This window comes from Serratia sp. TSA_198.1, from assembly GCF_052686505.1.
In genome coordinates, this window is the sequence record NZ_JBQZFP010000002.1 from 1 (window position 1) to 56959 (window position 56959).

The following is a 56959-nucleotide window of genomic DNA, read 5'->3' on the forward strand; positions in this document are numbered from 1 at the left end:
TGGATATCGTCTTGTGGAGTGCCCACACAGATTGCCTGATAAATTGTTAAAGAGCAGTGAGTTAGCCGCCGTAGCTTGCTATCTCGAGGTGGCGTATAATACGCTTTCCTCTTTCAGAGTCAACCCCAATTTTCAGGATTTTTTCTCTTCGAACCCCGGAGACTCTGTGAAGTTGTTCGCATGTTCCGTGTCGATGGAGGCGCATTATAGGGAGCCAGCTCAGAATGACAAGGATTAATATTCACTTTTTTTCTGACCGCTCACTATTCATGCATAACGCCTACTAAACCCGCTTTTTGATGGCTTCCGGCAGCTCCGCCAGGCTGTTTAACACCCAATCCGCCAGTTTCTCGCCTTGTTCGGTGACCGGCTTGCCGGTACGCACCAGCACTTTAGTACCAACACCTGCCGCGATGGCGGCCTGCATATCTTCCGGTTTGTCACCCACCATATAAGAAGAGGCCATGTCGATGTTCAGTTCTTGCTGTGCCTGCAGCAACATGCCCGGCTGCGGTTTACGGCAGTCGCACGTCTGGCGGTACTCTTCTATTACTGCCTCTGGGTGATGCGGACAGAAATAGATGCCATCCAGGTCAACATCGCGATCGGCCAGCGACCAGTCCATCCACTCGGTCAGGTACATAAACTGTTTTTCGTCGAACTTGCCGCGCGCAATGCCGGATTGGTTGGTGACCAATACCAGAGCAAAGCCCATCTTTTTAAGTTCGCGACAGGCGTCAATCACGCCATCAATAAAGTGGAAATTATCGATTTCATGGACGTAGCCATGATCGACATTAATCGTGCCATCACGATCTAGGAAAATTGCTGGAACGCTTTGTGTCACCGGTTTACTCCTGAGGGCCTGAAAACGAGTACAGTATCGCATGTTTTACCCAGTGCTGAGAACGGCAGAGAACGGCGTTGGTCGTTGACTTGGACGTCTAGACGCCTTAACATCTGACCCATACCTTGGTCCACGCCAAGGTTTACTTTTATCTAGCCACGGGCAACCACGCTAAAATAAGAAGAATATGATTAAACTTTCTAACATCACCAAAGTGTTCCAGCAGGGTTCGCGCTCTATTAATGCGCTCTCTGACGTGACTCTTCACGTCCCTGCAGGGCAAATCTATGGCGTTATCGGTGCTTCCGGTGCCGGTAAAAGTACGCTGATCCGCTGCGCCAACATGCTTGAGCGCCCAACCTCCGGCCAGGTGTTGGTTGACGGACAGGATCTGACCTCGCTGTCTGAAAGCGAATTGACACGCGCTCGCCGTCAGATTGGCATGATTTTCCAGCACTTTAATCTGCTGTCCTCCCGCACGGTATTTGGCAACGTTTCGCTGCCGCTGGAACTGGACAACACCCCGCGCGCTGAAATAAAAAAACGGGTGACCGAATTATTGGAGCTGGTCGGGCTGTCAGACAAACATGACGCCTATCCTGCCAATTTGTCCGGTGGCCAAAAGCAGCGTGTAGCGATTGCTCGCGCGTTGGCAAGCCAACCCAAAGTGCTGCTGTGTGACGAAGCCACCAGCGCGCTGGATCCGGCAACTACCCGTTCGATTCTGGAACTGCTGAAAGACATTAACCGCCGCCTCGGCCTGACCATCCTGTTGATCACCCATGAAATGGACGTGGTGAAACGCATCTGCGATCAGGTAGCAGTCATCAGTCAGGGGCAGTTGATTGAAAAAGACAGCGTCAGCGAAGTATTCTCGCACCCGAAAACGCCGCTGGCCCAACAGTTTATCCAATCCACGTTGCATCTGGATATCCCGGACGATTATGCCAAGCGTTTGGCGCCGGAACGCAGTGGCGGCCGTCAACCGTTGCTGCGCCTGGAATTCACCGGCCAGTCCGTTGATGCCCCCTTGCTGTCAGAAGCCGCTCGCCGCTTCAACGTCAATAACAACATCATCAGCGCCCAGATGGATTATGCCGGCGGTGTGAAATTCGGCGTGATGCTGGCAGAGCTGCACGGCAGCGACGAAGACGCGCTGGCAACGATTAAATTCCTGCAGGAAAATCAGGTAAAAGTAGAGGTTCTGGGTTATGTCTGAGGCAATGATGTGGTTAATGGCACGTGGCGTGTGGGAAACCGTCGCGATGACCTTTGTCTCCGGCTTCTTCGGTTTCGTGCTCGGCCTGCCGGTTGGCGTGCTGCTGTATGTGACCCGCCCGGGGCAAATCGTCGCCAACAATACGCTGTATAAAACCTTGTCCGGGCTGGTGAACGTGTTCCGTTCCATCCCGTTCATCATCCTGCTGGTGTGGATGATTCCGTTTACCCGCCTGATCGTCGGCACCTCGATCGGCCTGCAGGCGGCCATCGTCCCCTTGACCGTGGGCGCAGCGCCGTTTATCGCCCGCATGGTGGAAAACGCCCTGCTGGAGATCCCCTCCGGCCTGGTGGAAGCAGCCCGTGCGATGGGCGCCACCCCGATGCAAATCATTAAAAAGGTACTGTTGCCGGAAGCCCTGCCGGGCCTGGTGAACGCAGCCACCATTACCCTGATTACCTTGGTTGGTTACTCTGCCATGGGCGGCGCAGTTGGCGCCGGCGGCCTGGGCCAGATAGGTTATCAGTATGGCTATATCGGTTATAACGCCACAGTAATGAATACCGTATTAGTATTACTGGTGGTGCTGGTCTATCTGATTCAGTTCGGTGGCGATCGCATCGTGAAAGCCGTCACTCACAAATAGTTTTTACAGCAACTGCGCTCACACAGCGTATTTTTAATGCGAGTCTAATGAGGAAGGGATATGTCGTTAAAATTTAAATCCATCGCGGCAATCGGCGCACTGATCGGTACTCTGGCTCTGGCAGGCTGCGGTCAGGAAGAGAAAGATCCAAACCATATTAAAGTGGGCGTTATCGTCGGTGCTGAGCAGCAGGTTGCAGAAATAGCGCAGAAAGTGGCGAAAGAGAAATACGGTCTGGACGTTGAACTGGTGACGTTCAATGACTACGTGCTGCCAAACGAAGCGCTGAGCAAAGGCGATATCGATCTGAACGCCTTCCAGCACAAACCGTATCTGGATCAGCAAATCAAGGATCGCGGCTATAAACTGGTATCGGTAGGTAATTCCTTCGTTTACCCGATTGCCGGTTACTCCAAGAAAATCAAATCACTGGATGAGCTGAAAGACGGTTCCCAGGTTGCCCTGCCTAATGATCCGACCAACCTGGGCCGTTCTTTGCTGCTGCTGCAGAAGGTTAACCTGATCAAACTGAAAGACGGTGTTGGCCTGCTGCCGACCGTGCTGGACGTGACCGAGAACCCGAAAAACCTGAAACTGGTAGAGCTGGAAGCGCCACAGTTGCCACGCTCACTGGACGATCAGCAAATCGCACTGGCGGTGATCAACACGACCTACGCCAGCCAGATCGGCCTGACTCCTGCAAAAGACGGTCTGTTTGTTGAAGATAAAGACTCACCGTACGTTAACCTGCTGGTTGCCCGTGAAGACAACAAAGACGCGGAAAACGTGAAGAAGTTCGTGCAGGCATACCAGTCTGACGAAGTTAACGAAGCGGCCAACAAGATCTTTAACGGTGGCGCAGTAAAAGGCTGGTAATCATTCATTACCGATTTTATTCCTATAATTGCAAGACGGGCTCCGGCCCGTCTTGTTATTTCCGCCGTAGATTGCTTCAATAGCGCCACTTCTATAAAAAGACAGAGGAATCTCAATGCGTGTTTTATCTCTCTGTTTGTTAGCGCTCGCGCTGGCAGGGTGTTCGTCGCAGCGTATCGCGCCCTCCTCAACAAACAACACCAGCAAACCAACTGTAACCACACCGACAAAGACGACGCCCGCGGCACGTCCAGCGCCGGTAAAACTGTATAAAAGTGCAGAAGAATTAGTGGGTAAACCTTTCCGCGATCTGGGTGAAGTCTCTGGCGAGTCATGCCAGACCACCGTACAGGATTCACCGCCAAATCTGGCGACGGCCCGTAAACGCATGCAGATCCGCGCTTCTTACATGAAAGCAAACGCCGTGCTGCTGCACGACTGTCAGATTGTCGGCGGCGTTGCCGGTTGCTACCAGCAGGCTATTTGCCAGGGTTCAGCGCTTAGCGTTTCGTCCAAATGACCGAGTTTGTCTTCAATCAGATCGGAACCATCCGTTCACCGTATAAAGAAAAGTTCGCCGTACCTCGCCAGCCGGGGTTGGTCGAAGACGGTGGCGGTGAGTTAGTACTGCTACCGCCCTACAATCAGGCGGAAGCAGTACGCGGTCTCAGCGATTTCAGCCACCTGTGGGTGATGTTTATTTTCCATCAAACCCTGGAAGGCGGCTGGCGTCCCACCGTGCGGCCACCGCGCCTGGGCGGCAATGCCCGGATGGGGGTCTTTGCCACACGCTCCACCTTCCGCCCTAACCCGCTCGGCATGTCGTTAATCGAATTAAAAGGCGTACGTGTTCAAGGGGGCGAAGTGGTGCTGGAACTGGGTAGCCTGGATCTGGTTGATGGCACGCCGGTGGTGGATATCAAACCCTACCTGCCGTTTGCCGAAAGCCAACCGCAGGCCCGCGCCGGGTTTGCTCAGACGGCGCCCGCCGGCGATATGCCAGTGCGTTTTACCCCCGAGGCTGAACAACAGCTACAGCAGCACCAACAACGCTATCCGCAACTGCGGCGTTTTATCACCCAGGTGCTGGCCCAGGATCCACGTCCGGCCTACCGAAAGGGAGAAGAAGCGGAACGGGATTACGCGGTTTGGCTGCTGGATTTCAACGTGCGCTGGCGGGTGGTGGATCAACAAACCGAGGTGTTGTCACTCGACCTGCGTTAAAATTCCACCGTCTCTCTTTTGACAACCCGCTCGCACTGGTAAACTAAACCACTTTTGTCACTTTTGGCCGCCACTGTGGCTGCCCGATGCAATTTGCAGTTCTAACGGAACCAAAACACCATGCGTACTAGCCAATATTTGCTCTCCACCCTGAAGGAGACACCTGCCGACGCCGAAGTGATCAGCCACCAGCTGATGCTGCGCGCCGGGATGATTCGCAAGCTGGCCTCAGGTCTTTACACCTGGCTGCCAACCGGCCTGCGCGTTCTGAAAAAGGTTGAGAACATCGTCCGCGAAGAAATGAACAATGCCAACGCGATCGAAGTTTGCATGCCGGTGGTTCAACCCGCCGATTTATGGCAGGAAAGCGGTCGTTGGGAACAGTATGGTCCTGAGCTGCTGCGCTTTGTCGATCGCGGCGAACGTCCGTTTGTGCTGGGCCCAACGCACGAAGAAGTGATTACGGATCTGATCCGTAACGAGATCAGCTCTTACAAACAGCTGCCGCTGAACTTCTTCCAGATTCAGACCAAGTTCCGCGATGAAGTGCGCCCCCGTTTCGGCGTGATGCGTTCTCGCGAATTCCTGATGAAAGATGCCTACTCATTCCATACTTCGCAGGAATCCCTGCAGGCGACCTACGATGCAATGTACGAAGCCTACAGCAAAATCTTCAGCCGTATGGGCCTGGATTTCCGCCCAGTGCATGCCGATACCGGCTCGATTGGCGGTAGCGCATCACACGAGTTCCAGGTGCTGGCCGACAGCGGTGAAGACGATATCGTGTTCTCTACCGGTTCTGACTTTGCCGCCAATATCGAACTGGCAGAAGCAGTGGCACCGGCTCAGCCGCGCGCGGCAGCCAGCGAAGAACTGCGCATTGTGGATACGCCAAATGCCAAGACCATCGCCGAACTGGTAGAGCAATTCCAACTGCCGGTTGAGAAGACCGTCAAGACGCTGCTGGTGCACGCCGAAAAAGAAAGCGGCCACAAGCTGGTTGCCCTGCTGGTACGCGGCGATCACGAGCTGAACGAAATCAAGGCCGAGAAGCTGCCACAGGTAGCCGCTCCGTTGACCTTTGCCACCGAAGAAGAAATCCGCGCCATCGTCGGCGCCGGCCCTGGTTCCCTCGGCCCGGTCAATCTGCAGGTTCCGGTCGTGGCCGATCGCAGCGTAGCGGCGATGAGCGATTTTGGCGCCGGCGCTAATATCGACGGCAAACACTACTTCGGCATTAACTGGGAGCGCGATCTGCCTCTGCCGCAGGTTGCCGATATTCGTAACGTTGTGGAAGGCGACGCCAGCCCGGACGGTAAAGGCACGCTGTTGATCAAACGCGGTATCGAAGTGGGCCATATCTTCCAGCTCGGCACCAAATACTCTGAAGCGATGAAAGCCACCGTTCAGGGTGAAGATGGCCGTAACCAGGTTCTGACCATGGGTTGCTACGGCATCGGGGTCACCCGCGTAGTGGCTGCCGCCATCGAACAGAACCATGACGATCGCGGGATCATCTGGCCGGACGCCATCGCCCCATTCCAGGTGGCTATTCTGCCAATGAACATGCACAAATCCTTCCGCGTGCAGGCGCTGGCTGAAGAACTGTACAATACCCTGCGTTCGCACGGCATCGACGTTATTCTCGACGACCGTAAAGAGCGCCCAGGCGTAATGTTTGCGGATATGGAACTGATTGGCGTGCCACACTCAATCGTCATCGGCGACCGTAACCTCGATAGCGAAGAGATTGAATACAAAAACCGCCGCGTCGGCGAGAAGCAAATGATCAAAACGGGCGAAATCGTTGATTTCCTGCTGGGGCAGATCAAGCGCTAAACGGCTGTGTCAGAAAGTAAAAAACCCGCCTCGGCGGGTTTTTTTATAGCGATTATTTGCTGTCGCAGTTCTTGTTCTTATCGAACACTATCTTGCCATCCGAAACCAATGCCTTCTCGGTCTGTCCTTCCTCCATTGAAGGTTGTACGCTGAAATGGCCATTCAAGGTCAGGAACACCGGCTCACCAGGAGTTTTGTACGCTTTGGCATACCCTTGTTCCAACGCGATAGTATTGTCTACCGGGAAAGTCTTGCCGGTGGCGCAATCTTTGAATACTGCCGCATCCGCCATGTAGGTATAGCTGCCTTTGAGCGCCATCGGCGTTTTAGGCAACGCTTTCTCCACCGGATCCAGGCGGTAGTTCAGCGTGGACTCGATCACTGCGCCGCTTTGGTCCAACATTTCCAGACTCTTGCCTACCGGGCGGAAATAGCGTTTTTCGCCATGGCTGTCGGTCAGTACCAGCTTATCGGCGGTTCGCGCCCATTTGCCATAATCGGCAAAGCTCTGGTCCCCGTCTTTGGTTTCGCGATAGGTTTCCTGCAAAATGAAAGTGCCGTCTTCATCCAGGAAGAGCGCAGTATCCAGACCACTGCAATCAGCGCAAGGCAGTACGCCCTGATAGCTCTGCTGCATCGCCTGAAGAGGTTGTTCTTTCGGCTGATACTGATTATTACATCCCAATAATGAGAGTGCCCCTGCCGCTAAAAACAGGGCTATTGTTATTTTCTTCACAGCTATTCTCCTACTGTGTTCATGTATCCTTAAGTGCGGATTTTGCCACGCAGCGCTTTTGTCGCGCCTTTACGTACCTTGCCTTCCAGCCGGCGTAATTTTGCCCCTTTCGTGGGCTTGGTCGCTCTGCGCGCTTTTTCCACCACCATCGCCTGCTGAATCAACGCCACCAGCCTGGCCAGCGCCGCCTCGCGGTTTAATTCCTGGCTGCGATATTCCTGCGCTTTAATAATCACCACGCCGTCGGCGGTAATTAAATGATTATTCAGGGCCAGCAGCCTTTCCTTATAATACTCTGGCAGGCTGGATGCCCGGATGTCAAAGCGCAAATGGATAGCCGTTGAGGTTTTATTCACGTGCTGGCCACCCGCGCCCTGCGCGCGGATCGCCGTCAGTTCCAGTTCGTTATCCGGTATGGCTACGTTTCTTGACAGTTCCAGCACCGGTCACACCTGCGCCTGTTGCCACTCGGCAAACTGGATTTCCAGACTATTCTGAGCGTCAGAAAGCCAGATAGTTCCTTCTTGCAGCGTGGCTTGCAGCGTCATATTGCGGCTGGCCATCGCCGCCAACTTGCCTAATTGTTCATCATCCAGAAAACGGATGCTTAGGTTTTTGTGGTTTGCTACTTTGCTCTGGATACCCTGCCACCATACATGTCCGGCGCGTTCACCGTAGGCGTAAAGCACCACTCGCGGTGACTGGTTGCAGGCTTTCCTGATGCGCTTCTCATCGGGCAGGCCCATTTCGATCCACATTTCCAACCCGTTGTGATCATTGCGCCGCCAGATTTCCGGCTCATCTTCGGCACTCAGGCCCTTGGTAAACACCAGACGCTCATCGGCGTGGCAGATCCAGGCCAGCAGGCGCAGCATCATGCGCTGTTCGGTTTCGGAAGGATGTTGGGCCAGGGTGAGCGTGGCGTCGTGGTAGAAGTGACGATCCATATCAGCGATATTGACCGTGGCTTTATAAATAGTTGCTTTCAGCGCCATGGGTGACCTCATTATTATCAGGCGACAGTGTACTAGATTTGGCCCATCCGCAGCCAGCGCGGCTGGGCAAAGCGCAGTGCGAAAGCCGCGCTGAGGTGCTAATAACTCCCCAACAGCTGTGCTATAGTCGACTAGGATTAAGTAAAGCTCCGAGAGCCTGGGCCTCATCGCTATACGGGACTTCGATGACGCAGAGGTTCTTAAGGGAGGAAACTGTGCAACAATACTGTGAGTTAGTACGCCGTTTTTACGCTGAGATCGGCAGTGGGGATCTCGGCTACGTGCCTGATGCGCTAGCATGTGTGTTAAAGGCATTGGACGAAGTTGCTGCGGATAACGCGCTACCGTCCTCCGTTAGGGAACAGGCGGCCTTTGCCGCCGCTAACTTATTGGTGAGCGACTATGTTGATGAATGATGAGTACCAATCCATCAATTGCGATGACTATGAAAGCCTGGAACTCGCCTGTCAGCATAACTACATTCTGAAGCTGGAGTTACGCGACGGAGAAAAACTCGAAGGCAAAGCCACCGAGCTGAAATTTACCAAGGGTGTTGAATACCTGATTATCGATCAGGCCGGCAACGCTCTCAGCTTGCGTCTGGATCACATCCTCAGTTTCAGTCATCCGGAAATCGGTACCGTGGTCGTCAGCCTGTCTGATTGATTTTTCGGTAACGCCATCCCAACAGGGCAGCCCAACGGCTGCCCTCGTCATTTATGGCTTCAGGCTGGCTAGGGTTTAAGACTGGCATAATAAGCTGCCAGATCGGCAATATCATCATCAGACAATGCCGAGACGTAGGCCTTCATCACTTCAGCCTGGCCGCCGTTGCGCTCCCCTTTTTTATACGCTTGCAGCGCGTGCTCCAGATACATGGCGTTTTGCCCGGCCAGATTCGGATACATCGGCACCGACACCTTCCCCTCCGCGCCATGACACGCGACACAGCTGGCGGATTTACCCTTCCCTGCGGCCACGTCACCCGCCGCGATGGCCGACAGACTGAAAAGACCGAACACCACGGCCATTGCGCTCACAAATTTCATCATTGCTCCTCATACTATTATTATTTTTTATGCCAACGCAGTCGCCAGGATCGCTCCCCCTCAGGCGGCTGACCGGCTTCGCTGACAAATACCCCCAGCGCAGCGATAAGCTGGTCATCATAATAGATTAGCGGGGTACGTTCGCGCTGCCACGGCGGCACGCCCAACTCCTGCCACAGTTTTTTAACTGGCCGGGAATGAGCTCGGCCAAGGATGCGGATTGTTCCCTGAGCGGCAAAACGAACGCTCACCTTCTGTTGCGGCTGTGGTGCCCTCAGACAAATATCGCCTTCCCCGCTACTCAGCTTACCCAATCCATCCGGCAGCTCGAGGGGCTCTGCCAATGACCAGTTCAGGCTGACTTCGCGCAAATCCGCCATTATCGGCAGTAGATATAATCGCCGACGGAAACGGCGAATCTGATAGGGCCCCGGCTGCAACTTCGGCTCGGCGTCATCCCGGCAGAGCGCCACCTCGTCCCACAGCCGCTGCAGTTGTTCGCGTGAAGGCATGGTAACGCCAAACAGCGCGATCCAACGACGCAACAAGGCAAAACGGCGCGCAGACGAACACCCCAACAGGCCGTCGATCGCCAGTGCATTATCTTCATCAAGCAGCGCTTGCAGCTGTTCTGCCAGCAGCTCATCCAGCAGTTGCTCCTGTTCCGCGCACAGGCTGGCGCTGCGCGCCGTCGCGGCGGCAAAATACGGCCAGCGTTGGTTCAGCAGCGGTAGCACCTGCAGGCGCAGGAAATTACGATCGAAACGCGGATCCTGATTGCTGTCGTCCTCTATCCAGGTGAGCTGATGCTGCTGTGCATAGCCCTCCAACTGCAGACGCGACATACCCAGCAAAGGGCGCAGCAAGGGGGTATTCCCCAATGATGCCTGAGCGGCCATCGCCGACAGGCCCGCCGGACCACTGCCGCGCTTCAGCGCCAGCAGGAAGGTCTCACATTGGTCATCAAGATGTTGCGCCGTGAGCAAGACCTCACCGGCCGCCAGCGTAGCGGCAAAGGCTGAGTAACGCGCCGCACGGGCCGCAGCTTCAATCCCGCCCTGCCTGCCATCCACCTGCACACGTTGGACCACCAGCGGCAACTGCCAGGCGGCGCATTGACGTTGGCAGTGGGCCGCCCATTCGTCGGCAAAAGCGCTCAGGCCGTGGTGCACATGCACCGCACGCAACTGCAGATCCGGCCATTGCCGCCGCAGCCCCACCAGCAGGTGCAACAATACACTGGAATCCAGGCCACCGCTGAACGCCACCAGAAAATGCCGCTTCGTACCCAATTGTCGGCTGACCTGTACGGAAAGTTGATCGGTATTCATTGGTTTATCGTTCATCGTCTGACAAGCAGCAGGAAACCGCCATAACGCCCATAGGGCTGCACGTTAACCAGCCCGATGCCTTCAGGCAAGCCTTCATTGTTCATACAGTTCCAGTGGCAATCCATCAGGATCGCTGAAAAAAGTAAAACGGGACTGGGTATAAGGATCGACGCGTACCGGTTCGCACAGGATCCCGGCGGCTTCCAGATGCGCGATAGCCTGTTCGATATCGTCTACACTGAACGCCAGGTGGCGCAGGCCACATGCTTCTGGACGGCTGACGCGGGCCGGTGGTGACGGAAAGGAGAACAGTTCGATACTGTATTGTCCATTGAGCGCCAGATCCGCCTTCCATGAATCTCGTTCTTCACGATAAAACTCGCCCAATAGGGTAAAACCGAGGATGTCACAGTAGAAATGCTTACTGGCCGCATAGTCTGAACCAATCACTGCGATGTGATGCACCTGACGTAATGCCAACATGGTAATGCCTCATTGTCTGCTTGATGAGGCACGGTATCCGGCGAGGGTTGCAACGTCAACGGTAAAAAGCCCCGTGGGACAAACAGGGCTGTCATAAAGGTTAGCAGCTCAAACGTTGATATCGGCCGGCGGCGTTTTCAGTACCTTCACCAGATAACGTCCGTCCTCGGTCAATTTCGCACCGTGGATATCGGTTTCAAAGCCGGGATAACGCTCACCGATGGAGCACAGCATCAGCAAGAAATCGAGCACCGCACGGCTCTCCTCGGTGATCATCTCACCCGGCATCACTAACGGCACGCCTGGTGGATAAGGCAGGATCATATTGGCCGCCACCTTGCCCACCAGTTGATCCAGTTCGCAGGTTTCCACATTGCCACGTACCTGCTGCTGGAACATTTGGTGCGGCGTCAGCTTCATTTCCGGCAGCACATCGAATGCCCGCAGCATCAGCCGCGGCAGATCGTGCCGGCAGATCAACCGGTGGATCCCGGCCGCCAGATCCTGAATACGCATATTGCGATAGAAATCAGGATCCTCCGCGAACAGATCCGGCAGCATGTTCTTCACCCGCAGATTAAGATCGTAAGCGCGTTTAAAATCGGTCAGGCCACGCAGTAAGCTCATCGCCTTGGTTTTATCAATGCCGATGCTGAACAGGAACAGCAGATTATAAGGCCCGGTTTTTTCCACCACGATGCCGCGCTCGTCCAGGTATTTCGCCACCAGCGCTGCCGGGATCCCGCTCTCCTCCAGCGTACCCAGCTCGTTCATTCCCGGCGTCAGGATCGTCACTTTGATCGGATCGAGGTACATATGATCGTTGTCGGTATTGCCAAACCCATGCCAATTATCGTCCGGGTTCAACGGCCAGCATTGCGCCTCGTCGATCTCTTCAGGCTGCCAGATATCGAAGAACCAGCTATCGCTCTCCTCCCGCAACCGCTGCACCTCACGACGGAAATGCAGCGCGCGCTCTACCGAGCGGTTAATCAACCGCCGCCCAGGGTTGCCGCGCAGCATTGCGGCGGCAGTCTCCATCGACGCCACAATGCCGTAGTTCGGCGAAGTGGTGGTATGCATCATATAGGCTTCGTTAAAGGTGCTTTCGTCGTAATCGCCTTTAATGTGAATCATTGAGGCCTGCGAGAATGCCGCCAGCAGCTTGTGCGTGGACTGCGTTTCGTAGATCACCTTGCCGGGCGTGCGTTCACCGCTCATACCACTCTTGCCTTCGTAGATTGGATGGAAGTTGGTATAGGGTACCCAGGCGGAGTCAAAATGGATTGATGGCACATCCAGCGTCTGCTTGATGTAATCGGTGTTATACAGCAGGCCGTCATAAGTCGAGTTGGTGATCACCGCATGTACCGGCCAACTGGCATTCGCAGTGGCGACGACCCGGCCGGCAATGCTCTCATGGGTAAATTCATGCTGCGGGATACCGCCAAGAATGCCGTAGGCGTTACGCAGCGGGCGCAGGTAGATCGGGACGATATCGCTCATCATCAGCAGATGGCACAGCGATTTATGGCAGTTGCGGTCAATCAACACCGTGCTGCCTGCCGGGGCCGAATACATGCCGACAATCTTGTTGGCGGTGGAGGTGCCATTAGTCACCAGATAGCTCTGCTCGGCGTTAAAGGTACGCGCAATATACTCTTCGGCCTCCAGATGCGGGCCGGTATGGTCCAGCAGCGAACCCAGCTCGGTCACCGATATGGAGACGTCGGCTTTTAAGGTGTTGGCACCGAAAAAATCGTAAAACAGGCAGCCAACCGGGCTTTTCTGGAAAGCAGTGCCGGCCATATGCCCTGGGGTGCAAAAGGTGTATTTGCCCTCGCGCACATAGTTGAATAGTGCCTTGGTTAAGGGCGGCGTAATGGTGTCGATATATTCTGCGGTGTATTGCTGAATACGCTGCGCAATATCATCTGCCGCATTCAAGCCATACTCAAAAAAATACAGCACCATGCGCATTTCATGCAGACTGACGTCGAAGGTGGAATACTGGTTGATAAACGCATATAGCGGCAGATATTCATTCAGCTCGTTAATTTCGCTGCACAGCTCCAGGCTGTAGTCGTCCCAGTCGAAAATCACTCCGCAAATACGCGCATTGGCCTCGATCAGCTTCAGCAAATCGCCGCCATTTTTCGGGTAAACCAACTGGAAACCCATCGTAGCCAATGCGGTGTGCAGCTCACGAATAGGCTCATCTTTGTAATAGACGCCCGTTGGGCTCATGATTGCGATGATATTCATTGGCTGCTCCTGTCAGTTCCGCCAAACTTCTATAACAACATGAAAATCCGATAGTGTGTACCCCGTCATCGGGATGCTGCGCACCGCTCCGCAAAAAGTTTGCTCATAACAGTGCCTTTTTCATCAGATATAAAAAAACCGCCCGAAGGCGGTTTTTTGCAACGCAGGACGACACTCAGCAATAGCCGTAGTTCATCAGGCGCTGGTAGCGGCGATTGAGCAACTCTTCATTGTTCAGGCCGTCGAGATCTTTCAGGTCAGCCAGCAATTGCGCTTTCAACGAGGCGGCCATCGCCGGGACGTCACGGTGAGCGGAACCCAGCGGCTCCGGGATCACCGAATCGATCAGCTTCAGCTCTTTCAGGCGCGGTGCGGTAATACCCATCGCCTCTGCGGCCAACGGCGCTTTGTCGGCGCTCTTCCACAGAATTGAGGCGCAACCTTCCGGCGAGATCACCGAATAGGTGCTGTACTGCAACATATTCACTTTATCGCCAACGCCGATCGCCAACGCGCCGCCAGAACCGCCTTCGCCGATCACGGTGCAGATCACCGGGATATTCAGGCGAGACATTTCACGCAGGTTGCGGGCAATGGCCTCAGACTGGCCGCGTTCTTCCGCGCCCACGCCCGGGTAAGCCCCTGGCGTGTCGATGAAAGTGATCAGCGGCATCTTGAAGCGAGAAGCCATTTCCATCAGGCGCAGTGCCTTGCGATAGCCTTCTGGTGCCGGCATACCGAAGTTACGGCGGATTTTTTCTTTGGTTTCGCGGCCTTTCTGATGACCAATGATCATCACCGGGCGGCCATCCAGGCGCGCAATACCACCAACGATCGCTTTGTCATCGGCGTAAGCGCGGTCGCCAGCCAACTCTTCGAAGTCGGTAAAGATGTGTTTGATATAATCCAGGGTATAAGGACGGCGCGGGTGGCGTGCCAATTGGGCAACTTGCCAGGCCCCAAGATCGGAAAAAATCTTGCGCGTCAGCTCAACGCTCTTTTCACGAAGGCGCTGAACCTCTTCGTCCAGATTAATATCTAATTTTTCGTCTTGACGACTGACTGCAGTCAGCGAGTCAATTTTCGCTTCCAGCTCTGCAATCGGCTGTTCAAAATCAAGAAAATTCAGACTCATAGCATTCCTATATTAGTCAAATTCCAGTTCCACCTGCTCATTACCTACCAAAGTCCGCAAATCTATCAACAAGCGGTCGGTGGGCGTCACGCGCCAGGTTGCGCCAAAACGCAGCTTGGCCCGCGCATCTTCCCGTTGATAGTAAAGATGCACTGGAATCGTCCCCGAGCGATGGGGTTCCAACGACTGACGGAGACGGTTCAAAAGCTGGTCATCAATTTGCCTGTCCGTCAGCGAGATAGCAAGCCCACGAGCGTATTTTTCACGGGCTTCACTGATGTCCATTAGTTCGCGGGCCGTCATTTTAAGCCCGCCGCTAAAGTCATCAAAGCTGACCTGTCCACTGGCGATCAGGATACGGTCTTTTTCCAACAAATGCTGGTATTTTTCTAACGCATCGGTGAATAACATCACTTCCAGACGGCCTGAACGGTCATCCAGCGTACAAATCCCGATGCGGTTACCGCGCTTGGTGACCATAACCCGCGAGGCGATCACCAGCCCAACGGCGGTCGTCATTTTGCCCCGATCCGTCGGGTGCATATCTTTCAAACGCTGGCCACCGGCGTAACGTTCGATCTCCTTCAGGTACTGGGTGATCGGGTGGCCGGTCAGGTATAGCCCCAACGTCTCCCGTTCGCCATCCAGCACTACCTGCTCCTGCCAGCGGGGCACATTGGCGTAGGATTGCTCCACTTGTTCCGGCGCTTCCGCCAGGACGCCAAACATGTCCACCTGGCCGATAGCTTCAGCTTTCGCATGCTGATCGGCTGCTTTCAACGCGTCGCCCAGTGAGCTCATCAGCGCCGCGCGATGCGGTCCAAGGCGGTCGAATGCCCCGGACATGATCAGTTTTTCCAGAATTCGGCGGTTGAGTTTTTTGACATCGGAGCGCGCGCAGAGATCGAACAGGTCTTTAAAGTAGCCCTGCTCCCCGCTGTTTCGCGCTTCGAGAATGGCTTCAATCGGCCCTTCTCCGACGCCTTTGATCGCGCCGATACCGTAAACGATCTCGCCTTCATCGTTGACGTGGAAATGGTACTGGCCGCTGTTAATATCCGGCGGCAGGATTTTCAGGCCCATGCGCCAGCATTCATCCACCAACCCCACGACCTTGTCGGTGTTGTCCATATCGGCGGTCATTACCGCCGCCATAAACTCGGCCGGGTAGTGGGCCTTTAACCACAACGTCTGGTAGGACACCAGTGCATAGGCGGCGGAGTGCGATTTGTTAAAGCCGTAACCGGCGAATTTCTCTACCAGATCGAAGATTTTTACCGACAGTTCACCGTCGATGCCGCGCGATTTTGCCCCATCTTCGAAACCGCCGCGCTGCTTGGCCATTTCAACCGGGTTCTTTTTACCCATCGCACGACGCAGCATGTCCGCGCCGCCCAGCGTATAGCCGGCCAGCACTTGGGCAATCTGCATGACCTGTTCCTGGTACAGGATGATGCCATAGGTCGGTTCCAGCACCGGCTTAAGCGACTCATGCTGCCACTGGATATCCGGGTAAGAAATCTCTTCGCGGCCGTGTTTGCGGTCGATGAAGTTATCCACCATGCCTGACTGCAGCGGGCCCGGACGGAACAGCGCCACCAGTGCGATCATATCTTCGAAACAGTCAGGTTTCAGGCGCTTGATCAGATCCTTCATGCCGCGTGATTCGAGCTGGAATACCGCAGTGGTTTCCGAGCGCTGCAGCATATCGAAGCTTTTTTTGTCTTCGAGCGGAATAGCCGCGATATCAATGGGTTCAAGCCCGTTTTTCGCTCGCCGGGCATTGATCATCCCCAGCGCCCAGTCGATGATGGTCAGGGTGCGCAAGCCAAGGAAGTCGAACTTCACCAGCCCGGCGTATTCCACATCATTCTTGTCAAACTGGGTGACCGGGTGATTCCCTTCGGCATCGCAGTACAGCGGCGCGAAGTCGGTGATCTTGGTAGGCGCAATAACCACGCCGCCGGCGTGCTTACCGGCGTTACGCGTCACCCCTTCCAGCTTGCGCGCCATGTCGATCAGCGCTTTGACTTCTTCGTCAGCCTCGTAAATTTCCGGCAGTTGCGGTTCGGCGGCAAACGCCTTTTCCAGCGTCATGCCCGGATCGGGCGGCACCAGCTTGGAGATGCGATCGACGAAACCATAGGGGTGACCCAGCACGCGGCCCACGTCGCGAATAACCGCTTTGGCCGCCATGGTGCCGAAGGTAATGATCTGAGATACCGCCTCGCGGCCATACATCTCCGCCACGTGCTCAATCACCAGATCGCGTTTTTCCATGCAAAAGTCGACGTCGAAGTCGGGCATCGAAACACGTTCCGGGTTAAGGAAACGTTCGAACAGCAAATCAAATTCCAGCGGATCAAGATCGGTGATTTTCAGCGCATAGGCTACCAGTGAACCGGCACCGGAACCGCGTCCCGGCCCTACCGGCACATCGTTATCTTTCGACCACTGGATGAATTCCATTACGATCAGGAAGTAGCCCGGGAAGCCCATCTGGTTGATCACTTTCAGCTCGATATCCAGACGTTCGTCGTATTCAGGGCGGCGCTGTGCGCGCACTTCCGGATCCGGGAACAGGAATTCCAGGCGCTCTTCCAGCCCTTCCTTCGATTTGAGTACCAGGAAATCTTCGGTGGTCATATCGCCGGTCGGGAACTGTGGCAGGAAGTATTCGCCGAGACGGATGGTGACATTGCAGCGCTTGGCGATTTCGACGCTGTTAAGCAGCGCTTCCGGGATGTCGGCAAACAGCTCGCACATCTCGTCTGCGCTGCGCATATATTGCTGCGTGCTGTAGTTGCGCGGGCGTTTGGGATCGTCAAGCGTGAAACCGTCATGGATGGCGACGCGGATCTCATGGGCGTCAAAGTCATCCTCTACCAGAAAACGCACGTCGTTGGTGGCCACCACCGGCAATCCACGTTCGGTCGCCAGCGCTACGGCTGCATGCAGGTAGTTTTCTTCGTCCGGCCGGCCTGTGCGGATCAGTTCAAGGTAATAGCTGTCCGGGAAATATTGCTGATAGAAGTCCAGGCACTGATCTACCTGTTGCTGATTACCGCGCAGCAAAAATTTGCCGACGTCCCCCTGACGGGCACCTGAAAGCAGGATTAACCCCTCGCGGTGTTCTATCAGCCAGTCGCGGTCAATAATCGGGCCGGCGGCGCCGTAACCACGCTGGTAAGCGCGGGAAATCAGCAGCGTCAGGTTTTGATAACCGTCATTATTGGCGGCCAGTACGGTGAGCTGCGCCAGCTCATCGCCCAGCACTTCGCTTTGCACATGAAAATCCGCGCCGATGATCGGTTTGATCCCGGCGCCATGCGCACTGCCATAGAACTTCACCAACCCGCACAGGTTGGTGAAATCGGTAATTGCCAAAGCAGGCATGGCTAACGCGGCGGCTCTTTTCACCAACGGCCCGATCTTGGCTAATCCATCAATCATGGAGTAGTCACTATGAACGCGCAGGTGAATAAAACGAGGTTCGGCCATATCCAGATACCTGAAACTAGGGGGCTCAGCACGCTGAACCCGGGTTAACGCTATCGTGCGCACAGCCCGGATACCCAGGCCGGCAGATTACCGCTCCAGCGCCCTTCTTACCGGGGCAAAGCTGCGGCGATGATGTTCGGTCGCACCCAGCACGGCCAGGCGCTCCAGGTGGAAGGCGGTCGGATAGCCTTTATGCTGCGCAAAACCGTAATCCGGGAACTCGCGATCCAATTCGGTCATTTCACGATCGCGCGTCACCTTCGCCAGAATGGAGGCGGCGCTGATTTCAGCCACGCGGCTATCACCCTTCACCACCGCCTGCGAGCGCATTGGCAATTTCGGGCAACGGTTACCGTCGATTAATACCATGTCCGGCGCGATATGCAATCCGGCAACCGCACGCTGCATGGCCAACATGGTGGCGTGCAAGATGTTCAACCGATCGATCTCGTCCGGCTCGGCACGCCCCAGGCTCCAGGACAAGGCCTTCTCCACGATTTCGTCATACAGTGCCAGACGGCGTTTTTCACTGAGTTTTTTCGAATCTGCCAGGCCAATAATCGGCCGAGCGGGGTCGAGGATCACTGCGGCGGTCACCACTGCGCCCACCAAGGGGCCACGGCCTACCTCGTCCACACCGGCAATCAACGTGGCGGCGGGATAGATAAAGGGTTCAATCATGCTTTTACCAGCTCCAACACAGCCTGAGCGGCCTGTTCATCAGCACCGCAACGGATGCTTTGGTGCAAGGTAAGGAACGTCTGTTTCAGATCTTCGGTCTGCGGGCTGTCTTCCAGCAACGGCATCAGGGCCGCCGCCAGTTTGTCCGGCACACAGTCGTGCTGCAACAGTTCGGTGACGATTTCACGCCCGGCCAGCAGGTTAGGCAGTGAGACATAGGGCGTCTTCACCAACCGCTGTGCCAACCAGAAGGTAAACGGCTTCATGCGGTAACCCACCACCATCGGGCATTTGGCCAGCATACACTCCAGCGCTGCGGTGCCCGAGGCCAGCAATGCCGCATCGCTGGCGATCATTGCCTCACGGCCCTGGCCATTCAGCAGGTGAACGGTCAGCTCCGGCGCCACTTCAGCCTTGATACGTTCGAACTGTTCACGCCGTTTGGCGTTAACCAGCGGCACTACCACTTCCAGCTCAGGATAACGGGTGCGAAGCAGTTGGGCAGTCTTCAGGAAGTCAGCGCTCAGCATCTCGACTTCCGCACCACGGCTGCCAGGTAACAAGGCAAGGCAGCGTGCATCAGGGGCTATGCCCAGCGTAGCGCGCGCGGCCAGTTTGTCCGGCTGCAGCGGCATGGCGTCGGCCATGGTGTGGCCGATAAACCGACAAGGAACGTTGAAACGATCGTAAAACGCTTTTTCGAAAGGGAGAAACGCCAACACCAGATCGGTGGCTTTGCCAATTTTGAAAACACGCTTCTGACGCCAGGCCCAGACCGACGGACTGACATAGTGGATAGTGCGGATGCCGCGCTGCTTGAGACGGCCTTCCAGCGTGATATTGAAGTCGGGCGCATCGATGCCGACAAACACGTCCGGCTTCAATTCACTGAACCGGCGGGTAAGATCCTTGCGGATCTTCAACAGGCGTGGCAAGCGCTCAAGCACTTCCACCACGCCCATTACCGCCAGCTCTTCCATTTCGTACCAGGTTTCGCAGCCTTCAGCCTGCATCAGCGGGCCGGCGACGCCAACAAAACGCGCGTCGGGGATCTGCGCCTTGAGCGCTCGGATTAAACCGGCGCCAAGAATATCACCGGAAGTTTCTCCGGCGACCAATCCGATAGTCAATGGACGATTTTGCATAGGTCAGCGAATAATACCGCGGGTTGAACGGCCAAAGAAATCGAGGAACTGCTGCACTACCGGCTGCTCTTTGGCCAGGGCTTCGATTTCAGGTTTGGCTTCGTCCAGCGTTTTACCGCTGCGATAAAGCAGTTTGTAGGCGTTACGGATGGCATGCAGCGCCTCTTTATCAAAACCACGACGCTTCAACCCTTCGATATTGATACCGAATGGCGTGGCGTGGTTACCCTGCGCGATGACAAAAGGTGGCACGTCCTGAGCAACGCCAGAGCAGCCGCCAACCATAACGTGAGCACCAATCACACAGAACTGGTGCACCGCCGTCATGCCGCCAATGATCGCATAATCATCAACCTCAACGTGGCCGCCCAGCGTCGCGTTGTTGGCGAAGATGCAGCGATTGCCGACGATACAGTCGTGGGCAATGTGCGCATTCACCATAAACAGGTTGTCGTCGCCGATCTTGGTCAGGCTGGTACCTTGCACCGTACCGCGATGAACGGTGACGCTTTCGCGGATGCGGTTGCGATCGCCAATCTCGACACGTGTCGGTTCACCCGCGTATTTCAGATCCTGATTCGCTTCGCCGATAGAGGCAAATTGATAGATCTGATTGTCACGGCCGATTTTGGTCACACCATTCACCACAACGTGGGATTTCAGTACCGTGCCAGCGCCGATTTCCACCTGGGAGCCGACGTAACAGAAGGGACCGATGTGCGCGCCAGCGCCGATAACGGCGCCTTCTTCGATAATCGCGCTTGGATGGATAAAGGCGGTTTTGTCAATCACGGATTAAGACTCCCGGCTGCGCGCACACATCATGGTTGCTTCGCAAACAATTTTGCCGTCAACGGTCGCTACGCCTTTGAAGCGCGTCAGACCACGACGAGTTTTCTCAAAGGTGACTTCCATGATCATCTGATCGCCTGGCACTACCGGTCGTTTGAAACGGGCTTCGTCGATACCGGCAAAGTAATACAATTCGCCCGGCTCCAGTTTGCCGACGCTTTTAAACGCCAGAATACCGGTAGCCTGCGCCATTGCTTCCAGAATCAATACGCCTGGAAAAATCGGCTTACCAGGGAAGTGCCCCTGGAAAAACGGCTCATTTACAGATACGTTCTTCACCGCACGCAGGAATTTGTGCTCCTCAAACTCAAGGACGCGATCGACCAGCAAGAACGGGTAACGGTGAGGAAGCAACTCCAAAATTTCTGCAATATCCAGAGTATGAGTGTCAGTAGTCAAAATACTCTTCCTGTCTCTAAAAACTGATGGCATCAACAACACGGCCTGCGCTGACCCCAAAAGGAGATCATCATGCAGGCCGCAAATTAACAACTCTTTGCGCTTTTGGTCTTATGACCAACGCGTTTCGTTTTGTACCCAGCGAGGCGGGCGGCAGTGATTAGTCTTTTCCGACTTTTCGTTCGACAGCTTTTAAGCGCTTGCTAATCTCATCGATATTCATCACCAACGCAGCGGTTTTACGCCAAACTTTGTTGGGTTGTAACGGAATGCCCGAAGAGTATACCCCAGGTTCGGTGATTGGTCGCATAACCATTCCCATTCCAGTGACAACAACCTTGTCGGCGATCTCCATGTGACCGTTGATCACACTGGCTCCACCAATCTGGCAATAGCGGCCGATTTTCAGGCTGCCCGCCATAATCACACCGCCGGCAACGGCAGTATTGTCGCCAATCACAACGTTATGTGCAATCTGGCATTGGTTGTCGATGATAACACCATTCCCGATTTGGGTGTTATCCAACGCGCCGCGGTCAATGGTGGTGCAAGCGCCGATCTCGACGCGATCGCCGATAATCACCGTGCCCAACTGGGGAATTTTAATCCAGTTGCCGCGTTCATTGGCATAGCCGAAACCATCAGCGCCAATCACAGTTCCTGATTGAATCAGGCAATGTTGACCGATCTCGACTTCATGATAAATCGTTACGTTCGCCCACAGGCGCGTACCTGCGCCAATGCGTGCGCGTTTGCCGATAAAACAACCCGGGCCGATAACCACGTTATCGCCGAGTACTGCGCCTGACTCGATCACCGCATTTGCTCCAATGGCAACATGCTGCCCCAGAGTGGCTTCAGGTGAGATAACCGCGCTTGGGGCGATATCCTCAGCAGGAGCCGGCGTGGTGTCCATCAGTTGCGCCATGCGCGCGTAAGTCAGGTAAGGGTTTTTAACCACCAACGCCGCAGAACGGCAGTGTGGTAAATCCGCCTCGGTAAGCACCACTGCGCTTGCCAGGCAGGAGGCCAGCTGCTCTTGATAGCGGCTGTTTGACAAAAACGTGATTTGGCCAGCCTGTGCCGAATGCATAGAAGCAATGCCGGTGATGACGAGATCGCCATCACCGTGCAATTGTGCATCCAACTGCTGCGCTAAATCAGCCAGTCGAATTGAAAGCATGTCTTATTTAACCTGTTTCAGCACGTCAGCAGTAATGTCTTTAGAAGAACCTGCGTAAGCAACGGCGTTAGCATCGATAACTACGTCGTAGCCTTCTTTGCTGGCAACAGATTTCACAGCGTCCTGAATACGGCTCAGGATTTTGTTACGCTCTTCCATCTGGCGGCGACGGTTATCCTGCTCAAAAGCCTGCGCTTTCTGAGAGAACTGCTCGCGCTGAGCCATCACGTCTTTTTCCAATTTGCTGCGATCGCTGGCTTTCATGGTAGCGCCATCACGCTGCAAACGTTGCATTTTGGTCTGAAGGCTACGCTCCATGTTCTGAAGTTCGCCCGCACGGCCTTTGAACTCGTTTTCCAGCTGTTTAGCCACGGTTTCACGCGCTGGCAACTGTTGGAAAATGCTGGAGACGTTAACTACAGCGATATTATCTGCTGCCTGAACGCCAGCTGAAGCAGCCATTGCTAAACCGAGGCCTGCGGCACACAACCACTTTTTCACTATAAACTCCTTACCATCACCCATTTGTGTCATATGACACTTGAAGTACACAATCTGCCAGACTTACCCCGTGAAACAATGAGAATCATCTCTCTGTGTTCTTACGGGCATCTGGCATTTGCGATTCTTAATAACTGCTATACCCAGAAGCTGGACCTGTTACCAGGTCTTGCCAATGTTAAACTGGAACTGTTCGGACTTGTCGCCTTCGTATTTCTTGAGCGGATTGGCATAAGAGAACACCAACGGGCCCAGCGGCGACATCCATTGCAAGGCAATACCGGCAGAAACGCGGATATTGCTCGCTTTACTGTAGTCTGGAATGTCGAAGCCTTGCGTCTTGCTGTTATCCCAGTTGGTATCCCACACGGTACCTGCATCCATGAACAACGAGGTACGCACTGAGTTGGCGTATTTTTCGCTGATAAATGGCGTTGGCGTGATCAGCTCCATACTGGCAACTGCCATGGCGTTACCACCCACTGCATCATCCGAATTACAAATCTTGGTACTGTTGGAGCAGCTGTACGAACTGGAGTTGTAGTACACCGCTTTCGGACCAATGGTATTAGACCCGAAACCGCGAACTGTGCTTGAGCCGCCGGCATAGAAGTTCTCGTAGAACGGCATCTCTTTGCCGCCCAGACCATCGGCATAACCCAGACGACCACGACCCAACAACACCCATGAGCGGTCGTCGTCGATCGGCACGTATTGCACGCTGTCCAGCGTCATCTTGTAGTATTCGTTATCCGACCCCGGAATGGTGACTTTACCATTCAGCGTGGTGCGGTTACCCGAAGTTGGGAAATAACCACGGTCAAGGTTGTTATAGGTCCAACCCAGATTCAGCGTGAAGTCATCGGCAGAGTAGCTGGCACGATCGTTGGTGTTCGGGTTCAGCCCCATCGAGTCCAGATAACGCCACATGGCGATCTGCGGCTGCATGTTCGACAGGCCGTTGTGGACATAACCCAGGCCGGTACGCAACGAGTTGTTTTCGTTGATCGGGAAGCCCAGAGTACCGTCAATACCGTAACTCTTGTTGGTATAGTCGGACAGGTCTGCGTCATCGGCTTTAAAGTCGTTGTAGAAGATACGGCCACCCAAACTAACACCGTCAACAGTGAAGTACGGGTTGGTTACAGACAGCTCGGTATAAGTCTGGTAGTCGTTCTTGGTGCCGCTGATGCCGACGGAGTAGCCGGTACCCAGCCAGTTGTCCTGCTGGACGCCCGCCTGGAAACTGACGCCGCTCTCGGTGCCGTAACCGACGCCGAAGTTGAAGGTACCGGTGTTGCGCTCTTTCACCTTGTAGGTGACGTCAACCTGATCGGCGGTACCCGGCACGCGCTGGGTTTCCACATCGACCGTTTCAAAATAGCCCAAACGGTTCAGACGTTCTTTACCCTGCTCAACCTGAGCGTTGCCCAGCCAAGCGCCTTCCATCTGACGCATTTCACGGCGCAGTACGGAGTCTTTACTGGTGTCGTTGCCTTCAAACTTGATACGGCGCACGTAGAAGCGGTTGCCCGCATCGATATTCACGTGCAACTTGACGGTTTTATCCGCGTCGTTGATTTCAGGCTGAGTGGCCACTCGCGGGTAAGCGTAACCATAACGGCCCAACATCGTTTTGACGTTGTCTTCCATCTTGGTCACTTTACTGCCGTTATACAGTTCACCCGGTTCGACCTTGGTCAACTGCGCGACTTCCGCCGAGTGCCCGGCCAAATTGCCGTTCACCATCACGCCGCTGAGCTTGTACTGCTCACCTTCAGTGATGTTGACGGTGATATAGATGCCTTTTTTATCCGGCGTCAGGCTGACCTGAGTCGAATCAATATTGAAGCGTGCGTAGCCGCGGTCCAGATAGAAACTGCGCAGGGTTTCAAGATCGCCCGCCAGCTTTTGCTTCTGGTATTTGCGGTCGCCAACCACGTTCCACCACGGCACTTCATCACGCAGTTGGAAACGTGAAATCAGCTCATCGTTAGTGAAGGCATGGTTGCCGACAATGTTGATTTGTTGAATCTTGGCGGAAACCCCTTCCGTGAACACCAGTTTCAGGTCGACACGGTTACGCGGCAATGGCGTGACTACGGCTTTCACCGAGGCACTGTATTTACCGACGCTGTAGTAGAAGTCTTCCAACCCTTTTTCAATGCTGGAAATCGTGGTGCGGTCGAGCGCCTCGCCAACCCGAACGCCAGAGGCCTCCAGGTTTTGCTTGAGCATGTCATCCTTCACCGACTTGTTGCCGGAGAAAGTGATGCTGGCAATGGTAGGACGTTCCTTAACCTGAACGATCAGCGTATTACCATCGCGCAGCACGCGAACGTCCTCGAAGTTGCCAGTGGCAAACAAGGCACGGATGGTATTACTGATATCATCGTCAGTGACGGTATCGCCTACGCGAACCGGCATGTTGAGTAACGCCGCACCGACGGCGACTCGCTGCAGGCCTTCGAAATGAATATCTTTCACTACGAACCCGTCTGCACCGTATACGGTGGCGCTGCCAAACAGCAGCGACGCTATGAGCAACTTTTTCATCGCCATCGTTGTTATGCGTTCTTCCTAACCTATTCTCGCCCCTAAAGACGAGAAAAATCATTGAAAAGTGCAAGACCCATTAAAAGCACCAACACGATCGAACCAATGCGGTAACTGTAGTCCTGTACTCGCTCGGAAACCGGCCCACCCTTCAGCTTTTCTATCGCCAGGAAGAGGAGATGCCCACCATCTAACACCGGTAATGGGAACAGGTTGATGATACCCAGGTTGACACTAATCAACGCGAGAAACATCAGATAATACACAAACCCAACCCCAGCTGACGCCCCTGCTCCCTGTGCAATCGAAATCGGGCCACTCAGGTTGTTCAGCTTTACATCACCGGTTATTAATTTACCCAGCATGTTGACCGTAAGCCGCATAAGCTGCCAGGTCTTGTCCCCGGCCTGATACAGCGCCGGGAAAGGTCCATACTGACGAATCGTCTTATACTCGTCCGGCAGCGGCAACACTTTCGGAATAATGCCCGCAAAACCCACGCTTTTGTCTTTTCCCACCGGCTTTGTATCCGGTATCAGCGTCAAAGACAAGGGGGCACCGTTTCTTTCAATCTCTAAAACCAGCGGTTGCCCAGGACCATCGTGGATCCGCTTGACCAACGTTTGCCAACGGCCCAACAGCTGACCATCGACTTTAACGATCCTGTCCCCCGCTTGCAAACCCGCCTTTTGCGCCGCCGAATCCGGCTGCACTTCGGCAAGCACCGATTCTATCTGTGGGCCGCGCGGAATAATACCCAACGCGACCACGGGATCTTGCTTGTCCGGCTCAAAATTCCACTGGCGTAAATCCAGAGTTTTGGTCACTACCTGCGAAGAACCAAACGGAGCGATACCGACTTCGGTTTCCGCGTCGCCAATCTTCGCCACCAGAGCCAGACGAACTGACTCCCAATCAGGCGTTTCGATGCCATCAACGGACTTTAGTTCCATTCCGGGTGAAATTTCGGCCTGTGCGGCAATCGATTGTGGAGATATTTCACCAATCACAGGACGGAAGCTGGGCACACCGATAATGAACACCAGCCAATAAGCAAGGATAGCAAACAGGAAGTTGGCGATGGGGCCGGCGCTGATAATAGCTGCGCGCTGCCAGACGGTTTTATTGTTGAACGCCTGATGACGGAGTTCCGGCGCAACCGAATCAACCCGCTCATCCAGCATCTTCACATAACCGCCCAGCGGGATCAGGGCAATCACGTACTCGGTACCCTGGCGGTCTGTGCGGCGCCATAACGCGCGGCCAAAACCGATGGAGAAGCGTTCTACACGGACGCCGCAGCGACGAGCGACCCAAAAGTGCCCGAACTCATGCACGGTGATTAAAACACCGAGCGCAACAAGAAATGCGACTAAGTTCCAGAGCACGCTAACCATAATCCCTTCACTCCCCGCCGTTGACGGATTAAAACACTAACAGCATCAGGCAGGCAAATACAGGCACTGCTGCGGTCAGGCTGTCGATACGATCCAGTATGCCGCCATGACCCGGTATCAGATGACCACTGTCTTTGATACCCGCTTCGCGTTTGAACATGCTCTCGGTAAGGTCGCCCAGCACAGACGCCAGCGCGGCGATCACCGAACAAATCAGTAAGGTTGCCGGCACCACGTTCAAGGGTGCGTAACGGCCGAACAACCATGATATCAGCGCCGAGGTCACCAGACCGCCGATTAATCCTTCCCAGGTTTTCCCCGGAGACACCTTCGGTGCCAGCTTGTGCTTGCCAAACAGCTTGCCGAACATGTAAGCGCCGGAATCCGCGCCCCAAACCAGCAGCATCACGTACAGCAGCCACCAGGCGCCGGTGAAGTGGTTTTGTTCGTAGCCGAATTGACGCAACGCCAGCATGCCCCAAAAGAACGGCACAATGGTCAACAGGCCAAAGAGCAGGCGAATCGGGCGTGAGTTACGCCACAGCGCGGCTGAGCCGGGATAAAACAGCACCAGCAACAGGGCTGCCAGCCACCAGGCCAGTGACAACCACAGCGGCCCGCCCACCTGAGGCAAATGGACCGACTGGTGATAGGCTGGAACGCTGAGCATCATCAGCGCCAGCAGGAAACCACACAGTATCGCCAACCAGATGCGCTGCGAGCGGGAAGTAAAACCGGCCAGTTGGCCCCACTCCCAGGCAGCTAACATGCACACAACGAGCGTTACCAGGGCAAAGCCCACCGGCGGCAGCAAAAACAGCGCCGCGATAACAATCGGAATCAAGATCAGAGCAGTTATGAGGCGATACTTCAGCAAAAGTTCCCCCTAGGACGCATCGGCGCCGTTAGGTGTTGTTCCCCCGAAGCGGCGCTCACGTTGTGCAAATGCATTCAGCGCACCTTCAAAGACAAGTTCATCAAAATCAGGCCAGAGTACATCAGTAAAGTAAAGTTCGGCATAAGCAATTTGCCACAGCAAGAAGTTACTGATGCGGTGTTCGCCGCCGGTGCGGATAACCAGATCCACCGGCGCCAAATCGTTCATGCAGACCCGCTCGCCCAATAACTCTTCGCTGATCTGATCCGGACGCAGCAAACCACCCTGCACCTGCTCAGCCAACTCCCTTACTCCCTGAATGATATCCCAACGGCCACCGTAGTTGGCGGCAATGTTGAGCGTCAGGCCATCGTTATTTTCTGTCAGTTGCTCAGAGCGACGGATCCGCTCCTGCAAACGCGTGCTGAAACGGCTGATGTCGCCGATCACCCGCAGTCTGACGTTATGTTTATGCAGGCTTTTTACTTCGCTGTCCAAGGCACGGACAAAGAGCTCCATTAGCGCGGAAACTTCTTGTACCGGGCGATTCCAGTTCTCGCTGCTGAAGGCATAAAGCGTGAGTGCATCTAAATGGTTGTTGGCGGCAAAACTGACCGCACGACGTACCGATTTCACCCCTGCTTTATGACCGAAGACACGTAACTTGCCCTGACGTTTAGCCCAGCGCCCGTTGCCGTCCATAATAATGGCGACATGTCGTGGCCCAGGGATGGACGGATTAGCCTCTTGTTGATTTGCGGACGACATAACTCGTACTTATTTCCTCAATAGAAATACAACTGCCCTTCCGGAACATCAGGCCCTTACGCGCAAAAAAAGCCGTGTGCCCGACACGGCTTTTCAGTCTGCCCCCGCACACCCGGTCATATTATCCGGGGCGCTATCGACATCCAAGATGCCAATCAGGCCATAATTCAACGGTATAACCGCTGACAGGTGGCGCAGACTATACCACCTCAGTCGGGCATGAACAAACGGCCCCACTGCAGCACGCGTAATTTACGAACAAAATAGGATAATAGCCGCTATCAACCACGCAGTGACTTCACTAACCCAACGGCAACTTCACGGGCCTGGCGATCTATTTCTAAGACCGCATCAATGCAGGACGGTTCCTGCAAAGACAGCCGTTCGACCACTTTTTGGTTCACTGCCGCGATATCGGTAAAGCGAATCTGCTCTTGCAGGAAGGCCGCAACGGCCACTTCGTTAGCTGCATTCAGCGCGGTGGTTGCCGCCTGGCCGGCATCAAAGGCGTCAATCGCCAGATACAGGCAAGGGTAACGCTCCCGTTCAGGTTCGGCAAAGGTCAACGAGCCGATACGGCAGAAATCCAGCGCTTCCACACCAGAACTGACCCGCTGCGGGTAAGCCATCGCATGGGCGATTGGCGTACGCATATCCGGCGTGCCCAACTGGGCCAGCACACTGCCATCAGCATAGCGCACCATCGAGTGGATCACCGACTGCGGGTGCAGAATCACTTCCATTTGTTCGGCCGAAGCGTTGAACAGCCAACGGGCCTCAATATATTCCAGTCCTTTGTTCATCATGGTGGCGGAATCCACCGAGATCTTGCGCCCCATAGACCAATTAGGATGGGCGCAGGCCTGGTCCGGCGTCATTGTGGCAAACTGCTCCAGCGGCGTCGAACGGAACGGGCCGCCGGAGCCGGTAAGCACAATGCGCGAGACACCATGATCGACTAATGAAGAGTATCCCAACTGACGCTGAATGCTTTCAGGCAAACTCTGAAAAATCGCGTTGTGTTCGCTGTCCAGGGGCAATAACTGCGCCTGGCTCTTTTGCACAGCATCCATAAATAGACGGCCACAGGTCACCAGCGACTCTTTGTTCGCCAACAATACCTGTTTGCCGGCACGGATCGCCGCCAGCGTCGGCAACAGCCCGGCAGCGCCGACAATAGCCGCAGTGACCTGATCGACATCATCCAGCGCCGCCAACTCACAGGCAGCCTGTTCGCCTGCCATTACCTCAGTGTCAATGCCGTTTTCCGCCAGCACGTCGCGCAATTCGCGCGCAGCGCCTTCGTCCGCCATCGCAGCATAAGCCGGGCGAAACTCCATACACTGTTGCGCCATCACCGCTACATTGCGGCCGGCAACCAGCGCTTTAATCGCAAAACGGTCGGGATGTTCCCTGACCACGGCCAGGGTGCTGGTTCCCACTGAGCCGGTGGAACCAAGAATAGTCAGTTGCTTCATGAGTTCGCTCTGAATAACTGTCTGATGAGATCGAAGGTGTTCCAGTGTGTAACCTTGGCCACCGCTTGTCCATGATCAATCAGTACGATGAAACGGGATCTGCGCCACAAAAAACAAAGCGCCGCCCAGGCGACGCTTTTTTTCTGCGCGATGCTGATTAGAATTCCATCAGCTCTTTTTCTTTATCCGCCAGAGCGGCATCCAGAAGTTTGATGTAAGCATCGGTCAGTTTTTGAACGTCATCCTGTGAGCGACGATCTTCGTCTTCGCTGATTTCTTTGTCTTTCAGCAGCGCTTTCACTTTGTCGTTGGCGTCGCGGCGAACGTTACGCACGGCCACACGGCCCTGCTCGGCTTCGTTGCGCACTACTTTGATCAGATCTTTACGGCGCTCTTCAGTCAGAGGAGGAAGCGGAACGCGGATCACGCTGCCTGCTGAACTTGGGTTCAGGCCGAGGTCTGAAGACATGATGGCTTTTTCTACCGCTGAACCCAGGGAACGATCAAACAAGTTGATGGCCAGGGTGCGGGAGTCTTCTACGGTCACGTTAGCCAGCTGACGCAGCGGCGTAGCAGAACCATAGTATTCCACCATGATGCCGTCCAAGATGCTTGGAGAAGCACGGCCGGTACGGATTTTGCTGATTTGGGTTTTGAATGCTTCTACGCTTTTTTCCATGCGTGAATCAGCATCTTTTCTGATTTCATTAATCACGTTGCGAACCTTTAGAAACGGGTTACTTGGCAGGCTATACATCAGTATAGCCCGTGAATTTTACTTGAGGAAAGCGCACAACGCACAGCGTTACCCGCTCCCGTTAAATTTGGCAGAACAGCCTTATTTGCTGATCAGCGTGCCTTCGTTTTCACCCATCACTACGCGGCGCAACGCGCCCGGCTTGTTCATGTTGAATACGCGGATCGGCAGACCGTGATCGCGGGCCAGCGTAAACGCCGCCAGGTCCATCACTTTCAGCTCGCGCTCAAGCACGTCTTGATAGGTTATATGTTCGTACAGCGTTGCATCCGGGTTTTTAACCGGATCGGCGGAGTATACGCCATCCACTTTGGTCGCTTTCAGTACCACGTCGGCTTCAATCTCGATCCCGCGCAGGCAAGCTGCCGAATCGGTGGTGAAGAACGGGTTGCCGGTACCGGCAGAGAAGATCACCACGCGGTTATTACGCAGCAGGCTGATGGCCTCGGCCCAGCTGTAGTTGTCACACACGCCGTTCAACGGAATAGCAGACATCAGGCGGGCGTTCACATAGGCACGGTGCAGTGCATCACGCATAGCCAGGCCGTTCATCACAGTAGCCAGCATTCCCATGTGGTCGCCCACTACGCGGTTCATTCCGGCCTGAGCCAGACCCGCGCCGCGGAACAGGTTACCGCCGCCAATCACTACACCGACCTGAATTCCCAGTTCGACCAGCTCTTTAACTTCCTGAGCCATGCGATCCAAAACGCTGGCGTCGATACCAAAACCTTCTGCACCTTGCAGGGCTTCGCCACTCAGTTTGAGCAGAATACGCTGATATACGGGTTTTGCATTGGTTGCCATGGTGTTCTGTCCTAAGAAGCAGTATTAGTATTGGGGATTTCAGCCGATGAAGCGCGCCTGTGCTGAGTATAGTGCCACAGGGCTTGCCACCGGTGTTAATTCTGGCTGGATAAAACGGAACCGCCAGACGGCGGCTCCATTAACAATCATTAAGACTGTTTGCTCATTGCTGCAACTTCAGCAGCAAAGTCATTTTCAACTTTCTCGATGCCTTCGCCCACTTCGAAGCGGATGAAGTTAACAACGTCAGCGTTGTGCTCTTTCAGCACTTGGCCAACAGTCTTGCTTGGCTCGATAACGAAAGGCTGACCGGTCAGAGAAACTTCGCCGGTGAATTTCTTCATGCGGCCTTCAACCATTTTCTCTGCGATTTCTTTCGGCTTGCCAGACTGCATGGCGATGTCCAACTGAACCTGGTACTCTTTTTCTACCACTTCAGCAGACACATCTTCAGGCTTAACGAATTCAGGTTTGCTGGCCGCAACGTGCATGGCAATTTGCTTAACCAGTTCTTCGTCAGCGCCTTTAGCGGCAATCAGAACACCGATACGCGCGCCGTGCAGGTAGCTACCCAACACTTCGCCTTCCAGGGAAGCAACGCGACGGATGTTGATGTTCTCACCGATTTTTGCAACCAGCGCTACACGTTCTTCTTCGAACTGTGCTTTCAATACGTCAACATCAGTGATTTTGCCTGCAACAGCAGCATCCAGCACTTTGTCAGCGAACGCCTGGAAACCGGCATCTTTAGCAACGAAGTCAGTCTGGCAGTTAACTTCAACGATAACGCCGTAGTTGCCTTCGATTTTGGTTTTGATCACGCCGTCAGCAGCTACGTTGCCTGCTTTTTTCGCCGCTTTGATCGCACCAGATTTACGCATGTTTTCGATTGCCAGCTCGATGTCGCCGTTAGACTCGACCAGAGCTTTTTTACAATCCATCATGCCGGCGCCAGTACGCTCACGCAGTTCTTTTACCAGGGCAGCGGTAATATCAGCCATTTCTTTTTCCTCGGTTATCTCGCAAGGAGATAGTTCTCATTCAGATAAGCAAAAGGGGCCTATTTAGGCCCCTCTAACCAACATATTCAATACCTGGTTAATAAGGGCTCAGTGACGAGCTTGCCTTATTATTCAGCTTCTACGAAGCTTTCTTCCGCCTGAACGGCCAGATCTTGAGAACGACCTTCACGGACGGCGGCAGCAACGGCAGTCAGGTACAATTTGATTGCACGGATTGCATCGTCGTTACCAGGGATGATGAAGTCAACGCCGTCTGGATCGGAGTTGGTATCAACGATAGAGAATACCGGGATACCCAGGTTGTTGGCTTCTTTGATCGCGATGTGTTCGTGATCTGCATCGATTACGAACAGAGCGTCAGGCAGACCACCCATGTCCTTGATACCACCCAGAGAGTTTTCCAGCTTGGCCAGTTCGCGAGTACGCATCAGCGCCTCTTTCTTGGTCAGCTTGTCGAAGGTGCCATCTTGAGACTGGATTTCCAGATCTTTCAAACGCTTGATTGACTGACGAACGGTTTTCCAGTTAGTCAGCATGCCGCCCAACCAGCGATGGTTCACGAAGAACTGATCGCAGTTGTTAGCATATTCTTTTACCGCTTCGCTTGCTGCGCGCTTGGTACCAACGAACAGGATCTTGCCTTTACGGGAAGAGATCTTGGTCAGTTCAGCCAGTGCTGCGTTGGCCATTGGTACGGTTTTTTCCAGGTTGATGATGTGAACCTTGTTACGTGCGCCGAAGATGAAAGGCTTCATTTTCGGGTTCCAGTAACGGGTCTGGTGACCAAAGTGTACACCGGCCTGGAGCATGTCGCGCATGGAAACAGTTGCCATGATTAAACCTCTATATAGATTAGTTGGGGTTATGCCTCCACGTATCCCATAACGCCGACCCCGACGGTGATAAATCACCTCAGAGCACCCCGGTGTATGTGCCGATACGTGTGTGTTATTTACACAATGTGAGTGCAGTTAAAGTGCTTCGGCTATTTCCGTTGTCGTCACAAGACCAACTTACGGATCGCCGGCGCGCTTTATACCATAAACCTGCCACCGACACCAACTTTTGTTGCGTTTACCGGGGCGCCGACAAATGAAATTTGGCAGCTTCTGGCCGGGCTGATACCATAAGAGACTGCTTCTTATTTCTTTCTGTTGTCGGCGAGCACGACACCTGCGGACGAATTTCATGGCAATCTCAATTAAAACACCTGATGACATCCAAAAAATGCGCGTGGCGGGCCGCTTGGCCGCTGAAGTGCTGGAAATTATCGAGCCGCACGTCAAACCTGGCGTGACCACCGGCGAACTGGACCGTATCTGTCACGAGTACATTACCAACGAGCAACAGGCCATCTCCGCCTGCCTCGGCTACCACGGTTTCCCGAAATCCGTGTGCATCTCGGTAAATGAAGTGGTGTGCCACGGCATCCCGAGCGATGACAAAGTGTTGAAGGACGGCGACATCGTCAATATCGACGTGACCGTCATTAAAGACGGCTTCCACGGCGATACCTCCAAGATGTTCATCGTCGGCAAGCCGACCATTCTGGGCGAGCGGCTGTGTCGCGTTACCCAGGAAAGCCTGTATCTGGCGCTGAAAATGGTGAAGCCGGGCATCCGCCTGCGCACCCTGGGCAAAGAGATCCAGAAATTCGTCGAAGCCGAGAAGTTTTCCGTGGTGCGTGAATACTGCGGTCATGGCATCGGCGAAGTATTCCACGAAGAACCGCAGGTTCTGCACTATGACGCCGACGACGGCGGCGTGGTACTGCAGGCCGGCATGGCGTTCACCATCGAGCCGATGGTCAATGCCGGTGACTACCGCATCCGCACCATGAAAGACGGCTGGACGGTAAAAACTAAAGATCGCAGCTTGTCGGCGCAGTATGAGCATACTATTGTGGTCACAGATAACGGCTGCGAGATAATGACGTTGCGCAAGGATGACACCATCCCCAACATCATTACGCACGAACAGTAAGAAACGCGGTCACATACCGCTGTTTCTTGTCACAGGCCGGCTTATGCCGGCTTTTTTTATGGGCTGCGTATTATGTCTGAAAATTTTCGCGAACAAAGCAACTCGGTCATTGAGCAACAGGCCGTGCCGAAGCAGCCTGAGTATCCCAACGTCTATGGCGATGAAGAGATTAATTGCGTTGCACTGAAACTGCGTCTTGAACAGTTTCAGCTGTGGTTGGCGGCAGCGTTCAACGCCGGCTCCAGCGCCGAAAGCCTGGTCGCGGCCCGCAGCGACTTTATCGATCGCCTGCTGCGTCGTCTGTGGATCTTTTACGGTTTCGAGGATATCCCGGAAACCGCCCTGGTGGCGGTAGGCGGCTATGGCCGCGGCGAACTTCATCCGCTGTCGGATATTGATGTGCTGGTGCTCAGCCAGCGCCGCCTGAGTGAACAACAGTCGCAGCGCGTGGGGGAATTTATCACCCTGCTGTGGGATCTGAAACTGGAGGTGGGCCACAGCGTACGCACGCTGGAAGAGTGCCTGCTTGAAGGGCTGGCGGACCTGACCGTGGCCACCAACCTGATCGAGTCGCGCATGATCTGCGGCGACGTCGCGCTGTTCCTGCAGATGCAAAAGCACATCTTCAGCGACGGCTTCTGGCCCTCCCCCCAATTTTTCCACGCCAAGGTGGCTGAGCAGCAGGAACGCCACCAGCGTTACCACGGCACCAGCTACAACCTGGAGCCAGACATCAAGAGCAGCCCCGGCGGCCTGAGAGATATTCACACCTTGCTGTGGGTAGCGCGCCGTCACTTCGGCGCCACCTCGCTGGACGAAATGGTCGGTTTCGGTTTTCTCACCCAAGCCGAACGTAACGAGCTCAATGAATGCCAGAGTTTCCTGTGGCGTATCCGCTTCGCACTGCATCTGGTGCTACCGCGTTACGACAACCGGCTGCTGTTCGATCGCCAACTCAATGTGGCGCAATTGCTGCGTTATGAGGGGGAAGGCAACGAACCGGTTGAACACATGATGAAGGATTTCTACCGCATGACGCGTCGCGTCGGCGAACTGAATCATATGCTGCTCCAACTGTTCGACGAAGCGATACTGGCGCTGGATGCCACGGAAAAGCCACGCCCGCTGAACGAGGATTTCCAGCTGCGCGGCGATCTGATAGACCTGCGTGACGAAACGCTGTTCATCCGCCAGCCGGAAGCCATCATGCGGATGTTTTACCTGATGGTACGCAACCGCGAAATCAAAGGCATTTACTCCACCACCGTGCGCCAATTGCGCCACGCACGCCGCCATCTGAAACAACCACTGTGCAACATTCCGGAAGCACGCGATCTGTTTATGGCCATTTTGCGCCACCCTGGCGCAGTGTCGCGCGCGCTGGTACCGATGCATCGTCACAGCGTGCTGTGGGCCTATATGCCGCAGTGGGGCAAGATCGTCGGGCAAATGCAGTTCGATCTGTTCCACGCCTATACTGTCGACGAACACACCGTTCGGGTTCTGCAAAAGCTGGAAAGTTTCGCCGATGCAGAAACGCGGCCACGCCATCCACTGTGCGTGGAGCTCTATCCGCGCCTGCCGAACCCAGAACTTCTGCTGCTGGCGGCGCTGTTCCACGATATCGCCAAAGGCCGCGGCGGTGACCACTCCATCCTCGGCGCACAAGATGCGCTGGAGTTCGCCGAACTGCACGGTCTGAATTCTCGCGAAGCCCAACTGGTGGCCTGGCTGGTACGCTGCCATCTGCTGATGTCGGTGACCGCCCAGCGCCGCGATATCCAGGATCCCACGGTTATCCAGCAATTCAGCGCTGAAGTGCAGAGCGAAACGCGCCTGCGCTATCTGGTTTGTCTGACGGTGGCGGATATCTGCGCCACCAACGAAACGCTGTGGAACAGCTGGAAACAGAGCCTGTTGCGTGAGCTGTACTTTGCGACGGAAAAACAGTTGCGCCGCGGCATGCAAAACAGCCCGGACTTGCGCGAACGTGTACGCCACCACCGCCTGCAGGCGCTGGCGCTGCTGCGCATGGACAATATCGACGAAGAGGCGTTGCACCGCATCTGGAGCCGCTGCCGGGCCGACTACTTCCTGCGCCATTCGCCCAACCAACTGGCCTGGCACGCCCGTCATCTGCTGGCCCATGATTCCACCAAACCCCTGGTGCTGGTCAGCCGCCAGGCGACACGCGGCGGCACCGAAATCTTCATCTGGAGCCCGGACCGCCCTTACCTGTTTGCCGCCGTGGCCGGCGAGATGGATCGCCGTAACCTGAGCGTACACGACGCACAGATTTTCACCAATCGCGACGGCATGGCGATGGATACCTTCATCGTGTTAGAGCCGGACGGCAGCCCACTGGCTCAGGACCGCCATGCGGCGATCCGCCATGCGCTGGTGCAAACCATCACCCAGCGGGAATATCAGCCGCCGCGCGTACGCAGGCCATCCTCCAAGCTGCGCCATTTCAGCGTGCCGACCGAAGTCAACTTCCTGCCGACCCATACCGATCGCCGCAGCTATCTGGAGCTGACCGCCCTTGATCAACCAGGGTTGCTGGCGCGAGTGGGCGAAGTGTTCGCCGATCTCGGCCTGTCGCTGCACGGCGCGCGAATTTCCACCATTGGCGAGCGAGTTGAGGACTTATTTATTCTGGCAGACAGCGATCGACGCGCTCTGAATTCGGAAACGCGCAGAAAGTTGGAACAACGGTTGACAGAGGCCCTCAATCCAAACGATAAAATGTGATACAAGTTACCTTTTCGTAGACAACAACATCAGGACAGAGAACAGCATGCAGCAATTACAAAACGTTATTGAAAGCGCCTTCGAACGCCGCGCGGATATCACTCCGGCGAACGCAGACACCGTAACGCGCGAAGCGGTAAACCAGGTGATCGGCCTGTTGGACAGCGGCGCCCTGCGCGTTGCCGAGAAGATTGACGGTCAGTGGGTTACGCATCAGTGGCTGAAAAAGGCCGTGCTGCTTTCTTTCCGCATCAACGACAACAAAGTGATGGACGGTGCCGAAACCCGTTACTACGACAAAGTGCCGATGAAGTTTGCCGATTACGACGAAGCGCGCTTCCAGAAAGAAGGCTTCCGCGTGGTACCGCCGGCGACCGTTCGCCAGGGCGCATTCATTGCACGCAATACGGTATTGATGCCGTCCTACGTGAATATCGGCGCTTACGTTGACGAAGGCTCCATGGTCGATACCTGGGCTACCGTGGGTTCTTGCGCGCAGATTGGCAAAAACGTTCACCTGTCCGGCGGCGTCGGCATCGGTGGCGTACTGGAACCGCTGCAGGCCAACCCGACCATCATTGAAGACAACTGCTTCATCGGCGCGCGTTCAGAAGTGGTTGAAGGCGTGATCGTCGAAGAAGGTTCGGTGATCTCCATGGGCGTTTACCTCGGCCAGAGCACCCGCATTTATGACCGTGAAACCGGCGAAGTGCATTACGGCCGCGTCCCGGCCGGCTCGGTGGTGGTTTCAGGTAACCTGCCGTCCAAAGACGGTTCTTACAGCCTGTACTGCGCGGTCATCGTCAAGAAAGTCGACGCCAAGACCCGCAGTAAAGTCGGCATTAATGAGTTATTGCGCACCATCGACTAAGCTGAATATAGCGGGTCACTATGCCCTAAATAATTGGGGCTGCATCAAGGCGGCAAGAGAACTTATCCCGATGAGCTTACACCAGTAAGTGATTCGGGTAAGTGAACACAGCCAACACAGAGGCAGCTTCAAGTATGACGGGTATAACCCGCTATTTTTTTGTCTTCAGTACGCGAGCAGTCACAGTCTCTGGCGCGGTTTTTCGCCATAATCCCAGACCGTGGAATAAAGTCTATTTATAAGGTGGCGCTATTATGTATGACAACCTGAAAAGCTTGGGAATCAGTCAACCGGAAGATGTCGATCGCTATAGCCTGCGTCAGGAGGCCAATAACGACATTCTTAAGATTTACTTCCGCAAGGATAAAGGCGAATTCTTTGCCAAGAGCGTGAAGTTCAAATACCCGCGCCAACGCAAAACCGTGGTGGCGGATAATGCCGGTCAGGGTTACAAAGAAATTCACGAGATAAACCCGAACCTGCGTTACGTAATTGATGAACTGGATCAACTGTGCCAGCGCGATCAGGTCGAAGTGGATCTGAAACGCAAAATTCTTGATGACCTGCGTCATCTGGAAGGCGTGGTATCCCACAAGATTGCCGAGATCGAATCCGATCTGGAAAAACTGACCCGCGGAAAATAAGAACCCGCTCGCTGTAGGGCGCGGCATGCTGCGCCCGTATTAGTCGGGGCAAATAACTTCGCCCCTTACAACAAATCTGTCGGAAGCCACCTGAAAGACGGCGGGTCGGTATCTTATTTCAGCAGTGAGCCCCACTGCTCAACCCACGGGCAGGAAACCACTTCCGGCTCAGGCTGTTCCATCGCATCGATTTCCAACACATCCCCCACGCGGGTTGCTCCCTGCTCTTGCAATAGCGCATCAAACGCACGCCCTGCGCCACAGAAATTGTCATAACTGCTGTCACCGAGCGAAATCAGCCCATAGCGCAGTTCCGGCTGGTAGCCGACCTGATCGCGGATGGCGTGGAACAGCGGCGCAATGCTGTCCGGTAAATCGCCCTGACCGGTGGTGGAGGTGATCACCAGCGCATAGTGCTGGCGGTAGAATTGCCAAGCCTCAAGCGTGCCCTCTTCAAACAGTTTGACCTCATGCCCCTGCTCGCCAAGGATATTTTCCGCCTCTTCCGCCACCAGCAGTGAGTTGCCGTAGACCGTTCCCACGAAGATTCCAACCTGAGCCATTGCCCCTACTCCCTCAATTACCTTTGAAAATTACCCGTTATCCTGACCGTTAGCCGCACTAAACTCAACCCCGGCGAGCTCAGGGAAAACCCCTGCCCAGCCAAACTGCGACATGACTCCCTGCCAGGGTTCATCCCAGCGTGCGGAAATAAGTAACGGCTCACCGGTTACAGGATGGTTCAACTGCAGATGACTGGCGTGCAGCATCAAGCGCGGGCAGCCGAAGTGCTGGGCCATGCCGCGGTTCTGACGCAGGTCGCCGTGCTTACTGTCACCAATGATCGGATGACGAAGATGCACCATATGGCGACGCAACTGATGCTTACGGCCGTTTTCCGGCTTCAGCTCCATCAGGCTGTAGCGCGCGCTGTCATAACGGCCAATGGCCACCGGCATCTCCACCTGCGCCAGCGGCCGGTAGTGGGTGACCGCCGGCTGCGGGCCTTTATCGACGGCGGTATGCTTATCGGCGATTTTGTCCAGTTCTTCCGTCAACGGGTAGTCGAGAGTTGCCCCTTCCTGCACGTAGCCACGCACCACCGCATGATAGGTTTTCTGCACTTGATGTTGCTCGAACTGCTGCGACAGCAGACGCGCCACTTCGCTGGACAGCGCCATCAACAGCACGCCGGAGGTCGGGCGGTCGAGGCGATGCACGGTAAACACGTGCTGGCCTATCTGGTCACGCACCGTCTGCATCATAAACCGGGTTTCATGACGATCCAGCCAACTGCGATGCACCAGCCAGCCCGACGGCTTGTTCACCGCCACCAAATACTCATCCTGGTAAAGGATCTCAATCATTATTGCGGTTCTTTATTCAGCATAAGATCCAAACGCTGCAGTTGCACCAGCAGCGGCATGCAGTTCGGATCCTTATCTTTCAGCGCCTCTTCAAAGTAAGGCGTAATGGCGAAACGCGTCGGCAGTGGTGCATGCGCATCCAGTAGCGCGTACATCCGCGGCAGAAATATCCATTGCAGCCACTCTTCGGCCAGCATGCTGTCTACGCAGAAGGGTTCGGTGCTGGCGAAGGCTTCAGGCTCGGGCGGCGTGGCTTGCCACAGCGCCAGCTCTCGCATTGACTGTTCAATCGCCTGCAAACTAAGGCGAACCTGATTTTGTATACTCATCTGCATTCCCGATCCGTTTAAACCATGATATTCAGCTGCGCGGCTGAAAGGCGGCAAAGCATAGCATTTTACCCTTTATAGCCCAAATTCGGCTGAGTTGATGACATCGACCGCATTTGATCTGGTGGCGCACGCCGCCGCACGGCACAATGAGTTCACCGAATAAACCGCAAAGATTAGACACATGCCTGCAATCACACCAATAAAAAATCATGCAACGCCCGGCAAAGCCATGCTGGCTTCGGTCACCGGTTACGCTATGGACGGCTTTGATCTGCTGATCCTCGGCTTTATGCTGCCGGCCATCAGCATCGAACTGGGGCTAACCTCTTCCGCCGCCGGCTCACTGGTGACCTGGACGCTGATCGGCGCCGTATTGGGCGGCGTGATTTTCGGCCACCTCAGCGATCGCTTTGGCCGCATCCGGGTACTGACCATCACCATCCTGATGTTCTCCCTGTTTACCGGCCTGTGCGCTCTGGCGCAGGGCTATTGGGATTTGCTCGCCTATCGCACGCTGGCGGGGATCGGGCTGGGGGGAGAGTTCGGCATCGGCATGGCGCTGATAGCCGAAGCCTGGCCGGCGGAAAAGCGCAACCGCGCCTCCGCCTATGTTGGCATGGGCTGGCAACTTGGCGTTCTGGCGGCGGCTTTCCTCACCCCGCTGCTGTTGACGCATATCGGCTGGCGCGGCATGTTCCTGGTTGGGTTACTGCCGGCAATCGCGTCATTTCTCATCCGCCGCACACTGGGTGAGCCGGAGGAATTCGTACGCCAACAAAATAGTGGCCAGCAACTCTCCTTTACCCAGCGCGTAAAGCTGCTGTTTAAAGACCGGGCCACCAGCAAAGCCAGTATCGGCATTTTTATTCTGTGCTCAGTGCAGAACTTCGGGTATTACGGGCTGATGATTTGGATGCCGACCTACCTGGCAAAAAATTTCGGTTTTTCGCTGACCAAATCTGGCCTGTGGACCGCGGTAACCGTGCTCGGAATGACGCTGGGCATCTGGCTGTTTGGTGTATTGGCCGATCGCTTCGCCCGCTGGAAGATTTTTATTGTCTATCAGATTGGCGCCGTGGTGATGGTCGTGGTCTATGCGCAACTTGGCGATCCCATGCTGATGCTGTTCGCCGGCGCGCTAATGGGGTTATTCGTCAATGGCATGATTGGCGGCTACGGCGCGTTGATCTCCGATACCTATCCGGTCCAGGTGCGCGCTACCGCACAAAATATTTTGTTTAATCTCGGGCGCGGTGTAGGCGGGTTGGGGCCATTGGTGATTGGGGCATTGGTGACGCAGGTGTCCTTCACGGCGGCAATCAGCCTGCTGGCGGCGATATATCTGTTGGATATTTACGCCACGCTGTTCCTGTTGCCGAAAACACAGAGCAACGGCGATACGCTGGGGGCGATTGGTTAACAATAACGAAGAGTTTGAGAAGGGGTAGTGTTCTTTGATACTTAAGATATAAAACCGCCATAAAAAGTTGGGGGCACTGCGTTAACAGTGCCCCCGGTTCGTTTTATAGCTGTCCCGCTACACAGTGTGCTCCCTGCTCAATCCTTGAAAACTTTTCCTGCGGCCATCCTGACCCAACCGTCCTTGCTCTATCCTGTAGCATCGTCCTGACGCGGTTCCTTAGTCTTCATGACCCGCCAACCCTCCTTTGCCGGCTCTCAATCTCCATCCTGGAGGTGTCCCTGGTTTCAATCCTGAAACATCCTTGGCATCTCCTGACGCCGTCCTTCGCTCTTCACTGAGCGCATCCATTTCCTCTTCCTGAAGCTGCATCATCCTGATGCTTTCCTGCTCCACCGTATCCGTTCCGGTAACCATAAGATCGCTTAATTATCTCGGCTTCACAAGGGATTAGCATAAGGATCAGGCTAAATTAACGCTAAGAGTTATCCTAAAGAAAATCTAACCAATTGATCTGGATAACAATAAAGACAATCCAGATCGCAGCCCACAAAAAATTAAAAGCGATCTCTCACAGCCCGTGTGCGAGATATCTCACACGAGTGAGGCTAGATACGGCGTTAAATACTCAACCGAGGGCGCAATGCATCGAGGAAATTCCCCAGCGAAGCCGCCAGCAAGGTGCGTTTATCGCTGCCGAATTGTTCCAGTACGACATTGCCGCTGACGTTGCACAGCGAGACCATCGTCATCTCGGATTCAGTGGTTGCCAGGAATAACGTCGGCGACAGCTTCAGCCGTTTTTGCGTCACCAAATGGCCGATCAAATTCTCCTGCAGGCGAATAAAATCGTCTTCGCTCCACACCTGCAGCAAGGTCACAAGGTGCTCACCGAACTGCGCTCTCATATCCCCCGCATACTGCTGGGTATAAAACAGGTTAATGTCCGGTTGCAGCCGTATCTCAAGCGCGACCTCCACTTTTTCCAACGTCATCGCCGGGGGGAAGGGTTGCGGCAACCACAGCACTTCATCGTCGCGCGTTTCTACAATGCAAGGCGATGGCACGCCGTACAAATCCTGGCTCGCCGGCGCATGACCGCGCTCCTGCTGCCAAAGATCGACATAACGCTGGGTGAATTCACGCAGGGCGTTCGGTACATCATGGTCCATATTTTTTCTCGCATACGGTAAACTGGAGGCTATTGTACCTATCTATCACCGAGGTGACAGCAGATGTCCTCCTATCAAGACCATCACGCCCTGTCGGCACTGACTCTGGGCAAACCTACCGCATACCGCGATCGCTACGACGCTCAGCTGCTGCAGGCGGTGCCGCGCAGCATGAACCGTGAACCGCTGGGTTTGTATCCGGACAGCCTGCCGTTCCACGGTGCCGATATCTGGACCCTGTATGAGCTCTCATGGCTGAACGGCAACGGCTTGCCGCAGGTCGCGGTGGGCGAGATTAGTCTCAACGCCAACAGCATCAACCTCATCGAATCCAAAAGTTTCAAGCTTTACCTCAACAGCTTTAACCAGACCCAATTTACCAACTGGGAGACGGTGCGCAGCACGCTGCAACGCGATCTGTCCGCCTGCGCGCAGGGTGATGTCAGCGTCGCCTTGTTCAGCATCGATCAGGTGGAAGGCAGCCCTATCGCCCGGTTGGAGGGAGAATGCATCGATCATCAGGACATCCGTATTGATAACTACGAGTTCAACGCCGATTACCTGCTGAACGCCACCGGCACCCGTCAGGTTGAAGAGCAACTTGTCAGCCACCTGCTGAAGTCCAACTGCCTGATCACCAACCAACCCGACTGGGGATCGGTGCAAATCCAGTATCGCGGTGCGCAAATCGATCGTGAAGCGCTGTTGCGCTATCTGGTGTCCTTCCGTCACCACAACGAATTCCATGAACAGTGCGTTGAGCGCATCTTCAACGATCTGATGCGCTATTGCCGGCCAGAGAGCCTGTCGGTGTATGCGCGCTACACCCGTCGCGGCGGCCTGGACATCAATCCCTGGCGCAGTAACCTTGACTTTGTTCCATCGCATGGCCGTCTGGCGCGCCAATAGTGCGAAGCATTGCTCAACAACTAAGCTAACGAGCGGTTTGTATTGGTAAAAATCAGGGGACGGCGGTAAGGTTAAGAAAGGCTGCGGCCAGTCATTGACCGCAGTGCGCTAACAATAACGAGATGCTGTTCTGCTGCGTATGGATTACTACTGCCCCGCCTCGGGTGCAAAGGAGTTACCTTGATTACACACATCAGCCCGCTTGGCTCTATGGATTTGCTGTCGCAGTTGGAAGTAGACATGCTGAAGCGCACCGCCAGCAGCGATCTGTACCGTTTGTTCCGCAACTGTTCGCTGGCAGTATTGAATTCCGGCAGTCAAACCGACAACAGCAAACAGCTGCTTTCACGCTATGAAACCTTTGATATCAACGTTCTGCGCCGTGAGCGCGGGGTCAAACTCGAGCTGGTGAACCCACCGGAAGATGCCTTTGTCGACGGCAGAATTATCCGCTCTCTGCAGGCCAACCTGTTCGCCGTGCTGCGCGATATTCTGTTCGTTCACGGCCAAATCGACAGCGCCGGCCGTTTCCAGCATCTGAACCTGGAAAATTCGGCCCACATCACCAACCTGGTATTCTCCATCCTGCGCAACGCCCGAGCGTTGCACCTCGATGAAGATCCTAATCTGGTGGTGTGTTGGGGCGGCCACTCCATCAATGAAAATGAATACCTGTACGCCCGCAAGGTCGGCAGCCAGCTTGGCCTGCGCGAGCTGAATATCTGCACCGGCTGTGGGCCGGGAGCGATGGAAGCGCCGATGAAAGGCGCCGCCGTGGGTCATGCGCAACAGCGCTACCGCAACAGCCGTTTTATCGGCATGACCGAACCTTCGATCATCGCCGCCGAGCCGCCTAACCCGCTGGTCAATGAGCTGGTGATCATGCCGGACATCGAAAAACGTCTGGAAGCCTTCGTGCGCATCGCACACGGCATCATCATCTTCCCGGGTGGCGTCGGCACGGCGGAAGAGCTGCTGTATCTGCTGGGTATTTTGATGAATCCGGAAAACAGCGAACAGGTATTGCCACTGATCCTCACCGGGCCGAAAGAGAGCGCCGATTACTTCCGAGTACTGGACGAGTTCATCATGAACACCCTGGGTGATGAAGCGCGCCGTCATTACACCATCATCATCGACGATCCGGCCGAAGTGGCACGGCAGATGAAAAAAGCCATGCCGCTGGTGAAAGAGAACCGTCGCAACACCGGCGATGCCTACAGTTTTAACTGGTCGATCCGCATAGCACCCGATCTGCAACTGCCGTTTGAACCAAGCCACGAAAACATGGCGAATCTCAATCTGTATCCGGACCAACCGGCCGAACAGTTGGCCGCTGCGCTGCGCCGCGCGTTTTCCGGCATCGTGGCCGGCAACGTGAAGGAAAATGGCATTCATGCCATTGAGCAATTTGGCCCGTACAAACTGCACGGCGAGCCGCAGATGATGAAACAAATGGACAGTCTGTTGCAGGGCTTTGTCGCCCAGCACCGCATGAAGCTACCGGGCAGCGCCTATGTGCCCTGCTATGAAATCGTAGCCTGATACCTCAGGGCGGCGTAGAGCCGCCCTTCTTTTATCTGACTTTACTCTACAGCCAGGCGGCAAGCGTACTCAGGCATTGTAGATACGCTCCATTCTGTGCCCGCATTCGTCGGAGCGATATATTCGCCCGCTACAGAAACTGAGATGGGTACGGGAAGTCAGCCACGCTGCGGCTTGAAAGACGACGAATAAATGCCTATACACCTACTGATTGTTGACGCCCTGAACTTAATTCGCCGCATCCACGCCGTGCAGGGTTCTCCCTGCGTGAATGCCTGCCAACATGCGCTGCAACAGCTGATCCAGCACAGCCGGCCAACCCATGCGGTGGCAGTATTCGACGAAGATGACCGCAGTGAAAGCTGGCGTCACCAAATTCTGCCCGACTACAAAGCCGGACGCTCGCCGATGCCGGAAAACTTACAGCAGGAAATGCCACAGCTGCGGCAGGCATTCGAAGCGCTCGGCGTCGCCTGTTGGCATTCGCCGGGCAATGAGGCGGACGATCTGGCGGCAACGCTGACGGCCAAGGTCGCCGGCGGCGGCCATCAGGTGACGATAGTGTCCACCGACAAAGGTTATTGCCAACTGTTGGCGCCCAACGTGCAGATCCGCGATTACTTCCAGAAACGCTGGCTGGACATGCCCTTTGTGCAACAGGAATTCGGGGTTGTGCCACAGCAATTGGCGGATTACTGGGGGCTGGCGGGAATAAGCAGCAGCAAAATTCCTGGCGTGGCCGGCATCGGGCCGAAAACGGCGGTATTGTTATTACAACAGGCGGGTACGTTGGATGGGCTGTATCAGGATCTGGAACAGGTGGCGGAAAAATGGCGCGGCAAGTTGCAACAACACCGCGACATGGCTTACGTCAGTAAAAAGGTCGCCACGCTGCGCACCGATTTGACGTTAACCGGCAACCTGCAGCAGTTACGGTTACCGGTTAGCTAAAGGCGCTGCAAGCAGCGCCCGGTCAATTATTCACGCTCGTCGCGACGCCCCGGCACCGCCGACCACATACGGCGCACATGTACCGTGACTTCTTCACGATCGTGATAAAGCTGTTTGGCATGAATTTCTGAACTGATGCCAACCGCGTCCAACGCTTCCTTGATGGTCTGCAGATTCTGCGAAACCTCTTCGTAACGTTTTTTCATCGGTAGCTTCAGGTTGAAAATCGCCTCACGGCACCAACCTTTGACCAACCACTGGATCATCAAGCTGGTCACTTTGGCCGGTTTCTCCACCATGTCGCACACCAGCCAGTAAATCTTGCTGCTGCTTGGTTCGTATTTGAAACCGTCGGCGCGGTGATGCGTAACCTGCCCGGTATCCATCAGGCTCTGCGCCATCAAGCCATTATCCACCGCATGCACCATCATGCTGCGTTGCACCAGTTGATAGGTCCAGCCGCCCGGGCAAGCGCCCAGATCGACCGCGTGCATGCCACTGCTCAAACGTTCGTCCCACTCATCGGCGGGAATGAACACGTGGAACGCCTCTTCCAGTTTCAGCGTAGAACGGCTCGGTGCGTCGGAAGGGAACTTGAGGCGCGGAATCCCCATATAGAACGGCGAATTGTTGTTACTGAAGGAGTAGCCGACATAACAGCAACCCGGTGCGATAAAGAACACGTGAACCACCGGGCGGGTCGCGTTCTCACGCGCCATCAGCACCTTTTGCTCACGCATTGCGGCACGCAGCGGCACGGTCAGTTTACGGCAGAACTTCATCAGCTCTTTGCTTTCGTTGGTATCCGGCACTTCCACTCGCAGCTCACCGCCGCGATCGACCACGCCAATCAACATGCCGACAATCGGTGACACGCGATCTTCCGGTGGCAGATCGCGCAGCAGTTCGCCAACCACCAGCATCTGGCGGGCAAAAATCAGTTCACGGAACGGGATTTCCCGCGCCAGGCGGTCGGCGTCATCCGGCTGATAGCACTCGAACAGCACGTAGCCGCTATTATCTTTTACCCGGGCAAACCCAAAGACTTCCAGCTCGGCAGCCTTGGCGGTAATTTCCGCCGCACACTCTTTTTCAAAACCAGGACGGCAATACAACGCAAGCTTATTCATGGCGCTCGGCCTTTTTCCTCAGACGCAAAGCGCCAATCAACATCAATGCCCAGCCGATCAGGAAGCACACGCCGCCAACCGGCGTGATATAGACCCAGACCTTCAGGTGTGACAGCGCCAGACAGTACAGACTGCCGCTGAACAGTACGGTGCCGAGCGCCAACAGCGCCCCGCTCCAATAAAACCACAGGCTGACGCGGCGCTGCATCGCCACCGCCAGCACCAGGATCGCCAGGGTATGGAACCCTTGATAATCCAACCCGGTACGGATCCAGGCCATCTCGTTTGCACCCAGCGTGCCGTTTAATACGTGCGCGCCAAACGCGCCCAGGGCAACAAATACAAAGCCGCTGATAGCGGCAAAAATCAGCATTGAACGACTGCTCATCGTTATTTACCTTATTGAAGAAAACCGGCTGCCGCAGAACGGCGGCCGGCCTTATTGTTCATAGCGAAAGCGGAATTTCTCCTGCTCGCTGGCTGCCCGTGCCAGGATCCACTGACGAAAGGCGGCTATTTTACCCAGTTCTGCCTGGCTGTCATGGCATACCAGATAAAAAGCGTTTTTACTGACCAGTACATCGTTAAACGGGCAAACCAGCCGCCCGGCTTCGATTTCAGTTTGCGCCATCACGTTATTCACCAGCGCCACTCCCTGACCATGAACCGCAGCCTGAACTACCATTGCGCTGTGGCTGAAAATCGGCCCCTGTTGCACATTAATGTGCTGCAATCCCAACTGTCGGGTATAAGCCAGCCAATCGCGGCGTGAAGTATCATGCAGTAGCGTGTGATAAGCCAGATCGTCCGTCACTTTTAACGCATGTTCCCCGGTCAACAGGCTGGGTGAGCACACAGGCAACAGATATTCCGCGTATAAACGTTCGGCGCGCACCCCTGGCCAATTGCCGCGACCATAAAAAATCGCTACATCGACATCGTCCGCCAGCTTCTCTTCCTCACGGTCCACTGCCTGGATGCGCACGTCGATCCCCGGATAAGCTGAGTTAAAGCCAGAGAGCCTCGGCACCAACCACTGAATGGCGAAACTCGGCGGCAAACTGACGGTTAATGCCCCCTTGGCACTGCGCGCCTGCAACTTGCGGGTAGCTTCGTTGATCGAAGAGAAGATTTCCTTGATATCCAGGTAATAACTTTGCCCTTCTTCCGTCAGCAGCAGCGAGCGATTGCGCCGCCGAAACAGCTTCAGGCCGAGGAAGTCCTCCAGCGACTTGATCTGATGGCTCACGGCGGCCTGGGTAACGAACAGCTCTTCTGCCGCTTTGGTGAAACTCAGGTGGCGAGCCGCCGCGTCGAAGACCCGCAGCGCATTGAGAGGTGGTAAGCGTTTAGACATTTATTAGCTACTTTTGTGTAACAATATTCCGAATGATTCGGCATAAAAAATCAGGCGACGCTGTGTACCAAGTTGCAGGTCCACGACAGCAAACCGCTATCATTAGTTTTTTTAATCCGAGCCATTATAAATTGTCCGTTGAGCATGCGCCAGCAAATACCTATAGTGGCGGCACTTCCCGGGCCGGAACGAAAAGGGAGTGGGTGTCGAGGACGCCGATGAACTTTTGGCTTGTGGTTGTGATGTTGTGTTTGCAAATTGTCTGGCAATCCAGACATGGTAGCTAAGCTACTGTTTTTTCACTTCCTGTACATTTACCCTGTCTGTCCATAGTGATTTTATGCAGCACCGCAATATTTGCGGTGCTTTTTTTTGCCCGTTTTTTGACGAGGTTACTGGTTGCTTTCAACCATCTCTTTCACGTCTGAACGGTTGATCTGCTGTTCAACGCCGTTGGCGTCTTTATAGCTGATCATGCCTGTGTCGTTATCCACCTTTGGTTTTCCGTCAGCGACAATGGTGCGTCCATCATTGGTATGCATTACGTAATTGCTGGAGCATGCGGCCAGGGTAAACGTTAGCATCAGAGCAGAAATAACTGCGGCTGTTTTCTTCATTGCGGACTCCTTGTAGATAAAAATGCTGTAAAAAACCTTTTATGTTATTTAACGCCATTACTTGGTAGGCACTTAATAGCATAACAAACTTATCAGAGATTTCCAGACGATAAGTCCTAATGGACGGGAGAACTTGTCTCCGACGAAAAAATAGGACAGGATCACCCATTGACTCAGCCAGTGACAATCAGGGTATGACACCTTTTAATCCCACCGATTTTCGTAATCAGTTTCCGGCCCTGCAGCAGGCGGGAAGTTATCTCGACAGCGCCGCCACCGCGTTGAAGCCGCTGGCGGTTATCGCGGCGACGCAGCAGTTTTACCGTGACGATGCCGCCACGGTGCATCGCAGCCAACACCGCGTGGCACAGGATTTGACCGCCCGCTTCGAACAGGCGCGCCGGCAGGTCGCTACGCTGATCAATGCCCCCACGGCCGATGACATTATTTGGGTCCGCGGTACCACCGAGGCAATCAATCTGGTGGCGCAAAGCTATGCCCGCCCCCTGCTGCAACCGGGTGACGAAATTCTGGTGAGCGAAGCCGAACACCACGCCAACCTGATCCCCTGGTTGATGGTGGCGGAACAAACTGGTGCGCGGGTGGTGAAATTGCCGCTTGGTGTCGATCGCCTGCCGGACCTGACACAGCTCCCTAGGCTGCTCAACGATAAAACCCGGCTGTTGGCGCTGGGGCAAATGTCCAACGTCACCGGCGGTTGCCCGGATCTGGCGCAAGCCATCACGCTGGCCCACGGCGTCGGCGCGCGCGTGATGATCGACGGAGCACAGGGCATAGTGCACTGCCCGGCCGACGTTCAGCAGCTTGATATTGATTTTTACGCTTTCTCCGGCCACAAACTCTATGGCCCGACCGGCATAGGTGCGCTGTACGGAAAAAGCGAATTACTGGCACTGATGGCGCCGTGGCAAGGCGGCGGTAAAATGCTGACCCAGGCGTCATTCGAGGGCTTCACGCCGCAGAAACCGCCGCACTGCTTTGAGGCCGGCACACCCAATATCGCCGGCGTACTGGGGCTGGCCGCGGCACTGGAATGGCTTGGCACTCAGGATAGAGCAGGCGCCGAGCGCTACAGCCGCGATTTGGCCGATCTGGCCGAGCAACGGCTGGCGCAGTTACCGGGCTTTCGCAGCTTCCGCTGTTCAGGTTCCAGCCTGCTGGCATTCGATATTGCCGGCATTCATCACAGCGATATCGTCACTCTTTTGGCAGAGCAAGGCATCGCGCTGCGCGCCGGCCAGCACTGCGCCCAGCCGCTGATGGCGGCGTTGGGTGTCAGCGGTACACTGCGTGCGTCATTCGCGCCTTACAACACCACGGAAGACGTTGAAAACCTGGTGACAGCGCTGATCAACGCCATAGATCTGCTGGCCGACTAAATTAACTTCGGAGACGCTATGCTTGCCCCACATCCCTTTGGCAGCGAAATTACCGCCGAGGCGCTGATCGTAAAATTTACCGCGCTTAAGCAGTGGGAAGATCGCTATCGCCAACTGATTATGCTGGCGAAACAGTTGCCGCCACTGCCGGAGCCGTTACGCACGGCAGAGATGGAGCTCAGCGGCTGTGAGAACCGCGTCTGGCTGGGGCATCAATTATTGGCTGACGGCACGCTGCATTTTTATGGTGACAGCGAAGGCCGCATCGTACGCGGCCTGCTGGCAGTCGTGCTGACGGCTGTGGAAGGTAAAACGCCGCAGCAAATTGCGGTAATGGATCCGCTGGCGCTGTTTGAGCAACTGGCGCTGCGCGCTCAGCTCAGCGCCACTCGTGCCAGCGGGCTGGAAGCGTTGGCCGCCGGGGTGAAAGCGATCGCCGCGCGTTACGCCTGACGCGCGGCTTTCGCTACCATTTTCTTCAAAGCGTGGGACACGGCGACAAAGCCGAAGGTCGCGGTAACCATGGTCGCCGCACCGAATCCCGCGCTGCAATCCATTCTTTTTGGCCCTTCCGCGGTGCTGCGTGATGCGCAAACCGTGCCGTCCGGCTGCGGATACACCAGCGGTTCGCTGGAAAACACGCAATCAATGCCGAGCTTGCCCTTACTGTTTTTCACCACGTTGAAATCATTCTTCAGCCGCTCGCGCAGCTTGGCCGCCAGCGGATCCTGAATGGTCTTCGCCAAATCGGCCACCGCTATCTGCGTCGGATCTATTTGCCCGCCGGCGCCGCCGGTAGTGACCACCGGGATCTTGTAACGACGGCAATAAGCCAGCAGCGCAGCTTTCGGCCGTACGCTATCGATCGCGTCGATCACGTAGCTGAAATTGTTGTTCAGCAGCTCTGCCGCGTTGTCCGCAGTTATAAAGTCGTCAATGCAGGTTACCCGGCATTCAGGGTTGATCGCCAGAATGCGCTCCGCCATCACTTCCGTCTTTGACTGGCCAACGTGCTGGCGCAACGCATGGATCTGGCGGTTGGTATTGGTGACGCAGACATCATCCATATCGATCAGCGTAATGGCGCCGATACCGGTACGGGCCAGAGCCTCTGCCGCCCAGGAACCCACGCCGCCGATGCCAATCACGCACACATGCGCCTGGGCAAACAGCGCCAGCGCCTGCTGACCGTATAAACGTGCCGTGCCGCCAAAACGCTGCAGATAGGCTTCAGAATAGGCTGTGCTCATAACGCGTTACTTACCTTAACAATGCAAATGATAAGGGCCGGAAGATCCGGCCCTTGCGGGTCAATATCGGCGTACCCTATGACTTATTGTCGTCAGCGGGTAACCAACAACGAACCGCCGTTAGCGGAAGAAGTCTGGCTGGTAAATAGTGGCGTACCGGTGTTACCGCCTTTCAGCACCCAGACTCGGCCGTAATGATTGTAATACCCCGCCGAGTGGCCGGCGTCCGGCCCGATGCCCTGGTACATATCGAAGTGCTGGCCTTTGATAGCGCCGCCCACGTCCAGAGCCACCATCAGGCGCATCTCATATTTTCCCGTGAATTTACCCTTGTTGTCCAGCAGAGGCACTTCTGCCAGCAGCGTGGTGCCTGCCGGGATCAGTGAACGGTCGGAAGCTACCGAAGCTTTGGCAATCAAAGGTACCGCACTGGCGCCCCGTACCGGCGCAAAAGCCTCCGGACGGAAGAACACAAAGGAAGGGTTCTGCTCCAGTAACTCACGCACTTCTGCTGCGCTGTGGGTATCGGCCCACTGGCGAATCGCCTGCATCGACATATCCGCCTTGGCCACTTCGCCGCGATCGATCAGCACTTTACCGATGCTGCGATAGGCATGGCCGTTCTTGCCGCCGTAACCGAAGAACACCAGCGGCTGACCATTGCCGTAATCCACATAGCCGCTGCCCTGAACTTCCATCATAAAGTTGTCCATCAGCGAGTTGGTGTAGGCAACGATATAACGGTCATCCAGCGCGCCAGAGTAAATGCCTGCGCGATCCGGCAGGCGGCCTTTGCCTTTTGGCGGCATGCGGTACAGCGGGTAACGGAACTCACCCTGCTGGGTATAGCGCGCCTGCACGACCGGCGTATAGTAGCCGGTGAACTGCACGTTGCCGTAGTTGTCCACGCCTTCCATCTGATAGGCGCTGAGACCGTATTGGTTCAGTTGACGGGTATCGGCACCGGCGGCCATCCAGCTTTGCACTGCCTGAAAGGTGCTGTTGTTGCGATTAAACAGTGCGGGAGAAGCGTTTCTAATCTCCATCAGCTGATTCGAGTAATCCCTGGCGTTAACCGGCACGCCTTTGGCGTTGGGTTGATTCACCAACTCCAGCGACTGATCCAGATGCCCATCCTTATACTGCTGCCCCCGGTCGGTCGGCTTTGACGAACAGCCTGCCAATACCGCTACCATCAACCCGCCCAGCAGGTATTTGCCCCAACGTCCTTTCATCGCACACACTCTCAAACAGATATGATCTACCGGCGAACGATAACAAACACCCATAGATAAGGGAATCGCCGCAAATAAAAAAACCCGCACGGCGGATAACGATGAAAAAGAACGCAAATTGCGGACTAATTCAGCATAAAGATGGCTTTAACTCAATTAATTGCAAAAAGGGTTGCAACAAAATGCACGGAGAGTATAGTGCGCTTCCATCGGACGCGGGGTGGAGCAGCCTGGTAGCTCGTCGGGCTCATAACCCGAAGGTCGTCGGTTCAAATCCGGCCTCCGCAACCAACCGATACTGCATCAGCGGTATCACGTAAAGGTTGGGATTCGATGAAAAAAGTATTATACGGACGCGGGGTGGAGCAGCCTGGTAGCTCGTCGGGCTCATAACCCGAAGGTCGTCGGTTCAAATCCGGCCCCCGCAACCAACCGATACTGTACCAGCGGTATCACATGAATGTTGGGTTTCGATAATACAAGCATTAAGACGGACGCGGGGTGGAGCAGCCTGGTAGCTCGTCGGGCTCATAACCCGAAGGTCGTCGGTTCAAATCCGGCCTCCGCAACCAATCTTAATGACTACAGATAAGCACCTTAACGGGTGTTTTTTTGTATCTGAAATCTGCCAAAACCCGGCCAGGCACCCACCCAGCCGCATCAGCTTACACCTTATCCGCGCGCTGCCGCGCCGCCGTTGGCGAAATACGCCTTGATACCCGCCAGAATGGATTCCGCCACCTGCTGTTGGAAATGACTGGTTCGCAGCTTACGCTCTTCTTCAATATTGCTGATAAACGCCGTCTCAACCAGGATCGAAGGGATATCGGGGGCTTTTAACACCGCAAAACCGGCCTGATCGACGCGATTCTTGTGCAAACGGTTTATTTTGCCCATTCGGTTCAGCACTTCCTTGCCGAATTTCAGACTGTCGTTGATGGTTGCGGTTTGGATCAAATCAAACATGGTGTGATCCAGATAGCGATCGCCGCTTTTGCTTACGCCGCCGATTTTGTCCGATTCGTTTTGAGTTTGCGCCAGGAATTTCGCCGCCGAACTGGTGGCGCCCTTGGTCGATAGCGCAAATACCGAAGATCCGCGCGCGGCCTGGCTGGTAAAGGCATCGGCATGGATAGAGACGAACAGGTCGGCACGCTGCTTGCGCGCCTTCGCCACCCTCACCTTCAGCGGAATGAACACATCTTCATTGCGCGTCATAAACACCTTCATATTCGGTTCGCGCTTGATTAACGCGCTCAGTTTGCGGGCGATCTGCAACACGATATCCTTCTCGCGCGTTTTGAATTTGCCAATCGCCCCCGGATCCTCGCCGCCGTGGCCGGGATCCAGCATGATGACAATCGGGCGATCGCGCCCCGCCTTGCCTGCCTGCGGCGCCTCGGCCGGCAAAGTGCGCTCGAGATCGCCCTTGTTGTAATCTTCCAGTAATGCCAATAGCGGATCATAGTCTTCGCCAGTGCCGCCCTTGCTGGGATACAGATCCATCACCAGACGGTTGCGATATTCCGGTACCGGCGGCAGAGTAAACATATGAGGGCTGACGCTCTGCTTAAGTTCCAACACCAGCCGAACGGTGTTTTGATCAAACTGACCGACGCGCGCCTGTTTCAAATAGGGATCGTCAGCGCGAACCTGGCCGACAATGCCCTTCAAAACGCTATTGAGATGCACCCCTTCGATATCCACCACCACGCGATCGGGATTGGTCAGCGCAAACTGTTTATATTTCAGTTCGGTGTTTGATTCGAGCGTCACCCGGGTATAAGTAGAAGAAGGCCAGACACGTACGGCAATCACGTGCGATGATGCCGCGAAGCCTATGCGACTCACGCTCAGCAACCAACTTGCGGCAACCCCCTGCAATAGACGACGGCGGCCCAGATTGTGATTTGAGTTTGGCATGCGACTCCGGCAGTGATAACAGGTTAAAACAGATGAAAAAACGCCGATAAAACGGGAATGGCAAAAACTTTAACGAATCCTCCCGGCGCTGTCATCAGAAAATCTTTCCAAGGTTTTTCAATTTATTACCCCATTAGCCCCTTCCGCAAATAAATACAGACAATTTCCCGCTTGCCATCGGGGCTATAAAAGAATAAAAATACAAAAATATCGTATAAATATGCAAAAGAGGTTTTGCCGTGAAGGAACGTAGTACCGAGCTTGTTCAAGGATTCCGTCACTCAGTTCCCTATATCAACGCCCACCGCGGCAAGACGTTTGTCGTCATGCTTGGGGGAGAAGCCATAGAGCATGAGAATTTTTCCAACATCGTCAACGATATCGGGCTGCTGCATAGCCTGGGGATTCGTTTGGTGGTGGTCTATGGCGCACGGCCGCAGATCGACAGCAATCTGGCGCAGCATAACTACGAACCTATTTATCACAAGCATACCCGGGTCACCGACGCCCACACGCTTGAGCTGGTTAAGCAAGCGGCGGGCCTGCTGCAACTGGACATCACCGCACGGCTGTCGATGAGCCTCAACAATACGCCGCTGCAAGGCGCGCACATCAACGTGGTCAGCGGCAACTTTATCATTGCCCAGCCGTTAGGGATTGATGACGGCGTGGACTATTGCCACAGCGGCCGTATTCGCCGTATTGATGAAGAAGCGATCCACCGTCAACTCGACAGTAACGCTATCGTGCTGATCGGTCCGGTCGCCGTTTCCGTTACCGGCGAAAGCTTTAACCTGACGTCAGAAGAAGTGGCCACCCAATTGGCCATCAAGCTGAAGGCGGAAAAAATGATCGGGTTCTGCTCGTCGCAGGGCGTCACCGATCAGGAAGGCAATATCATTTCCGAGCTGTTCCCCAATGACGCGCAAAAACGTATCGAAGAACGCGAAGCCAGCGGCGATTACCATTCAGGCACCGTACGTTTCCTGCGTGGTGCGGTGAAGGCCTGCCGCAGCGGCGTGCGCCGCAGCCACCTGATCAGCTATCAGGAAGACGGAGCGCTGGTGCAAGAGTTGTTCTCACGCGACGGTATCGGCACCCAGATCGTCATGGAGAGCGCCGAACAGGTACGCCGGGCGACCATTAACGATATCGGCGGCATTCTGGAACTGATCCGCCCGCTTGAACAACAGGGTATCCTGGTGCGCCGCTCCCGTGAGCAACTGGAGATGGAGATCGACAAATTCACTATTATTGAGCGCGATAATCTGACCATCGCCTGTGCGGCGCTGTATCCGTTCCTGGAAGAGAAAATCGGCGAGATGGCCTGCGTGGCGGTACATCCGGACTACCGCAGCTCATCCCGCGGGGAAATGCTGCTGCAACGGGTGGAAAGCCAGGCGCGTCAGATGGGTTTGCAAAAGCTGTTCGTGCTGACCACACGCAGCATCCACTGGTTCCAGGAGCGCGGTTTCACGCCGGCGGAAGTGGACGTGCTGCCGATGCAAAAACAGGCGCTGTACAACTACCAAC

General features: G+C 55.1%; 56 protein-coding genes and 3 tRNA genes (1 of these 59 cut by a window edge). 22 read left to right on the top strand and 37 right to left on the bottom strand.

The features are described 5' to 3' along the window. Positions 1 to 283 precede the first annotated feature (283 nt). The gene (gene gmhB / locus ACUTSW_RS11395) at positions 284 to 847 is read right to left on the bottom strand and encodes a D-glycero-beta-D-manno-heptose 1,7-bisphosphate 7-phosphatase (protein WP_063200332.1); all 564 of its coding nucleotides are present in this window, start codon (positions 845 to 847) and stop codon (positions 284 to 286) included. Positions 848 to 1034: 187 nt separating this feature from the next. Between gmhB and metN the strand changes: the two genes are divergently transcribed. The 6 genes from metN (at position 1035) to proS (ending at position 6651) form a co-directional block, all read left to right on the top strand. Then, complete coding sequence (gene metN / locus ACUTSW_RS11400; RefSeq protein WP_006318635.1) at positions 1035 to 2066, top strand: methionine ABC transporter ATP-binding protein MetN; 1032 nt, start codon at positions 1035 to 1037, stop codon at positions 2064 to 2066. Next, complete coding sequence (locus ACUTSW_RS11405) at positions 2059 to 2712, top strand: methionine ABC transporter permease MetI (protein ID WP_006327515.1); 654 nt, start codon at positions 2059 to 2061, stop codon at positions 2710 to 2712. The genes metN and ACUTSW_RS11405 overlap by 8 nt, the downstream gene beginning before the upstream one ends. 60 nt (positions 2713 to 2772) lie before the next feature. Then, positions 2773 to 3588 carry a MetQ/NlpA family lipoprotein gene (locus ACUTSW_RS11410; protein ID WP_004952177.1) on the top strand — a complete coding sequence of 272 codons (816 nt, stop codon included), beginning with the start codon at positions 2773 to 2775 and terminating at the stop codon, positions 3586 to 3588. A 115-nt stretch (positions 3589 to 3703) separates the two neighbouring features. After that, positions 3704 to 4108, top strand: a complete 405-nt coding sequence (rcsF, locus tag ACUTSW_RS11415) for an Rcs stress response system protein RcsF (RefSeq protein WP_020439672.1) — start codon at positions 3704 to 3706, stop codon at positions 4106 to 4108. Beyond that, complete coding sequence (tsaA, locus tag ACUTSW_RS11420; protein ID WP_062868362.1) at positions 4105 to 4812, top strand: tRNA (N6-threonylcarbamoyladenosine(37)-N6)-methyltransferase TrmO; 708 nt, start codon at positions 4105 to 4107, stop codon at positions 4810 to 4812. Before rcsF ends, tsaA begins: the two co-directional genes overlap by 4 nt. Positions 4813 to 4932: 120 nt before the next feature. Beyond that, positions 4933 to 6651, top strand: coding sequence for a proline--tRNA ligase (gene proS / locus ACUTSW_RS11425; protein WP_004952181.1), 1719 nt, complete (start codon positions 4933 to 4935; stop codon positions 6649 to 6651). Between the two features lie 52 nt (positions 6652 to 6703). On the opposite strand, the gene nlpE is transcribed toward proS, so the two are convergent. From nlpE to ACUTSW_RS11440, 3 genes are read right to left on the bottom strand one after another with little or no spacing between them, the layout of a single operon-like run. Continuing rightward, entirely contained in the window at positions 6704 to 7387 is a 684-nt protein-coding gene (nlpE, locus tag ACUTSW_RS11430; RefSeq protein WP_013814255.1) for an envelope stress response activation lipoprotein NlpE, read from the bottom strand. Positions 7388 to 7416: 29 nt separating this feature from the next. After that, the gene (arfB, locus tag ACUTSW_RS11435; RefSeq protein ID WP_004952187.1) at positions 7417 to 7830 is read right to left on the bottom strand and encodes an alternative ribosome rescue aminoacyl-tRNA hydrolase ArfB; all 414 of its coding nucleotides are present in this window, start codon (positions 7828 to 7830) and stop codon (positions 7417 to 7419) included. 3 nt (positions 7831 to 7833) lie between these two features. Next, positions 7834 to 8382, bottom strand: coding sequence for a YaeQ family protein (locus tag ACUTSW_RS11440; RefSeq protein ID WP_004952190.1), 549 nt, complete (start codon positions 8380 to 8382; stop codon positions 7834 to 7836). 215 nt (positions 8383 to 8597) lie between these two features. Between ACUTSW_RS11440 and ACUTSW_RS11445 the strand changes: the two genes are divergently transcribed. Then, the gene (locus ACUTSW_RS11445; RefSeq protein ID WP_006318652.1) at positions 8598 to 8798 is read left to right on the top strand and encodes a YaeP family protein; all 201 of its coding nucleotides are present in this window, start codon (positions 8598 to 8600) and stop codon (positions 8796 to 8798) included. Next, complete coding sequence (gene rof / locus ACUTSW_RS11450) at positions 8791 to 9048, top strand: Rho-binding antiterminator (protein WP_004952197.1); 258 nt, start codon at positions 8791 to 8793, stop codon at positions 9046 to 9048. The genes ACUTSW_RS11445 and rof overlap by 8 nt, the downstream gene beginning before the upstream one ends. Before the next feature lie 68 nt (positions 9049 to 9116). Here rof and ACUTSW_RS11455 read toward each other — a convergent pair whose 3' ends face one another. From ACUTSW_RS11455 to rpsB, 21 genes are all read right to left on the bottom strand, one after another. Beyond that, positions 9117 to 9434, bottom strand: a complete 318-nt coding sequence (locus tag ACUTSW_RS11455) for a c-type cytochrome (RefSeq protein WP_004952199.1) — start codon at positions 9432 to 9434, stop codon at positions 9117 to 9119. A 17-nt stretch (positions 9435 to 9451) separates the two neighbouring features. Continuing rightward, positions 9452 to 10762 carry a tRNA lysidine(34) synthetase TilS gene (tilS, locus tag ACUTSW_RS11460; protein ID WP_445584471.1) on the bottom strand — a complete coding sequence of 437 codons (1311 nt, stop codon included), beginning with the start codon at positions 10760 to 10762 and terminating at the stop codon, positions 9452 to 9454. A 93-nt stretch (positions 10763 to 10855) separates the two neighbouring features. Next, the gene (locus ACUTSW_RS11465; protein WP_004952202.1) at positions 10856 to 11245 is read right to left on the bottom strand and encodes a VOC family protein; all 390 of its coding nucleotides are present in this window, start codon (positions 11243 to 11245) and stop codon (positions 10856 to 10858) included. Between the two features lie 108 nt (positions 11246 to 11353). Continuing rightward, positions 11354 to 13510, bottom strand: a complete 2157-nt coding sequence (locus ACUTSW_RS11470) for a lysine decarboxylase LdcC (RefSeq protein WP_445584472.1) — start codon at positions 13508 to 13510, stop codon at positions 11354 to 11356. A gap of 175 nt (positions 13511 to 13685) precedes the next feature. Further along, positions 13686 to 14645: an acetyl-CoA carboxylase carboxyl transferase subunit alpha gene (gene accA, locus ACUTSW_RS11475; RefSeq protein WP_004952206.1), complete on the bottom strand. Its 960-nt coding sequence runs from the start codon at positions 14643 to 14645 to the stop codon at positions 13686 to 13688. 12 nt (positions 14646 to 14657) lie between these two features. Further along, positions 14658 to 18146 (bottom strand): DNA polymerase III subunit alpha, encoded by a 3489-nt coding sequence (dnaE, locus tag ACUTSW_RS11480; RefSeq protein ID WP_445584473.1) that lies wholly within the window; start codon positions 18144 to 18146, stop codon positions 14658 to 14660. Between the two features lie 87 nt (positions 18147 to 18233). After that, the gene (rnhB, locus tag ACUTSW_RS11485) at positions 18234 to 18827 is read right to left on the bottom strand and encodes a ribonuclease HII (RefSeq protein ID WP_445584474.1); all 594 of its coding nucleotides are present in this window, start codon (positions 18825 to 18827) and stop codon (positions 18234 to 18236) included. Continuing rightward, positions 18824 to 19972, bottom strand: coding sequence for a lipid-A-disaccharide synthase (gene lpxB, locus ACUTSW_RS11490; RefSeq protein ID WP_062868366.1), 1149 nt, complete (start codon positions 19970 to 19972; stop codon positions 18824 to 18826). Before lpxB ends, rnhB begins: the two co-directional genes overlap by 4 nt. A gap of 3 nt (positions 19973 to 19975) precedes the next feature. Next, entirely contained in the window at positions 19976 to 20764 is a 789-nt protein-coding gene (lpxA, locus tag ACUTSW_RS11495) for an acyl-ACP--UDP-N-acetylglucosamine O-acyltransferase (RefSeq protein ID WP_004952210.1), read from the bottom strand. Positions 20765 to 20767: 3 nt separating this feature from the next. Continuing rightward, positions 20768 to 21223 carry a 3-hydroxyacyl-ACP dehydratase FabZ gene (fabZ, locus tag ACUTSW_RS11500; RefSeq protein WP_006327526.1) on the bottom strand — a complete coding sequence of 152 codons (456 nt, stop codon included), beginning with the start codon at positions 21221 to 21223 and terminating at the stop codon, positions 20768 to 20770. 160 nt (positions 21224 to 21383) lie between these two features. Beyond that, complete coding sequence (gene lpxD / locus ACUTSW_RS11505) at positions 21384 to 22406, bottom strand: UDP-3-O-(3-hydroxymyristoyl)glucosamine N-acyltransferase (RefSeq protein WP_004952212.1); 1023 nt, start codon at positions 22404 to 22406, stop codon at positions 21384 to 21386. A 3-nt stretch (positions 22407 to 22409) separates the two neighbouring features. Next, on the bottom strand, positions 22410 to 22907 hold the full coding sequence (skp, locus tag ACUTSW_RS11510) for a molecular chaperone Skp (RefSeq protein ID WP_004952213.1): 498 nt from the start codon (positions 22905 to 22907) through the stop codon (positions 22410 to 22412). Between the two features lie 159 nt (positions 22908 to 23066). Beyond that, positions 23067 to 25469: an outer membrane protein assembly factor BamA gene (gene bamA / locus ACUTSW_RS11515; RefSeq protein ID WP_063200311.1), complete on the bottom strand. Its 2403-nt coding sequence runs from the start codon at positions 25467 to 25469 to the stop codon at positions 23067 to 23069. A 35-nt stretch (positions 25470 to 25504) separates the two neighbouring features. Beyond that, on the bottom strand, positions 25505 to 26860 hold the full coding sequence (rseP, locus tag ACUTSW_RS11520; protein WP_004952215.1) for a sigma E protease regulator RseP: 1356 nt from the start codon (positions 26858 to 26860) through the stop codon (positions 25505 to 25507). A gap of 28 nt (positions 26861 to 26888) precedes the next feature. Next, on the bottom strand, positions 26889 to 27737 hold the full coding sequence (gene cdsA, locus ACUTSW_RS11525) for a phosphatidate cytidylyltransferase (RefSeq protein WP_004952216.1): 849 nt from the start codon (positions 27735 to 27737) through the stop codon (positions 26889 to 26891). Positions 27738 to 27746: 9 nt separating this feature from the next. Further along, positions 27747 to 28505 carry a (2E,6E)-farnesyl-diphosphate-specific ditrans,polycis-undecaprenyl-diphosphate synthase gene (gene ispU, locus ACUTSW_RS11530; protein ID WP_004952217.1) on the bottom strand — a complete coding sequence of 253 codons (759 nt, stop codon included), beginning with the start codon at positions 28503 to 28505 and terminating at the stop codon, positions 27747 to 27749. 281 nt (positions 28506 to 28786) lie between these two features. Further along, positions 28787 to 29983: a 1-deoxy-D-xylulose-5-phosphate reductoisomerase gene (gene ispC, locus ACUTSW_RS11535; RefSeq protein ID WP_166729219.1), complete on the bottom strand. Its 1197-nt coding sequence runs from the start codon at positions 29981 to 29983 to the stop codon at positions 28787 to 28789. 157 nt (positions 29984 to 30140) lie between these two features. After that, positions 30141 to 30698, bottom strand: a complete 558-nt coding sequence (gene frr / locus ACUTSW_RS11540) for a ribosome recycling factor (protein ID WP_006327538.1) — start codon at positions 30696 to 30698, stop codon at positions 30141 to 30143. Positions 30699 to 30821: 123 nt separating this feature from the next. Further along, complete coding sequence (pyrH, locus tag ACUTSW_RS11545) at positions 30822 to 31547, bottom strand: UMP kinase (protein ID WP_004952223.1); 726 nt, start codon at positions 31545 to 31547, stop codon at positions 30822 to 30824. Positions 31548 to 31696: 149 nt separating this feature from the next. Next, complete coding sequence (gene tsf / locus ACUTSW_RS11550) at positions 31697 to 32548, bottom strand: translation elongation factor Ts (protein ID WP_004952224.1); 852 nt, start codon at positions 32546 to 32548, stop codon at positions 31697 to 31699. A gap of 128 nt (positions 32549 to 32676) precedes the next feature. Further along, entirely contained in the window at positions 32677 to 33402 is a 726-nt protein-coding gene (gene rpsB / locus ACUTSW_RS11555; RefSeq protein ID WP_004952226.1) for a 30S ribosomal protein S2, read from the bottom strand. Positions 33403 to 33757: 355 nt separating this feature from the next. Here rpsB and map point away from each other — a divergent pair, with 355 nt between their 5' ends. The 4 genes from map (at position 33758) to ACUTSW_RS11575 (ending at position 38818) form a co-directional block, all read left to right on the top strand. Then, the gene (gene map, locus ACUTSW_RS11560; RefSeq protein ID WP_004952228.1) at positions 33758 to 34552 is read left to right on the top strand and encodes a type I methionyl aminopeptidase; all 795 of its coding nucleotides are present in this window, start codon (positions 33758 to 33760) and stop codon (positions 34550 to 34552) included. Positions 34553 to 34624: 72 nt separating this feature from the next. Further along, entirely contained in the window at positions 34625 to 37303 is a 2679-nt protein-coding gene (gene glnD, locus ACUTSW_RS11565) for a bifunctional uridylyltransferase/uridylyl-removing protein GlnD (protein WP_445584475.1), read from the top strand. Positions 37304 to 37349: 46 nt separating this feature from the next. Then, positions 37350 to 38174, top strand: a complete 825-nt coding sequence (dapD, locus tag ACUTSW_RS11570; protein WP_006327543.1) for a 2,3,4,5-tetrahydropyridine-2,6-dicarboxylate N-succinyltransferase — start codon at positions 37350 to 37352, stop codon at positions 38172 to 38174. 254 nt (positions 38175 to 38428) lie between these two features. Next, a complete protein-coding gene (locus ACUTSW_RS11575; RefSeq protein WP_004952233.1) occupies positions 38429 to 38818 on the top strand; it encodes a DUF3461 family protein in 390 nt (129 codons plus the stop codon). A gap of 113 nt (positions 38819 to 38931) precedes the next feature. Here ACUTSW_RS11575 and ACUTSW_RS11580 read toward each other — a convergent pair whose 3' ends face one another. From ACUTSW_RS11580 to ACUTSW_RS11590, 3 genes are read right to left on the bottom strand one after another with little or no spacing between them, the layout of a single operon-like run. After that, complete coding sequence (locus ACUTSW_RS11580) at positions 38932 to 39381, bottom strand: flavodoxin (protein WP_004952234.1); 450 nt, start codon at positions 39379 to 39381, stop codon at positions 38932 to 38934. Positions 39382 to 39411: 30 nt separating this feature from the next. Next, positions 39412 to 40185: a tRNA pseudouridine(65) synthase TruC gene (gene truC, locus ACUTSW_RS11585; protein ID WP_241921767.1), complete on the bottom strand. Its 774-nt coding sequence runs from the start codon at positions 40183 to 40185 to the stop codon at positions 39412 to 39414. Beyond that, positions 40185 to 40514 carry a YqcC family protein gene (locus ACUTSW_RS11590; protein ID WP_062869719.1) on the bottom strand — a complete coding sequence of 110 codons (330 nt, stop codon included), beginning with the start codon at positions 40512 to 40514 and terminating at the stop codon, positions 40185 to 40187. Before ACUTSW_RS11590 ends, truC begins: the two co-directional genes overlap by 1 nt. Positions 40515 to 40698: 184 nt before the next feature. Here ACUTSW_RS11590 and ACUTSW_RS11595 point away from each other — a divergent pair, with 184 nt between their 5' ends. Beyond that, the gene (locus tag ACUTSW_RS11595) at positions 40699 to 41937 is read left to right on the top strand and encodes an MFS transporter (RefSeq protein ID WP_445584476.1); all 1239 of its coding nucleotides are present in this window, start codon (positions 40699 to 40701) and stop codon (positions 41935 to 41937) included. 219 nt (positions 41938 to 42156) lie between these two features. On the opposite strand, the gene ACUTSW_RS11600 is transcribed toward ACUTSW_RS11595, so the two are convergent. Together ACUTSW_RS11600 and syd are read right to left on the bottom strand one after the other, a co-directional pair. Continuing rightward, positions 42157 to 42312 (bottom strand): hypothetical protein, encoded by a 156-nt coding sequence (locus ACUTSW_RS11600; RefSeq protein WP_020439677.1) that lies wholly within the window; start codon positions 42310 to 42312, stop codon positions 42157 to 42159. A gap of 245 nt (positions 42313 to 42557) precedes the next feature. Next, complete coding sequence (gene syd / locus ACUTSW_RS11605) at positions 42558 to 43109, bottom strand: SecY-interacting protein (protein WP_445584477.1); 552 nt, start codon at positions 43107 to 43109, stop codon at positions 42558 to 42560. 63 nt (positions 43110 to 43172) lie between these two features. Here syd and queF point away from each other — a divergent pair, with 63 nt between their 5' ends. The 3 genes from queF (at position 43173) to xni (ending at position 46514) form a co-directional block, all read left to right on the top strand. Then, the gene (gene queF, locus ACUTSW_RS11610; protein WP_445584478.1) at positions 43173 to 44018 is read left to right on the top strand and encodes an NADPH-dependent 7-cyano-7-deazaguanine reductase QueF; all 846 of its coding nucleotides are present in this window, start codon (positions 43173 to 43175) and stop codon (positions 44016 to 44018) included. 180 nt (positions 44019 to 44198) lie between these two features. After that, positions 44199 to 45563: a nucleotide 5'-monophosphate nucleosidase PpnN gene (gene ppnN / locus ACUTSW_RS11615; RefSeq protein WP_004952240.1), complete on the top strand. Its 1365-nt coding sequence runs from the start codon at positions 44199 to 44201 to the stop codon at positions 45561 to 45563. 192 nt (positions 45564 to 45755) lie between these two features. Continuing rightward, positions 45756 to 46514: a flap endonuclease Xni gene (xni, locus tag ACUTSW_RS11620; protein WP_445584479.1), complete on the top strand. Its 759-nt coding sequence runs from the start codon at positions 45756 to 45758 to the stop codon at positions 46512 to 46514. Between the two features lie 26 nt (positions 46515 to 46540). Here xni and rlmM read toward each other — a convergent pair whose 3' ends face one another. The 4 genes from rlmM to ACUTSW_RS11640 form a co-directional block, all read right to left on the bottom strand. Further along, positions 46541 to 47644 (bottom strand): 23S rRNA (cytidine(2498)-2'-O)-methyltransferase RlmM, encoded by a 1104-nt coding sequence (gene rlmM / locus ACUTSW_RS11625; RefSeq protein ID WP_013814279.1) that lies wholly within the window; start codon positions 47642 to 47644, stop codon positions 46541 to 46543. Next, positions 47637 to 48032 carry a DUF423 domain-containing protein gene (locus ACUTSW_RS11630; protein ID WP_004952246.1) on the bottom strand — a complete coding sequence of 132 codons (396 nt, stop codon included), beginning with the start codon at positions 48030 to 48032 and terminating at the stop codon, positions 47637 to 47639. The genes rlmM and ACUTSW_RS11630 overlap by 8 nt, the downstream gene beginning before the upstream one ends. Positions 48033 to 48083: 51 nt before the next feature. Beyond that, a complete protein-coding gene (locus ACUTSW_RS11635) occupies positions 48084 to 49001 on the bottom strand; it encodes a transcriptional regulator GcvA (RefSeq protein WP_004952248.1) in 918 nt (305 codons plus the stop codon). A gap of 392 nt (positions 49002 to 49393) precedes the next feature. Then, the gene (locus tag ACUTSW_RS11640) at positions 49394 to 49618 is read right to left on the bottom strand and encodes a YgdI/YgdR family lipoprotein (protein WP_004952250.1); all 225 of its coding nucleotides are present in this window, start codon (positions 49616 to 49618) and stop codon (positions 49394 to 49396) included. Between the two features lie 194 nt (positions 49619 to 49812). Here ACUTSW_RS11640 and csdA point away from each other — a divergent pair, with 194 nt between their 5' ends. Beyond that, positions 49813 to 51018, top strand: coding sequence for a cysteine desulfurase CsdA (gene csdA / locus ACUTSW_RS11645; protein ID WP_445584480.1), 1206 nt, complete (start codon positions 49813 to 49815; stop codon positions 51016 to 51018). 18 nt (positions 51019 to 51036) lie between these two features. Next, a complete protein-coding gene (csdE, locus tag ACUTSW_RS11650; RefSeq protein ID WP_062868375.1) occupies positions 51037 to 51471 on the top strand; it encodes a cysteine desulfurase sulfur acceptor subunit CsdE in 435 nt (144 codons plus the stop codon). Here csdE and tcdA read toward each other — a convergent pair. Both tcdA and mltA read right to left on the bottom strand, forming a co-directional pair. Next, a complete protein-coding gene (gene tcdA, locus ACUTSW_RS11655; RefSeq protein ID WP_004952255.1) occupies positions 51462 to 52268 on the bottom strand; it encodes a tRNA cyclic N6-threonylcarbamoyladenosine(37) synthase TcdA in 807 nt (268 codons plus the stop codon). The two genes, csdE and tcdA, sit on opposite strands and share 10 nt — an antisense overlap. Before the next feature lie 92 nt (positions 52269 to 52360). Then, positions 52361 to 53503: a murein transglycosylase A gene (mltA, locus tag ACUTSW_RS11660; protein ID WP_062868376.1), complete on the bottom strand. Its 1143-nt coding sequence runs from the start codon at positions 53501 to 53503 to the stop codon at positions 52361 to 52363. A 214-nt stretch (positions 53504 to 53717) separates the two neighbouring features. Here mltA and ACUTSW_RS11665 point away from each other — a divergent pair. The 3 genes from ACUTSW_RS11665 (at position 53718) to ACUTSW_RS11675 (ending at position 54075) form a co-directional block, all read left to right on the top strand. Then, positions 53718 to 53794, top strand: a tRNA-Met gene (locus ACUTSW_RS11665). 63 nt (positions 53795 to 53857) lie between these two features. Next, positions 53858 to 53934, top strand: a tRNA-Met gene (locus ACUTSW_RS11670). Positions 53935 to 53998: 64 nt separating this feature from the next. Further along, a tRNA-Met gene (locus ACUTSW_RS11675) sits at positions 53999 to 54075 on the top strand. Between the two features lie 100 nt (positions 54076 to 54175). On the opposite strand, the gene amiC is transcribed toward ACUTSW_RS11675, so the two are convergent. Continuing rightward, complete coding sequence (gene amiC / locus ACUTSW_RS11680; protein WP_445584481.1) at positions 54176 to 55426, bottom strand: N-acetylmuramoyl-L-alanine amidase AmiC; 1251 nt, start codon at positions 55424 to 55426, stop codon at positions 54176 to 54178. Positions 55427 to 55665: 239 nt separating this feature from the next. Here amiC and argA point away from each other — a divergent pair, with 239 nt between their 5' ends. Further along, positions 55666 to 56959, top strand: partial view of an amino-acid N-acetyltransferase gene (gene argA, locus ACUTSW_RS11685; RefSeq protein ID WP_006327565.1) — the 5' portion only. The gene runs 32 nt beyond the window's last position; 1294 of the gene's 1326 nt are visible here — the first part of the coding sequence; its start codon is at positions 55666 to 55668; the stop codon falls past the right edge of the window.

Excerpts from the sequence above, each read along its gene's own strand:
- xni (WP_445584479.1), top strand. The coding sequence starts at position 45,756 with ATGCCTATACACCTACTGATTGTTGACGCCCTGAACTTAATTCGCCGC.
- csdE (WP_062868375.1), top strand. The coding sequence starts at position 51,037 with ATGCTTGCCCCACATCCCTTTGGCAGCGAAATTACCGCCGAGGCGCTG.
- dnaE (WP_445584473.1), bottom strand. The coding sequence starts at position 18,146 with ATGGCCGAACCTCGTTTTATTCACCTGCGCGTTCATAGTGACTACTCC.
- ACUTSW_RS11440 (WP_004952190.1), bottom strand. The coding sequence starts at position 8,382 with ATGGCGCTGAAAGCAACTATTTATAAAGCCACGGTCAATATCGCTGAT.
- accA (WP_004952206.1), bottom strand. The coding sequence starts at position 14,645 with ATGAGTCTGAATTTTCTTGATTTTGAACAGCCGATTGCAGAGCTGGAA.
- ACUTSW_RS11455 (WP_004952199.1), bottom strand. The coding sequence starts at position 9,434 with ATGATGAAATTTGTGAGCGCAATGGCCGTGGTGTTCGGTCTTTTCAGT.
- ACUTSW_RS11405 (WP_006327515.1), top strand. The coding sequence starts at position 2,059 with ATGTCTGAGGCAATGATGTGGTTAATGGCACGTGGCGTGTGGGAAACC.
- amiC (WP_445584481.1), bottom strand. The coding sequence starts at position 55,426 with ATGCCAAACTCAAATCACAATCTGGGCCGCCGTCGTCTATTGCAGGGG.
- tsaA (WP_062868362.1), top strand. The coding sequence starts at position 4,105 with ATGACCGAGTTTGTCTTCAATCAGATCGGAACCATCCGTTCACCGTAT.
- tcdA (WP_004952255.1), bottom strand. The coding sequence starts at position 52,268 with ATGAGCACAGCCTATTCTGAAGCCTATCTGCAGCGTTTTGGCGGCACG.
- bamA (WP_063200311.1), bottom strand. The coding sequence starts at position 25,469 with ATGGCGATGAAAAAGTTGCTCATAGCGTCGCTGCTGTTTGGCAGCGCC.
- map (WP_004952228.1), top strand. The coding sequence starts at position 33,758 with ATGGCAATCTCAATTAAAACACCTGATGACATCCAAAAAATGCGCGTG.
- ACUTSW_RS11470 (WP_445584472.1), bottom strand. The coding sequence starts at position 13,510 with ATGAATATCATCGCAATCATGAGCCCAACGGGCGTCTATTACAAAGAT.
- tilS (WP_445584471.1), bottom strand. The coding sequence starts at position 10,762 with ATGAATACCGATCAACTTTCCGTACAGGTCAGCCGACAATTGGGTACG.
- ACUTSW_RS11410 (WP_004952177.1), top strand. The coding sequence starts at position 2,773 with ATGTCGTTAAAATTTAAATCCATCGCGGCAATCGGCGCACTGATCGGT.
- ACUTSW_RS11635 (WP_004952248.1), bottom strand. The coding sequence starts at position 49,001 with ATGTCTAAACGCTTACCACCTCTCAATGCGCTGCGGGTCTTCGACGCG.
- ACUTSW_RS11600 (WP_020439677.1), bottom strand. The coding sequence starts at position 42,312 with ATGATGCAGCTTCAGGAAGAGGAAATGGATGCGCTCAGTGAAGAGCGA.
- syd (WP_445584477.1), bottom strand. The coding sequence starts at position 43,109 with ATGGACCATGATGTACCGAACGCCCTGCGTGAATTCACCCAGCGTTAT.
- glnD (WP_445584475.1), top strand. The coding sequence starts at position 34,625 with ATGTCTGAAAATTTTCGCGAACAAAGCAACTCGGTCATTGAGCAACAG.
- tsf (WP_004952224.1), bottom strand. The coding sequence starts at position 32,548 with ATGGCTGATATTACCGCTGCCCTGGTAAAAGAACTGCGTGAGCGTACT.
- ACUTSW_RS11630 (WP_004952246.1), bottom strand. The coding sequence starts at position 48,032 with ATGAGCAGTCGTTCAATGCTGATTTTTGCCGCTATCAGCGGCTTTGTA.
- rseP (WP_004952215.1), bottom strand. The coding sequence starts at position 26,860 with ATGGTTAGCGTGCTCTGGAACTTAGTCGCATTTCTTGTTGCGCTCGGT.
- rpsB (WP_004952226.1), bottom strand. The coding sequence starts at position 33,402 with ATGGCAACTGTTTCCATGCGCGACATGCTCCAGGCCGGTGTACACTTT.
- rlmM (WP_013814279.1), bottom strand. The coding sequence starts at position 47,644 with ATGAATAAGCTTGCGTTGTATTGCCGTCCTGGTTTTGAAAAAGAGTGT.
- lpxB (WP_062868366.1), bottom strand. The coding sequence starts at position 19,972 with ATGCAAAATCGTCCATTGACTATCGGATTGGTCGCCGGAGAAACTTCC.
- rnhB (WP_445584474.1), bottom strand. The coding sequence starts at position 18,827 with ATGATTGAACCCTTTATCTATCCCGCCGCCACGTTGATTGCCGGTGTG.
- pyrH (WP_004952223.1), bottom strand. The coding sequence starts at position 31,547 with ATGGCAACCAATGCAAAACCCGTATATCAGCGTATTCTGCTCAAACTG.
- ACUTSW_RS11590 (WP_062869719.1), bottom strand. The coding sequence starts at position 40,514 with ATGAGTATACAAAATCAGGTTCGCCTTAGTTTGCAGGCGATTGAACAG.
- ACUTSW_RS11580 (WP_004952234.1), bottom strand. The coding sequence starts at position 39,381 with ATGGCTCAGGTTGGAATCTTCGTGGGAACGGTCTACGGCAACTCACTG.
- mltA (WP_062868376.1), bottom strand. The coding sequence starts at position 53,503 with ATGAAAGGACGTTGGGGCAAATACCTGCTGGGCGGGTTGATGGTAGCG.
- ACUTSW_RS11595 (WP_445584476.1), top strand. The coding sequence starts at position 40,699 with ATGCCTGCAATCACACCAATAAAAAATCATGCAACGCCCGGCAAAGCC.
- rof (WP_004952197.1), top strand. The coding sequence starts at position 8,791 with ATGAATGATGAGTACCAATCCATCAATTGCGATGACTATGAAAGCCTG.
- ACUTSW_RS11465 (WP_004952202.1), bottom strand. The coding sequence starts at position 11,245 with ATGTTGGCATTACGTCAGGTGCATCACATCGCAGTGATTGGTTCAGAC.
- rcsF (WP_020439672.1), top strand. The coding sequence starts at position 3,704 with ATGCGTGTTTTATCTCTCTGTTTGTTAGCGCTCGCGCTGGCAGGGTGT.
- ispC (WP_166729219.1), bottom strand. The coding sequence starts at position 29,983 with ATGAAGCAACTGACTATTCTTGGTTCCACCGGCTCAGTGGGAACCAGC.
- dapD (WP_006327543.1), top strand. The coding sequence starts at position 37,350 with ATGCAGCAATTACAAAACGTTATTGAAAGCGCCTTCGAACGCCGCGCG.
- lpxD (WP_004952212.1), bottom strand. The coding sequence starts at position 22,406 with ATGCTTTCAATTCGACTGGCTGATTTAGCGCAGCAGTTGGATGCACAA.
- ACUTSW_RS11575 (WP_004952233.1), top strand. The coding sequence starts at position 38,429 with ATGTATGACAACCTGAAAAGCTTGGGAATCAGTCAACCGGAAGATGTC.
- ACUTSW_RS11640 (WP_004952250.1), bottom strand. The coding sequence starts at position 49,618 with ATGAAGAAAACAGCCGCAGTTATTTCTGCTCTGATGCTAACGTTTACC.
- queF (WP_445584478.1), top strand. The coding sequence starts at position 43,173 with ATGTCCTCCTATCAAGACCATCACGCCCTGTCGGCACTGACTCTGGGC.
- truC (WP_241921767.1), bottom strand. The coding sequence starts at position 40,185 with ATGATTGAGATCCTTTACCAGGATGAGTATTTGGTGGCGGTGAACAAG.
- proS (WP_004952181.1), top strand. The coding sequence starts at position 4,933 with ATGCGTACTAGCCAATATTTGCTCTCCACCCTGAAGGAGACACCTGCC.
- metN (WP_006318635.1), top strand. The coding sequence starts at position 1,035 with ATGATTAAACTTTCTAACATCACCAAAGTGTTCCAGCAGGGTTCGCGC.
- csdA (WP_445584480.1), top strand. The coding sequence starts at position 49,813 with ATGACACCTTTTAATCCCACCGATTTTCGTAATCAGTTTCCGGCCCTG.
- ispU (WP_004952217.1), bottom strand. The coding sequence starts at position 28,505 with ATGTCGTCCGCAAATCAACAAGAGGCTAATCCGTCCATCCCTGGGCCA.